We start from the raw sequence: 57,671 nt of genomic DNA on the forward strand, positions 1-57,671 counted from the left end.
GCTTCGCGTTGGCGACCTGTCATGACAACAGCTACCCCGATATCCCGGCCCGGGCGGCCGCCGACGGCTGCCAGGTATACCTGGCCAGCTCGTTCCACGACCTGCCCGAGCGCATCGGCCGCTACGCGCAATTGGCGCGCGACAACAGCCTTTTCGTGGTGCTCGCGAACGGCTTGGGCCCGGGACCATACGGCCCGGCCTGCGGCCGCAGCGGTGCCTGGCTGCCCAGTGGCGAACAGGTGGCCGCGGCCGAGCCGGGCGAGCACGATCAGCTGGTGCGGGCCGAGGTCGTGCTCAGCGGTTCGCGCTGACGTACTCGTCGAGCTCGCGCAGATATGCGTCCAGCCGCGCCGGAGTGAGCCAGGCGGCGCGGAACGAGTTGCGCGCCAACGCGATCAGTCGGTCGAGGTCGAAGCCGGCCTCGGCCAGGCGTAGATAGTTGTCGCTCACGTATGCGCCGAAGTAGGCCGGATCGTCGCTGTTCACGGTGACGGTCAGGCCGCGGGCCAGCAGATCGGCCAGCTCGGCGGACTTCATCTGTTCGGTCACGAAGGAATTCGACACCGGGCAGCAGGTGAGCCCGATTCCCTTGGCCTTGGCCAATTCCACCAGTTCGTCGTCCTCGACGATATTGGTGCCGTGATCGATCCGGTCCACCTCGATTTCCGTGAGCGCCTGCCGGATATGTTCGATGGAATCGGGTTGATCGATATCGCAGTGCATCGTCAGCAGGAAACCCTCGCTCCTGGCCCGTTCGAAAACCGCCGCGAATTTCCGCGGCGGATTGCCGCGTTCGTCGGAATCCAGGCCGACACCCACGATCCAATCCCGGTACGGCAATGCCTCCAGCAACGTCGCCATCGCGTATTCGGCCGAATGATCCCGCAGAAAGCACATGATCAGTTCGGCGGATATCCCGAATTCGCGCCGCGCCCGCACGATGGCCGACCGGTAGCCGCCGATCACGGCGTCGAACGGCACGCCGCGGCCGGTGTGCGCCTGCGGATCGAAGAACATCTCCACATGCCGCACGCCGTTGGTGTGCGCCCGGAGCAGATATTCGTAGGCCAGGTCGTGGAAATCCGGTGCGCGCCGCAGCACCGCCATCGCCGGATAGTAGACCCGCAGGAACGAGGCCAGGTCGTGGAAGCGATAGGCGGCCTTCACCTCCTCGACCGACTTCTCCGGCAGCTCCATCCCGTTGCGCTCGGCGAGCCGGAATTTCAGCTCCGGCTCCAGCGTCCCTTCCAAATGCAGATGCAATTCGGCCTTGGGCAGTCCCCGGACGAATGCGGCGATATCGGTGACCATCCGTCGATCATCCGCCATCACCGGCCTTAAGGTGCGATAACGGTCACCAGATTCAGCAGCGACGTGCCGAATCCGGCCTCGGACGGCTCGGCCGCCTCCGGTCTGCCGACCGCCCGCAAATAGTCGACGACCTCGGTGCGGGTGGCGGTCCAGCCGTGTGCGGGAAACCATTGCGCCGCATCGGATCTGGGTTCGTTGTAGATCAGGCTCGCCCACTCGCCCCCGCCTTCGACCGGGTCCGCGTCCCGCATCGTCGCGTAGGCGTCGTCGGGCAGCGGCTCCATCTGTTCGATGGCGGCGCGGCTGCCGGGCGCACTGGCCGCGACGATGGTTTCGAACAGCTGATCCTGTGCCGCGGGCGTCACGTAGATCAGCAGCCCCTCGACCAGCCAGGCGGTCGGCCGTTCGGCGTCGAAACCGTTGTGCCGCAACGCGGACAGCCAGTCACCGCGCAGGTCGACGGCTACCTCGACGCGGTCGGCGCGCGGCTTGTGCCCCGCTGCGTCGAGCACCTCCCGCTTGAAATCGAGCACCTCGGCCCGATCCAGTTCGTAGACGACCACGCCGTCCGGCCACGGCAGCCGGTAGGCGCGCGAATCGAGGCCCGCCGCCAGGATCACCACCTGGCGGATGCCGTCCGCGCACGCGGCGAGCAGATAATCGTCGAAATATTTGGTGCGCGCGCCCTGATAGTCGGTGAAGTTGCGGCCGAATTCGCTGCCGCGCAACGGATGTTCGCTCGTCTGTTCGGGGGCGCCGTCGATCAACTCGGCCCATTCCCCGCCGACGGCGCGCAGGAATACGTCGGCCAGCGGGTCGACGGCGACCGGTTCCGGCTGCCGGGCGGCCAGCGCCCGGGCGGCGGCGACGAAGAGGGCGGTGGATCCGACGCCGGAATTGATATCCCAGTTGTCTGAGTCGGTACGCATACCGCCCACGCTAACCACCTTCGCCCCCTCGTGACAGCCACCGAGCGTCGCCGCGGCGAATCCGCCACGAATGCGCCGACGTCGCACCGATTCCGCCATCGGGTCCGGCGGCGGCGACCTATGTGTTACGCCGGTATGTTGCCGGGATCGGAAGCCGCAACTACCTTGGCGGTCGGAGCTGTGCATCTCGATCGCTGGACGTTGTCCGGCCCATCTCGCGACGGGAGAATCTCGGTGACACCGGCGAACTGGCTCGATCTCGTCATCCTGGTGGCGAGTGGATTCGCCGGATACCTCGGCTGGCGGCGCGGCGCGATCGGCGCCGCGCTCGGGCTGCTCGGCATCTTCGGCGGCGCCTTCGTCGGCATGGTCGTCGCCAGGGCGCTGCTGCCGCACCTACCCCAGGGAACCTGGCGTTTGCTGACCATGCTCGGGCTGATGATCGCGGTCGTCGCGATCGGGCAGGCCGTCGGCGACCGGTTCGGTCTGCGCCTGAGCGGGCTGGTCCGCGATCACCGCGCACGCACCCTCAACGCGCTTGTCGGCGCCTGCGGTTACGCCGTCGCCGTTCCGCTCATCGTGTGGCTGCTCACCGCATCGCTGATCACCACCGCGCAACCGGCGATCGTCGCCGCGTTCACCGGTTCCCGTGCGGTGCGGGCCGTGGACCAGGCGGCGCCGTACTGGCTGGCCGGGCTGCCGAACGCGCTCGCGAGTCCGCTGCGCGAATCCGGGCTGGTCGACGGTTGGTCGGCGGCCGAGACGCCCCGCTCCGTGCTGTCGCCCGACGGATCGGTGCTGCGCCTGCCCGCGGCCGACCTGCGCGGCAGCGTGCTGCGGGTGCGCGACCTGGCGGCGGGCTGCGGCGTGCGGCAGGCGGGCACCGGATTCGTCATCGGCCAGGAGCGGGTGCTCACCAACGCGCACGTCGTCGCCGGCGCGACCGAGGCGTCGGTGGACACCCCGGCCGGTCCGCTCCCCGCGACCGTCGTCGTATTCGATCCGCTGCGCGATGTCGCCGTGCTCGCGGTGCCCGGCCTCACCGCGCCGCCGGTCGCCATCGCATCCGCACCGCTCGGCCCGGCCGCGGACGCGCTGGTGCTCGGCTATCCGGAGGGCGGGCCCTACACCGCGGCGGCGGCCCGGATCCGGGATCGCGAGATCAGGGATGTGCCCGATATCTACCACGGCGCCACCGCGCCCCGACAGATCTACACCGTGAACGGCGCCATCCGGCAAGGCAATTCGGGCGGGCCCCTCATCGACACCGATGGCCGGGTGCTCGGCGTGGTCTTCGGCGCCGACGACGGCAAGAAAGATATCGGCTACGCGATGAACGTGCACCAGGTCTTGGATCAGTTGGGCGAGAATTGGAAGAGCAGCACACCGGTATCCACCGGGCCGTGCCAGCACTGATGGGTGCTCCCGCATAGGTTTTCGGCTGCTCGCTGGTGCGGCGGATCGCTCAGCGAACCGGATCCATCGCCCACGATCGAGTCGGCGGTACGGTCGCGGTCGACGCCATCGGCGCGATCAATACGCTCCGACTCGACGCGAACGGAAATATCTTCGGGCTCAACGAAACACGGATCAGCGCCGCGACGGCCACGGCCTTCCAGCCCGACGGGCGGTATCTGGTCGCGGCGGGCGGGCAGGACCGCACCCTCAGGGTTCGGCGGTCGCGGTGCAGGCCGATGGGAAGATCCTCGTCGCCGGGCAGGGGGCGAGCGGCGACACCGACGGCCCGAAACATTGGTGCTGCTGCGGTATCTGGGCTGACCGGCAGGACGGTCCGAAAATCGGTTGCGGATCACGATGTGTCCTGGCAGGCTGCCAGCGACCTGTCCTGACGAGTGGAGCAGCCGATGCGCCGATTCTTCGAAACACCCCAAATCCTCTATCGGATGGTGATTTTCGAGGAATTCGACAATTATGCGCACGCTCAATATCGGCGTCATGGCCCATGTGGACGCGGGTAAAACCAGTCTCACCGAACGACTCCTGTTCGACACCGGCGCGATCACCGCGCTCGGCAGTGTCGACGCGGGTACCACACAGACCGATACCGGGGCGATAGAGCGGCAGCGTGGCATCACCGTGCGCTCCGCGGTCACCTCGTTCCGGCTCGGCGAGACTCAGGTGAATGTGATCGACACACCCGGGCATACCGATTTCGTCGCCGAGGTGGATCGCGCGCTGGAACTGCTCGACGCGGCGGTGCTGGTGATCTCGGCGGTCGAGGGCGTGCAGGCGCACACCCGCGTGTTGTTCCGGGTGCTGCGCGAAATGGGTTTGCCCGTACTGATTTTCGTCAACAAGATCGATCGGGCCGGTGCGCGCGATATCGGCCTGCTCGACGATATCCGGACCGGACTCGCCCGGCACGTGCTGCCGCTGACAACCGTGCACGAATCCGGCACCGCACACGCACGGGTGAGATCGAAATCACTGGACGACAAAGCTTTCCAACTGAAAGCCGCGGAAACGCTTGCCGAGCTGGATGATTCGCTACTGTCCAGACTGGTCGACGGTCCCCCACCGACGGCCGCCGAACTCGGCGCGGCAATCGCCGAATTCACCGCTCGCGGCGCGGTGTACCCGGTCTACTTCGGTTCCGCGCTGCACGGCACCGGAATCCGTGAACTCCTGCACGGCATCGAAACCCTGCTGCGGCCGCGGCCGAACGACCCGGCGGCGGCACCGGAGGGCGTGGTCTTCGCGATCGACCGCACCGCGTCCGGCGCGAAAATCGCTTATCTGCGGCTGTTTTCCGGCACTGTGACGGCCCGTCAGCGGATGACGCTGCGGCGGGCCGCCCCGGACGGCGGCGAATACGCGGGGCGCATCACCTCACTCCAGGTCGTCGGCGGCGGAACACGCCTGACGGCGGGCAATATCGGCAAGATCACCGGATGGCCGCGGGTCCGGGTCGGCGATCGACTGGCATCGAACGGCGAACGGGGCAGGCCGGTGGCGCATCTCGCCGAGCCGACGCTGCGCACGGTGGTCCGGCCGCGCACGGGCACGCCGTCCCGGCTGCACCTGGCGCTGCGGCAACTGTCCGAACAGGATCCGCTGCTGCATATCCGCACCGAGGCCGACGGCACGACATCGGTACTGCTGTACGGCGAGATCCAGAAGCAGATCATCGCCGCCACCCTCGCCGACGAATTCGGGATAGCCGCCGAATTCGAGCTCAGCGAACCGGTACACATCGAGCGCGTCACCGGAGTCGGCGCCGCCGCCGAGGTGATGGACCGGCACACGCCGCGGCCGTGCGGATTCTGGGCCACCGTAGGGCTGCGGGTGGAACCGGCCGACGGCATCCGCTTCGACTACGAAACCGAGTTGGGCGCCCTCCCCCGCGCCTTCCACACCGCGATCGAGGAGACCGTGTACGCCATCCTGCGCGCGGGCCCGCACGGCCGCACCGTCACCGACTGCCTCGTCACCCTCACCCACTCGGGTTTCGCACCGCCCGTCAGCACCGCCGCCGATTTCCGCGGCCTCACCCGCATCGTGCTGCTGCGCGCCCTCCACCTGGCGGGCACCCAAATCCTGGAGCCGCACCACGCCTTCGAAACCGAAATCCCCTCGGACGCATTGGCTCCGGTCACCGCGCACCTCACCACCCTGGCGGCGGCCATCACCGAAACCACGCAGCCCACCCCGACGACTTGGCTCGTCCGAGGCACGCTGCCCGCCCGGAATGCCCATGCGGCACAGCAGCTCCTGCCGACACTGACCCGCGGCGAGGCCACCTGGCTGTCCCGCCCGGCCGCCTACAAACCGCTGCCATGAAACCCTGCCCCGGTCGAGCGGGCCACGCACCCTTCGGATTTGGGCAGTGGCAACGGCCCACATGATGCGCGATCGGCCCCCGAATGCGAGGCCGATCAATTCACCTCATCGGGATACGGAACCCAGCTCGATGCCGATGACGCGTGCGGTCAATGCCAGGACACCGTCGCGGTGGCGCTGCCGGGAGACCGTGTCGGTGATCTCGGGGCGCATTCCTGCGAAGATCGCCAGCGCGAGGAATTCGGCATCAGCGTCGGGGTCGACTTCGGAGATCAGGTCCGCGAGCAAGGCGCGCCACGGCGCCCAGGTCTCCGTCTGGCAGCCGTCGGGCAGGGCACGCATCAGCGGCCGCAACTCGACGGCGGTGAGGTCGAATACCGCAGCCACATAAGCCGATATCCGCTCCCCCGGCGGCACGGCTTTGTTCTCGGCGAGGTCGCGCACGGCCGCCCAAGCTCGAGCGGTCCGGTCCTCGAACAGCGCACGAATCAATCCCTCGCGATCGGTGAACCTCCGGAACAGTGTGCCCTTACCGACCCCGGCGGCCGCCGCGATGTCGTCCATCGAGACGTTGTCGCGCTTGTCGTCGCAGATCAGGCGTCCCGCGACGGCGAGGATCGCGCTGCGATTGCGTTCTGCGTCGGCGCGCATACCGGAGACCCTCCAGTTGACAAAAGCGGACTGATAGTCCGTATCATAGCGAAACGCTAAGCGGACCAACGGTCCGCATGAGGAGGAGTTGTTGTGCGCGCGGTTCGCTATCACAAGTACGGGGCCCCTGATGTGCTGCGAGTGGAGGAGGTCGACGATCCGGCGCCGGGTGCGGACGAGGTCCTCGTCCGGGCCGTGGCCACCGGCGTCAACTACTTCGAGGTGCAGGTGCGTGCCGGAGTGGCTCCCGATCCGCTCGGTCAACCGTTGCCGCATACGCCGGGTATCGAGGTGGCCGGGACGGTGGTCGCGGTCGGCGCCGGTGTCGATCCGGATCGGATCGGCGAGCGGGTCGTCGGCACCGTCGGCTCCGGCAGCTATGCCGAACTGGTGGTCGTACCGGCCGCGGCGGCTGTCGCGCTGGACGACCGCATCGGCGAGCACCAGGCGCTCGCACTGCTCGGACAGGGGGCGACGGCGGTCGGGGTCATCGAAACCGCCGAGATCGAACCGGGGGAAACGGTTCTGGTAGAGGCGGCCGGCGGCGGGATCGGAACGCTGTTGGTGCAGTTGGCCAAACGGGCAGGCGCCCGAGTCGTGGCCGGTGCGAGCGGCGCCGCGAAGCGGAAGCTGGCCGCCGAACTCGGCGCCGATATGACCGTCGACTACACCCAGCCGGGCTGGACCGCAGAGGTCGGTCCGGTGTCGGTCGTGCTCGAAACCATCGGCGGGCAGACCGCCCGCGACGCCTACAGCCTGCTCACCGGCCCCCGCGCGCGGATGGTGATCTTCGGCTCGGCCAGTGGCGCTCCGGTCGAAATCACCTCGCGGCAATTGCTTCCGGTAGGTGCGTCACTGATCCCGTTCAGCCTCGGCTACCGCCCGCAACGATGGCCGGAACTGACGCGCCTGGCCGAGGAGTTGACCGTGCGTGGCGAACTCGCCCCCGTCATCGGCGCGGTTCTACCGCTGGCCGAGGCGGCGACCGCGCATCGCGCCTTCGAGGCCCGCACGGCAGTCGGAAAAACGATCCTCACCATCTAAGCTATGCGAAATATGAACAGGCACATCGAGTTCGAGCGACTGCACAATTTCCGTGATCTCGGCGGTTATCGCGCCGGGGACGGGCGGACGGTGCGCTGGGGGCGGCTCTACCGGTCCGATTCGCTCGGCAAGCTGCGCGGCGAGGATTGGGAGCGGTTCCGGGCGCTCGGCGTTCGCACCGTGATCGATCTGCGGTATCCGTGGGAGATCGAGGCCAGGGGGCGGGTGCCGCAGCCGGAACTGTTCACCTACGCCAATCTCAGCATCGAGCACCGGCCATACGACCAGGCCGAAATCGATCCCGAGGTCGATCCGTGGCGCTACCTCGCGGACCGGTTCGCCGAGGTGGCCGCCGACGGCGTGGTCGAGATACGGAAGGTGTTCGAGCTCATCGCCGATGGCGACGGTCCCACCGTCTTCCACTGCGCGGCGGGCAAGGACCGCACCGGCCTGATCGCCGCGCTGGTGCTCACCGCGCTCGACGTCTCCGAGGATCAGATCATCGCCGACTTCGCGCTGACCGATGCGGCGGCACCGCATTTCGTCGCGAACTGGAAGGCGAACAATCCGGGCCGCACCCTGCGCTGGCCGGGATACGGCCGCGCACCGGAGACCGTCATGCGGCTCGTTCTCGAAGACCTCACCGCCACATACGGTTCCGCGGCCGCCTACCTCACCACGACGGTCGGCATCACACCCACCACGATCGAGCGTCTGCGGAACCGGCTGCTCACCAACGAAACTCACCAGCCGAGCAGCTGAGCACGGCCCGTCACCGAGCCGGATATCGGGTTGCCGTCTGCTGGCGAGCGCGAAAATTCCGTGGCGGCACCATCTTCGGCGGTTCTAACCTCGACGACATGCTGGATCAGGCCGTCGCACAGGAACTCGTCGAACAGGTGTCGCCGGGGCAGACCCTGTGCGAGATCGTGCCCCGGACCGGAGGCGACTTGAGTCCGGTCTACGAAATACGCTGCACCGGACCACTTCCGGCGTTCATAGTCAAGGCATACGCGCCGCGGTGGCGGTGGCGGCTCGCCAAAGAGGTGCACGTGTACCGGCTGCTGGCGAGCCGGGGTGTCACCTCGGTTCCTTCGGTGCTGTACGTCGATCGCGAACACGCCCGGCTGGCGCTGACACTGGCTGCCGGACAGCCGTTCTCGGAGATCGGCCGCGAATTCGGCGACACCGCGACATATGCGGTATATCGGCAGCTGGGCGCCGTGCTGTCGGCCATCCACGCCATCGAGCAGGACGGATACGGCTACCTCACCGACCGGATCCTGGATCCGGTGGCGACCAACACCGAATACATGACCCGCCAATTCGACAAGAAGCTGGCCGAATTCAGCGGCGATGCGCGAATCCGCCACCGCATGCGGCAGTACGTGGACGAACGGGCCGGAGTGTTCGCGGCCTGCGATTCGCCCCGCCTGTGCCACAACGACGTTCACGAGGGCAATATGCTCGTCGTCGACGGCCCGGACGGACCCGCGCTCACCGGGCTGATCGATGTGGAGAACGCGACGGCCGCCGACCCGCTGATGGATCTGGCCAAGGCGGATTACTATGCGATGCACCGCGATCCGGTGAAATGGTCCGGTCTGCTCGCGGGTTACGGTCCACTGCCCGCCGATTGGGCCGCCCGGGTGGCCGTCTACCGGCTGTATCACGCGCTGGAGCTGTGGGATTGGTTCGCGAGCATCGGCAAGACGGAGCATCTGGCGGGTATCGCCGCCGATATAGAACAAATGCTTGATCACGGCTGGGACTCGGATGCCGAACGGTGTGGCGAAGTTCGATCGATGATGGGTTCACAGCAATCGCACGGGTAATTCTGCCGGTGTGCACGGATACTCGCGGTTGACTGAACGCGTGCTGATCAACAGCACCAGGCGACGCTCGACCAGAGGAGTTCAGCGTGCATACCTCGGCAACCACCCTGATCCTGCACCCGCTGATGCTCACGCACGTATCGGGTGAACCGGCGAGCCGACGCGGTATGCGTGCCATCAATGCCGACGCGGTCGCCACGCGAACGGATCCGCGGACGGGGCGCACGGCCTTCGCGGTCGCCGACGGCGTCGGCGACCATCTGCTCTCGGCCAGAGCCGCGCGCACCGCGGCGACGGTGGCGGCGGAGGTGGCGGCGCATTCCGGCGCGCATGCGGGAATCCTTGCCGCACAAGAGGAACTGCTGCGCGAGTTCCCGCAGCCGGAGGCCGACAGCGTGCTGGTGGTCGCGGTGCTGCCCGCGACGGGCGGCCCGGACGGACCCAGCGATATCGCCTGGGTCGGCGACTGCCGCGCCTACCGCTGGAACGGCCGGGTGCTGCACCAGATCACCACGGATCACACTGTCGCGGAATACTTCCGCGCCCGCGGGCTCACGGCGGGCCGCCGGATGAACCACCTCGTCACCACCTCGGCCCGCACCGCCCGCCCGGCGACCATCGGCCGAGCGAGCACCGGTTCCAGCCACGGCCGCATCCTGCTCGGCACCGACGGGGTCACCAAGGTCATCCCGATGGCCGAGATCAAAACCGTGCTCGCCAACGCCGTCAACCCGGCCGTCGCCGCGAATATGTTGGTGGACAGCGCATTGCGCGCGGGCGGTACTGACAACGCCACCGCGTACGTCGTGGACTGCCGCTGATCACCATTCGGCGAACGAGCCGTCCCTGCGCTGCCACACCGGATTGCGCCAGCGGTGGCCCGCTGCCCGGCGCACGGCGTCCTCGTCGATCTCGATCCCGAGGCCCGGACCGGACAGCAGCTCGACATAACCGTCGCGGTAGGCGAAAACGGCCGGGTCGACCAGATAGTCGAGCAGGTCGGACCCGGTGTTGTAGTGGATGCCGAGGCTCTGCTCCTGAATGAGCAGATTGGGCGTCGCGAATCCGACCTGCAGGCTGGCGGCCAGCGCGATCGGACCGAGCGGGCAGTGCGGGGCCACCGCGATATCGCGGGTCTCGGCCGCCGCGGCGATGCGGCGGACCTCCGAGATGCCGCCCGCATGCGAAAGATCCGGCTGGACCACCGCGATGCCCTGGTCGAGCACCCGCCGGAAATCCCACCGCGAATACAGCCGCTCCCCCGTGGCGATGGGAATGCTTGTGGCCGAGGCTATTTCGCCGATCCGCTCGCTCACCTCGGGTACCAGCGGTTCCTCGACGAAGAACGGCAGATACGGTTCGAGCAGCGGCAGCACCCGGCGTGCCATCGCGACCGACAGCCTGCCGTGGAAGTCGACGGCGATATCGAATTCGTCGCCGACCGCCGCGCGCACCGCCGCGACCCGCTCGACGATGCCGAGGGTGGCGCGCGGCGTGTCGATGGGTTCCAACTCGGCCGACGCGTTCATCTTGATCGCGGTGAAGCCCTGCTGTTTTCGCTCCACCGCGGCCTCGGCGACCGCGTCCGGCCGGTCGCCGCCGATCCAGCTGTACACCCGGATCCGGTCGCGCACCGCGCCGCCGAGCAGCTGCCACACCGGCACGCCGAGCGCCCTGCCCGCGATATCCCACAACGCCTGATCGATGCCGGCGACCGCGCTGGACAGGATCGGACCGCCCCGGTAGAAACCGCCCTTGGTGAGCGTCTGCCAATGCGCCTCGATGGTCAGCGGATCCCGGCCGACCAGGTAATCGGCCAGTTCGTCGACGGCCGCGGCGACCGTGTGCGCGCGGCCCTCGATCACCGGCTCGCCCCAGCCGACGATGCCCTCGTCGGTGTCGACGCGCAGGAAACACCAGCGCGGCGCGACCAGATACGTGGTGAGCGCGGTGATTTTCATCTGGATTCCTTTCGCACGCTCCAGCCGCCGTCGACGACCAGATTCGCGCCGGTGATGAACGAGGCGTCGTCGGAGGCGAGGAAGGCGACCGCGGCCGCCACCTCCTCCGGCCTGCCGAGCCGGTCCAGCGCGGTGGCCCGCGCCGAGAGTTCGCGGCCGTCGGCGTCCACGTCGTCCCAGACCGGGGTGAGGATCGGCCCGGGCAGAATCGCGTTGAACCGCACCCGTTCCGGGCCGTATTCGACGGCCAGCTGCCGCACCAGCGCGGTGATGCCGCCCTTCGCCGCCGCGTACACCGGATATCCGGGCAGCCCGAATTGCGCGTGCACGCTGGAGATGGCCACGACATTGCCGCGCCGGGCGCGCAGATCGTCGATGAACGTGCGCACGCCGAGGAACAGCGGGGTCAGGTTCACCGCGATACCGTCGTCCCAAGCCCCGGTGGACAGCGCGTGCGCGGGCACGGTCTCCTGACGGGATGCGTTGCTGCACAACAGATCCAGCGGGCCGAACAGGGCGGACACCCGGTCCCGCAACTCAGCCCACGCCGTCTCGTCGGATACGTCGCAGTGCACGAATTCCGCGCGCAGCCCGTCGGCCCTGATCTGCGCGGCGACCTCTTTACCGCCGGGTTCGGCGATATCGGCGATCACCACCGCGGCGCCCTCGGCGGCCAGCCTGCGCGCCGTCGCCGCGCCGATACCCGACGCCGCCCCGGTGACCACCGCGACCCGGTCCGCCAGGCGACCCATCGCGCCCCCTCTCATCGATCGATATCGGCCGCGTCGAGCAGGCCGAATTCCTGTCGGGTCGGCAGACCCTGCCAGTCGCCGACGCCGGCGACCGCGAACGCACCGCAGGTCGCCGCCGAACGCATTCGCGCGCTTATGGATTCGCCGTCCAACAGAGCCGCGAGGTATCCGGCGACGAAGGCGTCGCCCGCACCGACCGGGTCGACGCAGGTGACCGGTACGGCGGGTTGCTCGATCGGTTCGCCGTCCTGCAGCGCGAGCGCGCCATCCGCACCGAGCTTCAGCACCACTTGTGAAGGGCCCAGTGCGGCAAGAGCTTTCGCCATCTCAGCCGGGGCCTGCCGGGGTACGAGCAGCGCGGCTTCCTCCGGTCCGGCGAAGACGATATTCGAGTGGGCCACCAGATCACCGAGTTCCGCCGCCGCGTCGGCGGCCGACCACAGCGCCGCGCGATAGTTGATATCGAGCGAAACCGTGACACCGGCGGTCACGGCCGCATCCATCGCGAAATGAACGGCCGCTCGGGCGGTTTCGCTGAGTGCCGGAGTGATTCCGGTCAGATGCAGCACGCGCGCGGCGGCGATCCGGGCCGGATCGATATCGTCCGGCGATAACCGTGATCCCGCGAAACCCTTGCGGTAGTACGTGACTCGGATCCGGTCGGCGGTTCGGCGCTCGCGCAGCATCAACCCACTCGACACATCGGGCTCGATCCGGCAGGCGGAAATATCAACTCGCTCGGCACGCAGCCGATCCAGCACCATTGTGCCGATGGCGTCCGCGCCGACCCGTCCGATCCAGGCACTCGCATGACCGAGCCTGCTGACTCCGATGGCGACGGTCGCCTCGGCTCCGGCGAAATCCATCCGCATCGCCGCACCGGCAGCCAGCGGCCCCGCTTCGGTCGCGGCGACCACACCGAGCGCTTCTCCCAAGGTAATCAGTTCGGCGCTCACCGTGTTCGGCCTCCAGACCGGTGCAACAATTCGGCAATCACGACAGCCGGTCCCGCAGCTCGGATGCCCTGGCTCGCAGCGCATTCAGGTCGCCGCCGTCGAGCGCGTCGCCGATGAGCGGTGAGCCCATGCCGACCGCTCTCGCCCCGGCGGAGAGATAAGTTCCGGCATCGGCGATTCCAACGCCGCCGGTGGGGACGAGCGGGATTTCGGGTAGCGGCCCGCGCACCGCCTTCAGGTAGTTCGGCCCGAAGGCCGAGGCCGGGAAGACCTTCACCATGGTGGCTCCCGCAACCCAGGCGTGGTGAATTTCGGTGGGAGTCAACGCACCTGGGATCACCGGGACGCCGAGGCGACGGCCCTCCGCGATCACCTCGTCGATGACGGCGGGCGTGATCAGGAAGGCCGCACCGGCATCGACGGCACGTCCGGCATCGGCCGCGGTCAGCACCGTGCCCGCGCCGACCGGGTAGGCGGCCGCGGAACACTCCTTCAACGCGTCGAGTGCACCCGGACTGTTCAGCGTGAATTCGACTGCGGTGATACCCGATTCGTGCAGCGCCGCGGTGACCTCGGCGAAGCGTTTCGCGGTGGCGGCGCGCAGAATCGCGATCACCGGGGTGGTCAGGTCCATCGGTTTACTGAGCATCGGCCACCAATCCTGTGTCGGCGTAAGGGGTTATCGGCAGGCCGGTGCTACCCGGTCGGCAGGTGAACAGTCGTCCGGCCTCCGGTTCGTCGGCGGCGTTCTGTTCCGCGGCGGTGGTGATTACCAGCACGTCCAGGTCTGGTCCGGCGAAGGTGCAGCTGCTCACCTGTGACGGACCGACGTCGACCACCGCGTACGGCCGACCGTCCGGATCGAAGGCGCGCACCTGTCCCGCGCCCCAGACGGCGACCCAGACTCGGCCGTCGGCGTCGACGGTGAGCCCATCGGGATCGCCGTCCGCGAATTCTACGAAAACCCGTCCGTTGCTTAATGTTCCGCTGTCCAGGTCGTAGTCGAATGCCTCGACCCGCCGGGTGGGGCTGTCGGCGTAGTAGAGGGTGCCGCCGTCCGGGCTCCAACCGAGTCCGTTGGATATCGTCACGCCCGTCCGCGACATGCTCACCGTCCCATCGGGATCCAGCCGATAGAGCGTCGCGCTGCCCGTGACCCCGTCCTCGGACATCGAACCAGCGAACACCCGTCCGCACGGATCGACCTTCGCATCGTTCATCCGCCGGATCACGCCGTCATCCGGAAAACGCAGCGGAACAATATCTTTCACAAGACCATCGACAATGCGGCAGATCCGGTCGCCCACCGTAACGAGCAGCGATCCGGACGCACACGGCAGCACCGCGCTCACCGGCCCGTCGAGCCGCAGAGTCTCGACAAGCCGTATATCGGCCCCGTCGAGCACGCCCTGATGAAGCAGCCCTGCTCGAATATCGACCCACAGCAACCGAGAACCGTCCCAGACCGGCCCCTCGCAGAGCCGCCCGGGTGGCGGCGAACATGGTTGTGCACGAAGTACTTTCATATAGCTCCTCGTATCGGCTCAACGGGCACTGGGCGGCGTTTCGAAGTGGAGAACCCCGCGCCGCCCTCGCACCCCGCACCGGAACCGCACATACATTGCACCGTGTGTTCAGTTCGACGACGGGGTGCGACACCACTTCGCGACACCGCCTACGTCGGCAGCCCGACCGCCCGCTCCCCACTGCGCCGCTGCTGGATCACCACCGCGGCCACCAGCAGCGCCCCCTGCGCGACGTTCTGCCAAAACGTATTCACACCAACAACATTCAGCCCGTTATCGAGCGCACCGAGCAGCACCACCGCGAGCAGCGTCCCACCGACGGTCCCCTTGCCGCCCTTGAGCGCACAACCGCCGAGCGCGGCCGCGGTAATCGACTTCAGCTCCAAACCCTCACTGCCGGAGACGGGTTGGCCGGATCCGGTGCGCGCGGTCAGGATGATCCCGGCGATCGCCGCGACGATACCGGCCAGCACGTACACCGCGATCAGATACTTGTTGATGTTGATACCGGACAGCCGGGCCGCGGTGTCGTTTCCGCCGATCGCGTAGATATTGCGGCCCAGGTCGGTGTATTTCAGCAGCACGTGCACGGCCAGCGCGACCACCGCGAGTATCACCACCGGCACCGGTAGCCCGGCGATCTTGCCGCGCGCCAGGAAGATGAATACGTCGTTGTCGAGGACGAAGCCCTGCGCCTTGCCGCCCGAGATCAATTGCGCGACACCCTTGTACGCGGCCAGCGTGGCCAGCGTCGCGATCACCGGATTCACCCGCCCGTACACGATGACCAGTCCGTTTGCCGCGCCGAGCACCACCCCGACGCCGACCGCCGCCAGCATGCCGAGCACGGCGTTGCTCCCACTGGCGGTGAACGCCATCGCGCTGATCACCGAGGCGACACCGGCCTGCGAGCCGACCGAAATATCCAGTGCCCCACAGATGATCACCACCGTCTGCACCACGGCCAGCAGTCCGAATACGGTGACCGCCTCGCCGATTCCGGCCAGGTTCGCCGGATCGAGGTAGCCGTCGTTGAGCCAGGCGAAGATCGCGACGATCACCACCAGCGCGCCGATCAGGCTCAGATTGCCGGTGCCGATGAATCGCAGCACCCGCCGCGGCGTCAGCGCGTTCACGGACCCGACGGGTTCGGCCTTGGTTGTCAACGAAAGTTGTTGCTCGGTCATGGATTTCCTTCGGGTGTCGCGGCGGCCAGATCTCCGGCCATGGCCAGCGCGAGAATGGCCTCCTCGCTGGCCTGGTCGCGCTCCAGCTCGCCGGTGACCCGGCCGTCCTGCATGACGACGATCCGGTCGGCGAGGCCGAGCACTTCGGGCAGTTCCGAGGAGATGACCAGAACCGCCATCCCCGTTTCGGCCAATTCCTCGATGACGTGGTAGATCTCGATCTTGGCGCCGATATCGACGCCGCGGGTCGGCTCGTCGAGGATCAGCACCTTCGGTTTGCGGGCCAGCCAGCGGGCCAGCACCACCTTCTGCTGATTGCCGCCGGACAGTTTGCGCACCTCCTGTTCCACCGACGGCGTGCGGATGCGCAGCGTGTGCACGAATTCGTCGGCCAGCCTGCGCTCCTCGCCGCGGCGCACGAACCGCCAGCGGCGCAGCCGGTCGAGCACGGCCAGCGTGATGTTGTCGCGGACGCCGCGAAACATCAGCAGCGCCTGCGCCTTTCGCTCCTCCGGCGCGTAACCCACACCGGCCCGCACCGCATCTCGCGGCTGGCGCAGCCGCAACCGTTTCCCGTCGACGCGCACCTCACCGGACCGGATCGGCAGGTCACCCGCCAGCGCCCCGGCCAGTTCCGACCGGCCCGCGCCGACCAGCCCGGCCAGTGCGACCACCTCGCCCGCCCGCACCCGCAGGCTCACCTCGCGCACATCGTCGGTGGTGATGCCGTCGACGTCGAGTACGACGCGGCCCGGCTCGGTCTGCTTGCGCGCGAACATGGTCGACAGATCGCGCCCGACCATCATCCGCACGATCTCCCGGTCGCTGGTCGCCGCGGTTTCGCGCACCCCGACCACCGCACCGTCGCGCAACACCGCGACCCGGTCCGCGAGGCGGAAGATCTCCCGCATCCGGTGCGATACGTAGATCACCGCGACCCCGCGTTCGCGCAGCCGGTTGATCAGCGCGAACAGCGATTCGGTCTCGTGGTCGGACAGCGAGGAGGTCGGCTCGTCGAATGCGATCACCCGGGCATCGGTGCTGAGCGCGCGCATGATTTCCACCAATTGCCGTTGTGCCGCAGTGAGTTTCGAGCCGATCGTGTCCGGGTCCAGGTCGCGGCCGAAGCCGAGGCGGGCCAGGTCGGCGCGCATCCGCTCGCGCAGCGCCGCCCGGTCGAGCAGGCGCCCGGCGCGCCGCGGCAGCGCGCCGATGTAGACGTTTTCGGCCACCGAGACGTGCGGGACGATCTCCGGTTCCTGCGCGATCACCCGCACTCCGGCCGCGCGCGCGTCGGCCGGGGTGGCCGGTTCGAAGGGCACACCGTCGAGTTCGAGCCGGCCGCCATCCGGGCGGTGATCGCCGCCGATGATCCGGATGAGGGTGGATTTACCCGCACCGTTCTCCCCGACCAGCGCGGTCACCGCGCCGGCCGGGAATTCCAGGCTCACCTCGCGCAGCGCGGGCACCCCCGCGAAGCTCTTATCCAGACCGGCGACCCGCAATCCGGTCAGCTGCATTGCACGCCCGCCTGCTGCCAGTTCGTCGCATCCACCATCTTGGTCGGCGCGAATGCCTCCTGCGGCATGGCTTTTCCGTTCTTCAGGTAGTCATAGATGGTCTGCACCGACAGCGCGCCGACATCCTTGCCGTTGATGAACAGCGCTGCCTTGAAGCCGGTCGGTTTACCGCCGCGCCATTCCTTGCAGGCCAGGTAGGCGCCGAGGCCGACGCCGAGCACATTGTCCGCGCCGTAGCCCGCGTTCTGGATGGCGGAGACGCCGCCGCTGACGTTTTCGTCGTTGCAGCCCATGACGATCCAGTTCTTCACCGACCGGTTGCCCGCGACGGTGGCCGAGATCTTGTTCTGCGCGTCCGACGGCGTGTTGTCGGTGCCGACCTCGATCACCTTCACATCGACGCCCGCGGCATCGCGAAATGCCTTCTCGTTGGCCTTGACTCGGTCGGTGCAGACGGTGACGTCCTGTTTCCAGGCGTCCACGATCGCCGTCTCCTCCGGCTTCCAGCCGTACTTCTTGAAGTCCTGGCCCGCGCGGGTGCCGACCTCGGTGCCCATCTGGGTGCCGCTGAATCCGACGCGCGGCACCAGGTTCTCCTTGGCGCAGGACGACGGGTCGGGACCGTTGGTGCAGACCTGGTCGTCGGAGGTGAGCAGCGCGACGCCCGCCGCCTTGGTGAGCTGGGCGACCTGCGGGCCCACCGACGGGTCCGGTACGACAACGATTACGCCGCTTGCCTTTTGGTTGATCGCGTTCTGCACCTCGGTGACCGCCTTGTTCGCGTCGTTGCCGAGATTCACCACCTTCAGGTCGACGCCGAGTTCGGCCGCCTTGGCCTTGGCGCCGTCGGCCTCGCCGATGAAGTACTCCTGGTCGCCCTGCTTCTGGGCGTACACGAGGCTGATCTTGCCGGTGGTGTGCTGCGGCCCGGTGGACGGACCGCCCGAATCCTTGCCCGATGAGCAGCCGGTGGCGGCCAGCACCAGCGACACTCCGCAGATGGCCGCGCTGGTCCAACGCCGTCGGTGGGTCCAGGACATGACGTGCTCCTCATCGTTCTCGCCGGGCAAACAGGGTGTGTTCACCTGTTCCGCTGACCGCGGCCTCCGGCGCATTGCAGTGACGTGGGTTACATTATGACTTCGGATAACCCTTGTAAATACTCTTGGGAGAAATACGCTCGGTAGCGTTCTCGAGGATCAGCGGAAGGAGTTGGCCGGACCGTGTACCAGCTGACCGCGCGGGATATCAGAAGGCGGAACAGGTTCAGCGTGCTGCAGGCGGTGTACGCCGCCGACGGGCACACCAGCAGGCAGGAGATCACCAGGACCACCGGGCTCTCGTTCGCGACGGTCGGCAATATGATCGCCGAACTGCTCGACGTCGGGATGCTCGCCGAACTCGGCCACGACGCGGCGGGCGTCGGCAGGCCGCGCGCCCGGCTGGCCATCAATCCGGACCGCGGCACACTGCTCGGCGTCGACATCGCCGAAACCGCAATCCATTTCGACCTCTACGACCTCGCGATGTCGGTGCTGCGCTCGGTCGAGATCCCGATCGATCCGGCCGCGACTCGACCCGAGGATGTCGCCGACCTGATCGCGCGCGGCACTGCCGAACTCACCGCCACCGAGGCGGACCGGGTGCTCGGCATCGGACTCAGCGTGCCGGGCCTGGTGGAGCCCGAGGGCGGCGTCTCGGTATTCTCGCCGTACTGGCACTGGCGCAATGTCCCGTTCAAAACGCTACTGGAGCAACGGGTTTCGCATCCGCTGTATCTGGACAATCCGCTCAAGGCGAGCACGGCGGCGCAGCTGTGGTTCGGCGCCGGCCGCGATGTGGACGACCTGATCGTCGTCACGCTGCGCGCGGGTGTCGGCATCGGCGTCGTCATCGACGGCAGGCTCTATCGCGGCGTCACCAACAGCGCGGGCGAATGGGGACATACCAACCTGATCCTCGATGGGCGCGAATGCCGTTGCGGCAGAAAAGGTTGCGTCGAGGCATACGTCGGCGCGCCGGGTATCGTGCGTACCCTGCGCGAGGTGGCGCCGTCCAGCCCGCTGCTCGACCGCGACGACGCGCTGACCATCGCGGCCATCGCCGCGGCGGCGGCGCGCGAGGACGCGGTGGCGGGCGAGGTGATCGAGCGAACCGGCGAATACCTGGGCGCGGCCGTCGCGAATCTGGTGAACCTGTTCAACCCGCGCACCATGGTGTTCGGCGATCTCGTCGCGAATCAGCTCGGCGAGCCGCTGCTGGCGGCGACCCGCCGGGCCGCCGCCCGGCACGCCATGACCGATCCGTTCGCGGCGGTCACCATGCAGCTGTGCACCCTGCCGCACAACCCGGCCAGCCTCGGCGCGGCGACCTTCGCGCTGGAGGGTTTCCTGGCCGACCGGGAAACCTTCGGATCGATCGCGTCCTGGCGGGCGACCCGCGCCACGACCTGACCCCGTATCGATAAAACGATGTGCCGCACCGAAATTCATCGCACGGTATTCCCATAACAGGGAATCCGGCCTGCGTCGCGTCGTGGCTAGGGTTGGTCGCGACACGATACGGCAACGGGTGGGACCACATGACCGAATTGACCGAACAGGTCGAGAAGCTGGCACGCGAGTTCGCGGAAAGTGGTGCGACAGCGGGAACATTGGAGCTGCACAGCGGTATGGGCGTCAGCTACCGCGACGTGGTCGGCGCGTTGGCTCCGGTGCTGCCGGACACCTCGGCCATCTCGGCGACGGTGCGTGCCGAACTGGGCGCGGGTTCGAACGATATGGTGCAGATGCGGCTGCGGTTGTCCGGCGATAGCTACGAGTTCCAATACCGTTGCCAGACACCACATTCCGACAACGAATTCGGGTGGGACTTCGCCAGGCAGCTGATCTTCGACCCCGCTTACCGCTATCCAGGTCATGCCATTCCGATCCCGAGCACCGACGCCGCCCCCGACGACCGGCCCACCGATCCGGAGTTGGTCGCGACCGTGGCCGGCCTGGTCCGCGAGTACGTGGAGCTGCGCACTCGGCAATCGGGCAGCGCACCGCGGCTGGGCACCGGGAACACCGAAGCGGAGATCGCCGCGGCCGAGGCGCGGATCGGTTTGCGACTGCCGGAGGACCTGCGCGCGCTTTATCGGGTGGTGAGCCACGAATACGACGACAGGGGTCTGCTGACATTCACCGCGCTGCTGCCATTGGCTGCCGTCGCCACGGCCCACCTGAACGACGACGCCGAAACGGCAGGCGTGGATTACGGTTACGGCACCATCGGGGCCTGGAAGGATTCACTGTTCGCCGGGTTCGATCACACCGTATTCGAATCCTGGCCGCACGGTGTGGTGCGTCGGATCTCGCGCAGCCCGAAGTGGGTGATCATCGGCACCAGCGATCGCGATGTGACGGCCGTCGACCTCGCCCCCGGTCCGATGGGCGTATCCGGGCAGGTGATCAAGTTCGAACCCGACGGGTGGTACCCCGCCTCTCGGCAGGACGAATCCGTTCTCGCGGTGCTGCGGCGGACGGTCGAATCGCTGCGCCCCGGCGGGCCGGAGGTGGAGTACTTCGACCACACATACCATCGGCGACATGAGGCGTACCTGCGCGCGGGCGAATCGGTTGCCGGGCTTCCCGATCCGACCGCCGTGCAGGATCTCGCGATCGATGGCGACTCGTTCGACGCCGCCGAACTGACGTCGCTGCCCCTACTGCGGGCGCTGCGATTGCGCGTCGAATCCGTGCGGTCGTCCGTACCGCACACGATTCCGCTGGAACGGGTTGTCATGCACGGGTCGCGCATCGAGTTGGAGCCGCTGGCGGGCCACCCGGCCCTGTGGGACATCACCCTCTCCGGAGCGGCGGAGCCGGTGCGCATCGGCCCACTGGCGACATTGCCGTCGCTGCAACGCCTGGACATCTCGAAAATCGAGGTCTGCGACCTCGAGGCGGTCGCCGCACTGCCCGCCTTGCGGATGCTGGTGGCGACCGCGCCGCAGTGGCGGCTGTTGCGCGATCGGGGCGCGGTGCCCGCCGGACTCGCTGCCGCCGAGCTGGCGGGCGACGCCGCCTTCGACGACGAAATCGCCTGGGCCGCAGGCTTCGGCGTCGACCCCGCCACCGCATCGCTGCCGGTCGTGCGTGGCGCCCTGACGAATGTGCTGCGGCGCACCGAGCCGTTCGACTACGACGCGCACATGCGCGAACTGATGAACCGCATGGGACATCACCCGCAGGCCTGAGTGCCGGAACCTCGCGCGCCGGAACATCGCGCGCGGGGTATCTTGCGACGATGAACGATCGGGGCCGGATACGACGGCAATCCAGGCGCACGGCGGCAGCTGCCGCTCTGACGACAGTCGCCGGGCTGGTTTGTGCCGCCCCGGCCGGAGCCGCACCCGGCACGGAGCCGCCGGGCGCGGCGCCGACAGCCGCCGGGTTCTACGATCCGCCCGCGAATCTCGTTGCGGGCGAACATGGATCGATCATCTGGTCACGCCCCCTCAGCAGTGATCCGGCGCTGCCGGGTGCGCGAAACTACCTGGTGCTGTATCGATCCGTGGACGCGCAGGGCCGGACGGTCGCGGTGTCCGGCACCGTCGCGGTGCCGGAAGGCGTTGCGCCGGAGGGCGGTTGGCCGCTGATCTCCTGGGCGCACGGCACCACCGGGGTCGCCGATGTCTGCGCGCCGTCGCGCGATACCGGACCCGACTTTCCGTCCCACGATTACACCGCGCCGGTGCGCCGGACCCTGGCGCGCTGGATCGCCGCCGGATATGCCGTAGCCCAAACGGACTATCAGGGGCTGGGCACTCCCGGACCGCACGGCTACCTGATCGGCGAGACCGAACAGCGCGCGGTCGCCGATATGGCCGCCGCCGCAAGGCAACTCGACCCGAATATCGGCGACCGCTGGGTCGCCATGGGGCATTCGCAGGGCGGGCAGGCCGCCATCTTCACCGATGCCCGTGCCCAGCAATGGGTTCCGGGGATGCACCTGCTCGGCGCGGTGGCACTGGCGCCGGCATCACATATCGGGCTCGGTATGCGGGCGAGCCAATTGGCCACCGCCACCGGCAGTTCCGGCGCGCTCGGCGCGCTCGCGGGCGGCGGCGCGACACCGTTCGTTCCGCTGTTCGTGCGCGGCGCGCAGACCGTCGCCGACCTCGACCCCGGCCGCTTCCTCACCCCGCGCGCCCAGGCGCTGCTGCCGCTCGCCGACCGCGGCTGCGTCGGGCAGTTGCGCGAACCGGACGAGTGGGGCAGGCTGCCGGGCGGCGAGGTGTTCGCCCCGGATGCCGATATGTCCGGTCTGCTCCGAGTGCTCGATGAAAACGACCCTGGCTCACTGACATTCGACCTTCCAGCGCTCGTGCTCCAGGGCCGGGCCGACACCGTCGTCTTCCCGGTGGGCACCGACGCCATGGTGGCGCAACTGAAGGCCACCGGGCAGCCCGTCGAATACCGCACCTATCCGGGCGTCGACCACCGCGGCGTCGTCGATGCCTCCTTCGACGACGCCCTGGCCTGGGTGAACGCCCGCTTCACCAGGTGACCGGCAGGCGGCGCAGCCCGAAGATATTGCCCTCGCGTACCGGCACCTCGGCGGGCGAGCACGCCAGCGCCAGCGTCGGGAACCGGGATACCAAGGCGGGCAACGCGACCCGCATCTCCACCCGGGCCAGCTGCTGCCCGAGGCACTGATGCGGGCCGTGACCGAAGGCGAGGTGCCCGACGGGCCGCCTGCGCAGGTCGAGGGTGTCGGGATCCGGGAAGCGATTCGGGTCGCGGTTGGCGGCGTTGTATGACAGCGCGACGGACTCCCCCGCCTTGATCAGCTGCCCGTTCAGCTCGACGTCCACCAGCGCGGCGCGCACGCTGGTGTGCACGATCGTCAGGTAGCGCAGCAGCTCCTCCACCGCGGCGTCGGCGATATCGGGTTCGGCGCGCAACAGCGCGAGCTGGTCCGGATTCTCCAGCAGCGCGAAGGTGCTCAGCGCGATCATGCTTCGGGTGGTGTCCAGCCCGGCGCCGAGCAGGAACGTTCCGATGCCGCCGAGCTCGGCATCGGTCAGCTCCTGTGCGGCCAGCTCGCTCAGCACATCGTCGGTGGGTGCGGCCCGCTTGGCGGCCACCAACTCCTCGATGTAGGCGGCCAACTGGTTCCAGGCCGCGCCCATCGCCTCGAACGACTCCGGTTCGACCACCGCGCTCACCTGCTCCTGGAAGAAGTCCTGATCCGCGACGGGCACGCCCAGCAGCTCGCAGATCGTCAGCGCGGGCACCGGCTGAGCGAAGGCGGACACCAAATCGATAGGCGGACCGTGCTTTTCCATGGCATCCAGATATTCGGTGCTGATCTGCTCGATCCGGTCGGTGAGCAATCGCATCCGGCGGACGGTGAACTTCATCGCCAGCATGCGCCGCAACCGGGTGTGCTCCGGCGCGTCCATTCCGCCGAAATCGCCCGGCGGGGCGGGGGCCTGCGAAAGGTCGACGTCGTGCAGCGGGTCGTGCAACAGCTCGTACCGGGCGCTGAACCGCGCATCCGCCTCCACGGCCCGCACCACCTCGTGACCGGTGGCCAGCCAGCCCAGGTGGCCGTCCGGGAAGCGCATCCGGGTCAGCGTTGCGCGTTCACGGATCCCGGCCAGCCCCTCGGGTGGATCGAATGGGTGGTCCGCGCGCCGGGAAACCGGCAATTCGATTGCGTCGGTGGATGATTCGGTCATTTCGCAGTCCTTTCGCGGTTGGTCACACCACGCTAGGAATCGTTCATTTCCACAGCAAGTTCGTCGATTGCAAATCTCCAGGTGGCAGCGCTTTTTCCGGAATATCGGTGCAATGATGTTGTCGGTTAACGCAATTCAGCCCGGAAATTGTTGCAATGAGTCGCCGTTGAATGCCACTCTTGTCCCGAAGGACAGGAGCAACATATGCCGGGACGCCGCCTCGCCTATGCCGACCGCAGACAGATCAGCGCGGGCCTCGCGCGGGGACTCAGCTATGCCGAGATCGCCCGTCGGATCGATCGGCCGACCTCGACCGTGACCAGGGAGGTCACCCGCAACGGCGGGCCGGGGAGCTACCGCGCGGAACCGGCGCAGCGGGCCACCGGTCAGCGCGCCCGCCGCCGCGCGCCGCACCCCGAGACCCGGCACCCGGACCCGGCCGAGCAGTACGACGCGATATCCGTACTGGCGACCGAACTTTCCACCCGCCTGATGCGAATGGGCCTGCCGCGCATGGCGTCCCGCGTATTCGCCTGGCTCTGCGTCGCCGATGCCGACAGCGTCACCGCCGCCGAACTCGCCGCGGCGCTGCGGGTTACGCCCGCGTCCATCTCGAAGGCGGTGGGCTACCTCACGGATGTCGGCCTGCTACTGCGCGAACGCGACGGCCGCCGCGACCGCTACCGCATCGGCGACCACGTATGGATGCGGGTCGGTCTGATCAATTCGAATACCGACCAGGCCTTCATCGCCGCCGCCCGCCGGGGCGCCGCCGCACTCGGCGCCGACACTCCCGCCGGGGCCAGGCTGGCGGAGCTCGCATGGTCGCTCGGGGAGCTCTACCGCACCCATCCGTGCCCGGAATGCGGTACGCCGCTGACGATTCCGGATCTCTTCGGCGTCAATGCCGGAATCGTCGCCGCCGCGCCGGACGGACCGGCGAGATAAACGCTGGGGCCGGTGACTATTTCGACGCGATCGCGCCGAAGAACGCTGTCTACCAGTCGATCAGGCCGAGTTCGTGCAGTTTGCGGAAGACGAGCATCGATCCCGGCGCGACATGATCCATCCCGGCGTATTCGCCGCCGGTGAAGTAGCGCAGTTCGGCGATCTCGGCCGACGGCCGCGGATCGCCGTCGAGTTCGGCGGTGAAACAGGTCATGTGCAGCTGTGTTCCCGGCGCGTGCCCGTATGCCTGCGCCTCGAATACACCGAGCCGGTCGAAGGCGAGGATGCCGACGCCGAGTTCCTCCCGCACCTCGCGACGCAGGGCGAGCTCCGGGGTCTCACCCGCATCGATCTTGCCACCCGCCATATAGAACACCGGCTTGCCGATCGACCGGGCCTGCAGCAGCCTGCGGTTTCGGACATGCGCCAACGCAGCTGTTCGGATCACCGGACCACCCTACGCGAGCCGGTTACCCGGCCCGCAACACCAATACCGTGATCTCGCTCGGCGCGAAGACGCGCAACTGCGGACCCCAGAAGCCGGTGCCGCGACTGGTGTAGAGCTGGGTGTGCGCGCCGTGTCTGCTCAGGCCGGCGAGCACCGGCTGCTCCAGCCGGACCAGATAGTGGAACGGCCAGATCTGACCGCCGTGCGTATGCCCCGAGATCTGTAGCGCCACACCGGCTTTCGCGGCATCGGCGACCTGGCGCGGCTGATGGGCGAGCAGTACGACGGGTGCGTCCGGATCGGCGCCGTCCAGCGCGGCGGGCAGGTCGGGCCCGTGCCCGGCCAACGCGATACCGGTCGGGTCGTCGATTCCGGCGATCACCAGGCGGTCCGCACCGCGCACGATCGTCTCGTGCCGATTGCGCAGCGGCTGCCAGCCGAGTCCGGCCATATGCTCGATCCAGCCCGGCGCGTCACCGAAATATTCGTGATTGCCAGTGATGTAGAACCGGCCGAGCGGGGCGTCCACCTTGCCGAGCGGATCCACCTGCGGATGCCGCCGCGCCACCGAGCCGTCCGCGAGATCGCCCGCGTGACAGGCGATATCGGGCCGCTGCTCGTTCACCAGCGCGACGACCCGCTCCGACCAGCGCAACCGGTTCAGCGCGGCGAAATGGGTATCGGTGAGCACCACGAGCCGCAATCCGTCGAAGGCCGGGCCGAGCCGCGGGATGGCCACCTCCAGCGTGCGCACCCGCGGCACCCGCCGCGCCTCGTAGACACCCCAGCCGACCAGCACCGCCGAGACCGCGAACACACCGGCCGCGACGATCCGAGACCGCATCGGGTCGGCGACGCCGCCCACCGCGAGCGCGAGCCCGGCGACGTTACCTATTACCGACCAGGTGAACACCACCCACAGCACGCCGAGCAACGTGTCACCGAGCACCGACGCCGCATCCGACTGCGCGGGCCCGTGCCCGAGATACATCGCGGCGGGCAAGGCGAGCACCGCGGCGACGAACAGCGCGGATCCGGCGAACAGCAGCGGTCCGGACGCGATCGCGCCGATCAGCGTCCACCAGGGCAGCGCGCACAACAGCGCGGGAATCGCCAGGAACAACACCAGGCGTGGCACATACTTCACCGAACGTCATCCTCTGTGGTCGGAACCTCCGACGATACGCGACCGGCGGTCGAGCTGAACCAAGGGTTGTCCCGGAGTCGGGGCTCAGGGCTGAAACCCGATGCGCGCGAAGGCGCACGAAAGCGACGATGGTGGCTCACCCATATCCGTGATGGAAGGACGAGCAGCACGATGCGGAAGATCACCATCGCCGTCACCGCCGCCGCCACCGTGCTGGCCGGTGCGGCGGGCTGCGCACCGGATCCGGGGCGGGAGGATCCGACACCGCCGCGCGGCGATATCGTGTCGAGCACGCCGGTCGCGCAGTTCAATGCCGAGGAGACCGGCGCATTCCTGGCGCAGGCGAAATTCGGCACGCCGGTCCGCAACGGCGTCGATGCCTTCCGCGTCGACTACCGGACGATCACGCCCGACGGTAAACCGACCACGGCCTCCGGGCTGGTGGTGCTGCCGCGGACCGAAACGCCGCGGCTGCGGCTGGTCGGCTTCGAGCACGGAACCATGTTCAACCGCGGCGACGCGCCGTCGGTCGATCAGGGCGCGCACCCGGACAAGGCGCGGACCATCATGTTCGCCGCCGCCGGATACGCGGCGGTGGCGCCGGACTATCTCGGCCTCGGCGACGGCCCCGGCTTCCACCCCTATACCCACGCACCCTCCGAGGTCAGCGCCTCGGCCGATCTGTTGCGCGCCGCGCGAACCCTTGCGGCGCAACAACATCGGGAGATCGAACCGGATGTGCTGGTCACCGGGTTCTCCCAAGGCGGTGAGGCCGCAACCGGTTTGGGCAAGGCGCTGCAGGCCGGGCAGGTGCTGGGATTCGGGCTGGCCGCGCTGGCTCCGGTGAGCGGACCGTACGACGTGCAGCACGTCGAGACGCCCGCCGGTCTCGACGGCCGGGTGACCCCCGCCGTCGCGACCATCTACTTCGCCTACTGGATCACCTCGATGAACCGCATCCACCACCTGTACGACCAACCGGCGCAAGCCTTCCAGCAGCCGTACGCCGATACGGTCGAGCAACTCTTCGACGGTGCGCACACCGACGCCCAGATCGCCACCGGCCTGCCGGGCCGGCCGGATCAGCTGCTGACACCCGAATTCCTGGCCAGGGCAAAGGATCCCACCGGTTCCGTGCTCGCGGCCATGCGCGACAGCGACGGCACCTGCGACTGGACACCGCGGGTTCCGGTGCGGCTCTACGCCGCGACGGGTGATCACAATGTGCCGTACCAGAATTCGGAAAGCTGCCTGCGGGCGCTGAATTCGGACAAGGCGACGCTCACCGATCTGGGCGAGGTGGACCACAACACCAGCGCACGGCTGGCCATGCCGCGGATCCTCGACTGGTTCCAGCAGGTCGTCCCGGCCGGCTGAGGCCGAATCCGGTTAGGCCCTGTGTCGAAGTCCGGCCGGACGCATCCGTAGCCCAGCTCGTCGCCTGGCAAGGTTCGCGTTCAGCACGGGCGCCAGTCCGTCTACCGGGACGATTGCCCGCACTGATACGTCGATATCGTCGGTGGACGGCGGTTGCTTCCAGACACCCCAATACGCGTTGGTGACATTCTGCGATTTCTCGTCGGGACGGCCCGCGGCGTTGCCATACACGTAGGCGGACAACCCGACGGATGTGTCCCGGTTCGGGCCGAGCGGACCATTGTCGCGGTACCAAGTGCGCGACGTGGGCATGCGATCAGCGAGCGTGGCAGCACGGTTCCCTCTGCCGAGTTACATGCCCGGTGCGCCGCTCATAGCTCCCCGAGCAGATGCCCGCCCTTGGATCGTGGAATTACGTGGTCGGCAGTCCAGCTCATCGGGTCCGTTGCCGGTAGCGTCGTGTCGATCGGTTGCCCCAGCGCACTTGGCTTTCTCGCCTGAGCTTGGCTGTGGCGCGTCGGTAGGCCGATAGTCGAGTCCTTTGCTTTCGCCCACGTCTCACCCTCGATCTGTTGTGTCACTGGGTGGTACACGTCGCTGTTGAAGGCTGCGCGTAGGGCTGTAGCCTCAGGTCGAATAGTTGTTCAGTTCGAAGCGTTATGGAGCTGCGAAATGATTAACCGTAGCGCTGTCACCCTCGGCTTTGCGGCCGTAATCGGGGTTGCCATGGTCGTGACGGCAGCCGATACGAATGCGATCGCATCGGATTCTGCTGGAACTGTGCAATGCTCGGCCGCTACGGTCGGGCTGAAGAATTCTTGCCCCGGCGATTATTGGTACCGTGCCAGCTATAACAATTTTGTGGACTGTGTGAATGATGGCGTTGCAGGCCAAGCACAGGGCCTGTGGAGAGCTTTCTGCTGCCAGAATTTTAACGTTGGTCCGCCCTGGAGTTTATACGTGCTTTGGAATGCGTGACCAGCACACTTTTAAGATACGTGCCGCAGTTTCCGCGTGGCGGATGCGATGATTTACTCTTTTGCTTGGATGACACATCCGCCCCGTTTCTTCCTCGGGCGCTCCTGAATTCCTGCTCTGCGGAGCCGCTTAGCGCTTGGAGGATGGAATCTTGTACCCCTTCCCCGCCGGTTCCCCCAAACTACAGGGTAGTGCTCGCGGCGAACAACAGTGGTCGTTTCGATTGAAAGTCGAGCAGCCTCATGTGGGAGCGCCATATACGAGCTGGTGGCGGACCTTTTCGGCAGTGGGGACGAATCCGAGTTGAATCACCGGGGTCTGGCCTGAAAGATTAGTGCTAGCAAGCTATTTCAGCGCCGGAACCAATCCGCATCAACCCATATTTGGCATGTGGGCGTGAAACCGGCCGGTCCACCGAAGGAGCACCAAATGCGCAACCGCACATTGTCCCTCACCCTCCTCGCAGCGCCAATTACTGCGGCATCCCTGCTCATTCTCACGCCGGCTACTGCCCACGCGAACGCCGAGACCGTCGAATGCAATACCAGCCTCACCCCCTACGGAAGCCCCTACGGAAGCCTTGTGACCGGCACCGGCTGTACTCTCAACGGAAATGCGAGCCCAGGACTGCTGACCAACATCAAGGTTAAAGGCTTGGGCCTCGAACTCGACTGCCAAATGGGGGCCCTTCAGAATGGTTCTCTGGCCGGTTCCGGATGCCGCCAACTCTGACCGAGTAGGCAACTGCGGGCTGTGCGCACAGCCTGACAACGCCTAGTACCGGCTGTTATGCTTATTCCCGGCACGGCGGCGGGAATAAGCAGAACATGTTCTGGCCAGCTGTAATTGAAATTACTCAGGGATCGGATGGTCGCGCTGGTAGGAGAATTTTATGGTAGATGCCGAATCGAGTTATTGCGGATAATGGCGTGTGGCAGCGCAAAGTGTGGAGCCGTGTTCGACGAGCGTTGCTACACCGGAAGGGAACGATATCAGCGTTCGTGACGATCAATCCAGGGATGATTCAGGGCAGAATCGGTCCTACTCCGGTCGGCGCAGAATGTGTCGTGCGACATAAGCCAAACCTCGGGCATAGGCGTTCGCTCGACGCGGGCGAACGACACATACTCGGCAATACCGGATGTTCTGCGGCGGAGCGGATCCTCCTAACCGAACGAGCGACCAGCGGCATTTCAGGATGTTCGCAAATTCGCGTGCGGAGTAGTTCGCCAGTGGTCGATCGGCCTGACCGGTGGTCGTGGTCGAGCGCCGGCCCACGATTAAATCCGTTGCGGTGGCGAGTATTTCATAGCACTGGCGGACCTTGACCTCAACCGCAGTTGAGGCCGGACTCTGATGGCATGATCTACACAGAGTCCGAGTATCGGTATCTGATCGACCAGGCGTAGGGCCGGTTGGCGACAATTGGCCCCGTAGGGGCACCCCAAGTACACCCGGTCGCATTCTGGGTGGACAAGCACAACGGAACGATCGACATCGGCGGTCCTGACCTCGCCAATTCCCAGAAGTATCGCAACATCCAGGCCGATGCCAGGGTATCTCTGGTCGTCGACGACGCCGCGCCACATCCGGTCGGGCCCGGAGGCCAACGGGGACGCGGCCTCGAGATCCGCGCGGTATCGTCGAAATCCTGTGGAGCGATAGACCGTTGCTGGAAGAATTCAGCAACGACGTCCTTCGGCTACATCCTTGTCGAGTTGTGGCCTGGAACATCGACTGGCCAGGGCGTAACAACCGAAATGTCTCCTCTCTCAGCCGCGCTTGACGCTCGCTCATCGGCGTGATGTCCACTGCCGGGGCCGTCCGGCTGCCCGAGATGATCTCGGCCCGTTGATCTTCCGGCGAGCATTGCGGCCGCGTCGAACCGCGCGTCATGCGGCTACTTACCGGACGTTCGCAATGATCGACCCGGGGTCGTGCCAGCGCGGGCCCACAGGCGGCGGAAGCGCTCGCTGCCCATCGCCAAATCGCCGACAAGCGAGGCCAGCCGGGAGTCCTCGGGTATTTGCCGGCCGCGAGACGCACTTCCTCCGGCGCGTCGTTTTAGTTCAGCTCGATGATTTCGCGGAACGGGGTCGACTGCGGCGGTTGTGATCTCACCGCGTGCCGAGTTGCCGAATCAGGCGGGTGCGTCGGTGGCGGGCGTACCCGATGCCGAGGCCTTTACCGACCAAGCCGCCCGACAGGACTGCTGTGACACCGCCGACGATAATGCCGAGGATGGAGCCGGATCCGGGCGGGTGGAGCCCGGCCAGCAGCGTGAGCGGATAACCCAGGCCCGCGAGCGCGGCTACGACAGTGCCGGTGCCGCAACCGCATTCGCGTCCCAGCCGATCGATCTCGGCGTGCATGTCCTTGTTCGGCGTGGCCTCACTCAATGGGAGAGTCCGTCGACTCGGCGCCCAGGCAGTCGGGCGGGAAGTTGGCGATGATGTAGTCCCAGGCGGCCTTGGCCTCGTCGAAGACGAAGCTGGGTTCGCCGGTCAGATAGATATCCGGGACCAGCCACCAGCTCCACCAACTGTTCTGCCTGGAGGAGTACATGATTCGGTTGACGCCGTCGGTATGGCAGAGCCCGAAGTAATGGCCGAGTTCGTGGATCGGCACGTACTTCCAGATCTGGTTGGGCCGGTTGTCGATGAATGTCGCACCGGAGGTGATGCTTCCCGGCAGTCCGCAAGCCGTGCGCTCCAGCGTGGCCGTCAAACCGCGCAGGCCATCGGTGTAGCGGAAGATGCCGACCACCACCGGATGACACAGTTGATGATCCGCCCCGGGGCGATCCACCGTCTTATCGATGCGCCCGATTTTATCGATCAGGAATCTGGCCAGCGCGCTGTTGGCGTCCGCGGTGTCGAAGCCGTGCTGGACGATGTGGCCCGCCGAGGTGACCGGTACCCGGTCGGTGTTGAAGCTCATCATCAATCCGAGTTCACGGCCCTTCTCCTCGGCGGTGCTCACCCGTTCATCGAGAGCGCCGTCACGCATCGGCAGCACGATGAACGGCGGTCCCTGCTGTCCACGCGAGGAAAGGTAGGTGTCGAGTTCATCTTCGGAGATCGGATTATCGAATTCCCCTCCGCCACCGCCACCGACGACGACTTCTTTCTTCAACGTTTTGTAGCTCTTGCGATTCCAGAAACCTTCGTCGAATTCGAAGCCGCACAGTGCACGCAGATTGATGGCGCCGGTTTCATGCAGCACAACCAGATTTGGCGCCGCGGGATCTGTTGGCGAGGGCGCCTCGGAGTCGAGCACCGTGCGGTATGCCGTTGCGTCCATGCGCAGGCCGAACGCGCCGTGGTCGAGCCGAATGGCTTCCTCGATCTGCTCGAGCGTCGTGCCCGAGTACTTCTTCTCCAGCAGTCCGCGGACATAGTTCCGCAGTCGCCAGCGGTTGATCTCCTCGATGATGTAGGCGATGGTGTCGCCGAGGAATATGATGCGGCCCAACCCGATCGCTCCGAGAACGATCCCGATCCCGATTTGGAGCAGCCCGTCGAGGATGCGCCGCCAGTCGAGGGTGAATATCCCCGCGACGACGTCCCACAGACCGCTCGCGAGGTCTTTGATGATGCCCCAGACGACCGCGACCAGCTTGCATACGGTCCGGGTGACCCACTTGCCGACCTTCACGATCACCCACCGGATCACCTTCACGAAATACGTGACGAACCAGCATACCCAACCGCGCGGGTCATACCACGGATAGTCCTTACATTTCTTTTCCTGTCTTTCTTCCCATTCCTCGACGGGCTTGGAAACCTCTTCCTCGATCCACTCGGTGATCTCGGTACAGACGAGAGCCATGACTACACCTCTACCCACCCGCGAGCCGGGGAGCACTCGCGCCATTGCGAGCGGACGACTCCCGGCCCGCGGAAAACCGTGGGTATGGCTATATACAGTCGGCACTGTTTCCGCGTTACTCCGAAAAGAGAAACAGTCCTGATTCGTAATGTTCGGAAAGTGACGCGCTGATCCTCGAACCATCGAGGGCACGGATTTGTCGCGCTGATCGGCCGGGTGCCCGAGGATGCGGGCCTGACCCTGGCGCATCTCCCGGGCCACCACCTTCACCGCGTGCCCGGACCGCCATCGCCGCCATACCTCGTCGACTTCGTTCTCCGACAACCGTGCTGCTGTCGTACCTGCGTCCCCTCGTGGAAGACGACATTATTACGTTCGTGTCCCCGGACGTGTGATGGGAATAATGCGACAAGATAGTTTCCCCCTTCGAGCAAGGCGAGTTTTCTGAGCTGGATTTCGCTGAGTTGCGGGCTTTGACTCCCGACTCGCCCGACCCGCTCGCGGCCTTGAACCGACTGCTCTCCGAGCTGGAGCGGCTGCACCTGCTGTCGGGCGGTGCTGATCTCGACTTCGTGCAGCGGTCCGATCAACAATTATTGGCCCGGTTATGCTTGCCCAAGCACAGAGATCTCCTGGACTGCAGGAGTCGCCATATTGTCAACCCGACGCAGATCGCAGACGACGAGGCTTCGGTTGCCCGCACACTGCTGGATCTGGCGCTTCCTGGCCTGTCAAGGCTGGAAGCGTGCGACCTCGTTGCGATACGCCACGGCGATGAGTTCGAGCGCTGGCGTTATGCGCTGAAATACGGCGTGGCAACTGCCCACGCGATACCGTCACTGCTGAATCCAAGTCAAGGAACGCTACGAAACATCCGGCAAGCAGTAGAGCACGAAGCCCACCTGTTGCGTCACGACTTCGGCCGCTCCAAATTCCTATCGGACCGCAAAGCGAGCATGCGCAACCTTGGCGTGAACGCCGCCTTGGGCACAGTCTCGGGAATCCAATATCAGCACTCGGCATCTCGGCGTTCAACAGCGCAACTGATATCGGCCTGTCTGCGATCCGGAACCGCTCGACAGCCGGACAGACGGCCTTTGACAGACACGTTGATGCCCTCTTAACCGATGAACCTGGAATGTAGAGTTCCCAGGGCGCTGCAACGCTCGCACGTGTCATGGCCAGAAGCATGATCAGCTGCCCGCCTTGCGCTTAAGACCAACCAGACTACGGGCGTGGCGCACAGTTCGTCGGATCGGCAAGCAGCCAGGCGTCCGCTCGTCGGCCACTTAAGACTGGAGACAGGACCGGTTCCAGGCCAGGATCTGGTCCAGGTGTCCGGTGGGAGGCTCTCTCGTCGGCTGCCCGCCTGCGGTATGTTCGCTCAGCGGATCACCTGCTGTCGACGGTTCCACGGCTGACGAACCGGTGGTTGGTCGGAAATGGCCGATTGGCCCGAGCCATCACCGCACACACGCACCGCGGCGAGAAACCCGCTGAGTGCGGTCAGTGGCCAGGAGACGGCATCGTGCGTGCTGGCGAAGACGTCCAAGAAGTGGAGGTGGTCGGATGCGCATCCTTCGACCACGCGATCGTGTCTCACAGGTCGGCGCGTTCCTCGGTCAGCCACTGCCCAAGGTCGGGCCGATCGAAGGTGTTGACCTTGATCGCCGACACCCCGAGATCTTCGAAGACATCCAGCACTTCCGCCCCGGCCCGCTTGCACCACTCATGCCCGGTCAACTCCTGGGCGTCATCGGACACCTTGCTGTCGTTGTAGACGCTAACTCGCTTGCCTACCAAGGCTTTTGATGAACTCACACCAACAAGCCAACCGACCTTTGTAGGACTACTAACTCCTGCAAGGCGGAGGAGGAGCCGATACCCGGGGTTGTATCGGCGACGACGACAACGCGGCCAGACGGCGAGCTGGGCCGCGGAGGCGCCGGATGGGACTTCGACACAGGGCCTAGGTGCCGGGCGTTTGCGCCACGCAGAACACGCGGCGGAACGGAAGCCAGGTGGTGCCGTCGACCTGACGCGGATAGGTCGCGCGCAGCAGCGGGGCCAATTCCGCACGGAACTCCTGCCATTCGTTCTCGTCGAGGGTGTCGCGGACCGGGCGCAGCGCCGTGCCGGTGACCCATTCGAGCACCGGATCGTCACCGGTCAACCGCTGCAAATACGTGGTCTCCCAGGCGTCGACGGTGCAGCCGGCGGCCGCGAGTACCTGCGCGTAGCCCGCCGGATCGAGCACCGGGCGCGGGTGCTGTAGCGGGGCCCCGGCCAGCGCCGGTCGCCAGCGCTCGCTGTCGGTCAGCTCGCGGATCGCCAGATGTGAAGGCGCGTCGAAGTTTCCGGGCACCTGAATGGCGAGCCAGGCGCCGGGCGGCAGCTGTTTCGCCCACTCGGTGAGCAGCGCGGGATGGCCGGGCACCCATTGCAGCACGGCATTGCTGACCACCACGTCGGTATCGGGTTCCGGACGCCAGTCCCGCACATCCTGCAGCACCGCGTCGATGCCGTTTTCCTTTGCCGCGCCGACCATTTCGATGGACGAGTCGGTGGCCTGCAGCGCCGCGCCCGGCCAGCGCTCGCGCAACGTCACCGTCAGATTGCCGGGCCCACAGCCGAGATCGACCACCCGCCGCGGCGCATCCGCCCGCACCCGGGCGACCAGTTCGAAGAACGGCCGGGACCGCTCGTCGTCGAATGCCAGATACTTCACGGGATCCCACATCGGCCGCTCCCTCCAATTTACCAAACCGTACGTACGTACTTTATTCCTGTTTCCGGTCCCGGACAAGGGCGGCGAACGGCAACGTGTCCATCCCCTGCACCGCCCGCGCGTCCTCGAGGATGACCAACGGTATCTCCCGATCCGTTGCGGCCCGGTACTTCTCGTAGAGCGGGAAGATCGCCGCCATCACCGGCCACAGCCGCGCCGCCTCCAGCGCATCGGCGGTGTGGGCCCGCGCCACGAAGTGGTCGCGACCCACCTGGATGCCGACATCCGGATCGGCGAGCAGATTCCGGTACCACTCCGGATGTTCCCGCGCGCCGCCGTTCGAGGCGACCAGCAGGTAGCGGTCGGCGTCCCGGCCGTAGATCAGCGCGGTGCGGCGCAGCTTACCCGACCTGCGGCCGCGCACCGTCAACAGCAGCGTCGGCCAGCCGTTGTACGAATGCCCTTCCGCACCATCGCTTTCCACATATCTGCGGACATGGCGGGCAACCCAGTCGGTCGGGCTGTCGAAGACTTCACTCATGCGTTCGAGCATCGAAGTTAAACATATGTTCAAGTCAAGCTAGGGTATCCGGATGACGGCGCACCGCACCGACGAGCTGACCATCGGTGAATTGGCGCGGCGCAGCGGCGTTTCCACGTCGGCGCTGCGCTTCTACGAACGACAGGGCCTGCTGACCAGCCGCCGCACCGGCGGTAACCAGCGGCGCTATCCCGATACCGCGCTCGGCGATATCGCGTTCATCCGGGCCGCGCAGCGCCTCGGCATCGCGCTCGGGCCGATCCGCGAGGTACTGGCGCTGGTGCCGCCGGGCACCGCCGGGACGCCGCAGGTTTGGGCGCGGGCATCCGCCTGCTGGCGCGCCGATCTGGACGCCAGGGCCGCCCGGCTCACCGGCCTGCGCGAACAACTTGCCGAATGCGCCGAATGCGACTGCCCATCGCTCACGCGGTGCACCCTGGTGCGTTCGGCCGAATAGCCCCGAGAACTATGGGCAGGCAGACCCGACGGGCGATATGCGATTCTCGGCAGGCCCGCACCGCCAAAAGCCATGCTGGAAGGGGTAATTCGTTGAGCATTTCGACAAAAACCGCCGCCGTCACCGCATTCGGTGCGGTGAGCGCCGCCGTGGCACTGGCCGCACCCCAGGCCGGGGCCTCGGTCACCGGCATCGATATCGCGCCCGGTATGAGCTTCGGCAGCTCCGGCTCATACGGCACCGGCTGCTCGTACCAGGTCACCGCCACCGCGACGCCCGGTGTCGCGGTCGTGTTCCTGGACGAGGTCGACGGATTCCGCACCACCGACACGCTGAAACCGGTGGGCCCGGCCGCCGACGCCAACGGCAAGGCCACCACCACATGGACACCGGCCAAGAAGGGCGAGCACAAGATCTGGGCCGCCGAATACATTTCGGGCGAGCGGTATTACATCACCTCGGTGACCGTCGGCACCGGGATTCCGCTCGGCCCAGCATGCCTCGTGCTGCCGTAGCCGTATTCCGCTCGGGCGGCGGCTATTTCCCGTCCGAGTGACCGACCACCGCGAGCGCCGTCGTCCAATCCGTCGCTATGGCGTACTGGGCGTCGGCGAGCGCGACCTTCCCGCCGCACACCAGCGTATGTAATTTGTTCTCCACCTGATCTTTCGGATTGTTGACGCCGTCCTTGGCCTGATGCCCCGACGAGGGCGGTTCGACCCACAGGTTGCGCGGATCGTTCGGGTCGCCGCCGAGTTCCAGCGAGATGAGGTGGTCGTATTCGGCCTGGCCGAGATCGCCGGTGTACGCGTAGGACTGGGCGTTGCCCTTCTTCTCCGTATCGGTGATGCCCTGAGCCGGCCGAATCGATCCCGTGTAGCCCGATTTACAGATCGTCGTCGCGATGTCCTCGGGTGTCACTTTGGGATTCACCGCGCCCGGCGTGCACACCGGGTCGGGCAGCGGCTGTCCGTCGGATGCCTTGCGGTAGTGGCAACTTCCCGGCGCCGGCTGCGCCTGATGGGTGTAATTGGTCGGCCCCGGCCCGACCGGGATCTGGGTATTCTGATGCACCGACGGCGCGGGCCCGAGGATGGGCCGGGTGGACGAGACCGAATTGTGTTGGGCGCAACCGGCGGTCAGCAATATCACCGCGATCGATGCACCCACCAGCATCGGACCGGAAAGTCGAGCATGTGGCGATGAGGCGGCGCACGCGCCGTCGTTCTCGGCGGTTGCCTGCCGGTAGCGTATGTTCATGTGAACCTCCGCATCAATTGTGCGGTAGGCGTTGATAATTCGCGAGACCGGCAGGTCGGTCTACTTCATCGCGGCGATGTAGGGACGCAGGCCGAGCGTGATATCCGCGCACGCACCCAGCAATACGTCGCGGGCCAAACCGTCGACCGGGGTGCGCAGCAACAGCCGAGTTCCCAGAATCGGCACCGACAGCGGTTCGCCCGCGCGGTCCCACCAGATGTAGGTGTCGTAGAGCTCGTCGACCAGCCGCCCGATGCTCCAGCCGCCGGCGGTGCGGATCACGTCCAGCCTGCCGAACTCCTGATCGGCCTTGTCCCGCACCAGCATTCGGAACAGCTCAGGTGTTTTCGGCTCGGCCGGATCCGGCACGAACGTGAAAAGCGTTCCGCCCGTTGCCGCCACCGCCGTGGAGGTGTCGCCGCGCCGGATGGTGGCGATCTCGCCGCCGTCGTCGCGACTGAGCACGGTGGGCGCGGCGGACGCGGACCGCACCCAGACCGCCGACCCGTCCGCGTAGGTGATCCGGTGTCTGCCGGTGCCACCGTTCTTGAACCCGAACAGGATTGCCAGCTTCGCACCCATCCCGTCGCCCGCACCCTGCACGCCCTCGGCCAGCGGATCGCCCGGCCCGCTCCGGAAGGTGATCTTCAGCGCGTTGGACGTCTTGTGCACGACCCGGCCTTCGATCAGCGTCGAGCCACTCTGCGGGACGAACATTTCTCGATGGTATGGCCGGGTGTTGTGCGCGACGGCGCGATCACCCGAATCGACCGCGAAACCCGGCGAGTCGGACGAAACGGCCCGTGCGGCAGGCATATCCGCACGGGCCGCAACCACTCAGAGCGCGACCGTGATCGCGCCCAGCTGTTCCAGCGTGTGCAGGAACGGTCGAGCGCGGAAGGCCTCGGCCGGAGTGAGCACGCCCGCCTTGCCGGGACCTTCGCCGAACGCGAGCCGGTCGGCGGCCGTCACCGAGGCCAGCGCCGCCGCGCGCCACAGATCGCGCCCGCCGAGGTGCCCGGCATATCCGCCGTGCGCCGAAATCGCCTGCACCGCAATGGTGAATTCGGTGGCCGCCCTGGCTTCGGGATCGATATCGGCGCTGTTGAACACGTCGTCCTCCTCGAAGGTCCGCGCCGTGAGCATCACCTCCACCTCGCGCACCGGCGTATGTCGCGGCACCGTGAGCACCTCCGGATAGGGCACCGGCGCGATCACCCGGCGCGGCCCCAGCGGCGCGGGGAACGGGAATACCGCATTGCGCGGTTCGACGTAGCCGAGCGCGATGGCGCCGTCGGTGAACGAAATGCGTTCGGTCTCCGCGAACAAATGGCGCGCGGTGTTCAATGCGCCGGTGGTGAGCCGCCATCCGGTTATCGAGTAGGCGACCACGAGCCGATCGATCGCACTCAACCCGTCGGCCACCGCCGCGGCGAGCAGATCGCCGAAGCCGCCGCAGAAGCTCATCGACGGAATCATCGTGACGTGCTGGCGCTGTGCCAGCGGTTCGAAATCGAACAGCCGTTTGACGTGATGCGGCTCGAGCGCGTGATCGATGTAGTGACAGCCGCCCGCGACGGCGGCTGCCGCGACCGGCTCCCCCGTCTCCTTGAACGGGCCCGCGCAGTGGATGAGCACCGTTGCCTGATCGGTGAGTTCGCGCAGCGCGACCGGATCGTCAACGGCCGCGGGATGACTGCGCGCATCCAACTGTTTCGCCAGGTCGTCGAGTGCCTGCCCATCGCGGCCGGACAACACCAGTTGCCTTCCGCGAGCGTGTAGTTCGGCGGCGACCAACCGTCCGGTGTGCCCGGTGGCGCCGTAGATTGCGAAGACGGGATCGGTCATCACAGACCCACTTCCATACCTTCGATTCGTATGTATGTTCGAACGTACGAGCCACAAGGGAGGCGTGTCAAGCTGATTCGGAACATCCCACAACCCCTGCGAGTTACTGTCTTACATGCCAACTACCCTGTCCGACAAGGCCGTTGCCTCGCTGGGTCTCGGTGACTTGATTCGTATCACGATCAATCGGGTCGGCGGTCACGGTGACCGGGTGAATTGACAAGGGCCAGCACCGCTTCCCTCGGCAGCGCGGGTGACCGGTGACCGTCGCGGCCGGTCATCTCCGCGTTGACGAACAGCGCGTTCAGCACGGCCTCCTCCACCGCGGGCACCACCGCCGCGTATAGCAGGTCCATGCGGTTCCACGGCATGACGATCCGGGTTTCCAGCTCGGCCTCCGAAATCGCCCGCGCCGGAAACGAAGTGGCGCCGGGGCGATCGTTCGCGGTGCTGAAGGCCAGGAAGATATCGCCGGAGAACATGCTGCCGGTGGTGCCGGTGCGGGCCAGGCCCAACGGAACCCGCCGCGCGATGGCCTTGCATTGGGCGGCATCGAGCGGCGCATCGGTCGCGACGATGACGATGACCGAACCGGCGCCCGGGGCGGCGATATCCCGCTCCAGCCAATCGTCGGATTCCATTGGATTCGGGGTGTCGAGGATACGGCCGACCGGGCAGCCGGTGACCGTCAGTTCGGCGCGGGCGCCGAAATTGGCCTGCACGAACACACCGATCGTGAATACCTTTGCACCGAAGGATATCCGGCGCGACGCGGTACCGCTGCCGCCCTTGAATCCGTAACAGTTCATGCCGGTGCCGCCGCCCACCGAACCCTCGGCCACCGGTCCCGGACGGGCCGAATCCAGCGCCGCGCGAACCACTTCCGGGATGACGTGACCGCCGTTGATGTCGTTGAGATACCCGTCCCAGGTCTCCGCGCACACCGGCAGCAACCACTGCCGGGCCAGTGCGGGACGCACCGCGTTGATCCATTCGATCACGCCGGTGTGGCAGGCGCCGATGGCGTGCGTATTGGAAATCGTGATGGGCGACCACAATTCGCCCACCTCGTCGATCCAGGTGGTGCCGGTCATCTCGCCGTTACCGTTCAGCGAGTACCAGCCCGCCGCGCACGGGCGCCCGACACCGGCCCGCCCGCGCGGCAGGATCGCGGTCACGCCGGTGCGCACCGGCCCCTGCCCGACGACCAGCGGCCCCTCGCCATGGATCAACGTCCGATAGCCGACCTCCACACCCGGCACATCGGTGATCGCGTTGTGCGGCCCCGGCGTTCCCGGCAGTTCGAGTCCGAGCTCGCGGGCGCGCCGACCCGTCGAATCGCTATGCGCCACGGTCATCGCCGGTCACCTCGCCGATCGTCGTTATGGTTGAACAGCCGGTCGCGGTGCGCGCGTAGGAGCAGATCAGCGCGGCGGCGCGGGCGGGCGGCACCGCGCGATTGGGCGTGATGATGTGCAGCCCGTACGCGTCCTCCAGCGCGACCAAATTGTTGGCGATATCGAGCGCGGTTTCGGTGAGCGTGAAATGCCCTTGCGCCACACCGACTTCCAGCACCGCGAGATACAGCGCGACCTGCTTCTCGTACAGCGCGGTGAGCAGTGCGGCGTGCTCGTCGCGGAAGTTCAGGTGGTTGTTGAGCTGATAGAGCGCGACCACCAGCGGATCGTCGGCCGAACTCGGAATGCCCGCGACGATCATGGCGCGCATCTTCGCCCTGGCATCGGCGATACCGGCGACCATCGTCATCCGGTCGGCGAAGAAGCGCTCGCTGGCCTGGCGGTGCACCGCGCGCAGTAGGTTGTCCAAATCGTCGAAGTAGTAGTGCACGGTTCCTGTTGAGACACCGGCGATTTCGGCGACGTCACGGACCCGCAGCGCATTGACGCCGCGATCCTGGATGGCGCTGAGCGTCGCAGCGACGATGGCCGCGCGGGCCGCGTCCTGATTCTTCTTCCTGCCCAACCCGAATCCTGTTAGCTGACTGTCGATCAAGTGAAGATTAGCCCGTTTTGCCGTGATGGGCAGGCGATTACCCGCATTCTTTGATCGATCGTCGAAGAAATGGGTTGTCATGACCGAACCTCTGCCCAAATACGCCCAGCAGCTTTCCCGTTCGCTGTCCATGCGGGAGAACATCCTCGTGACGCTGTCCGCGGTGACCCCCGCGTCCAGCGTGTTCATCATCGCGCCCGCCGTCCTGCTCGGGGCGGGCGGCGCGGCCGTGACGGCATTCCTGATCGCGGCGGCCGCGGCCGTCTTCGTCGGCATGTGCTATGCGGAACTATCCGCGACATATCCCATTGCCGGCGGCGAATATTCGTGGGCCGCAAGGCTACTCGGCAAGTCCGCCGGATTCGCCACCTTTCTGCTCACGCTGGTGACCGGGATGCTGATCATCGCGGTGATCGCGCTCGGCACCGGGTCCTACCTCGGCGTGGTGTGGTCCGGGCTGAGCGGCAAGTGGATCGGGGTCGCGGTGATCGCGGCCACGACGCTGATCGCGCTGCTGAACATCCGCACCAACGCCTGGATCACGGGTATCGCGCTGACCATCGAGATCATCGCCGTCGCCGTCCTGGCCGTGCTCGGTTTCGCGCACTACGAACGCGGCCCCGGCGAGTTCTTCCACGCGCGGACAATGGATTCCGGCCATCTGGTCGGGGTGAGCGCGGGCGCGCTGGTCGCGTTCGTGCCCGTCGCGCTGTTCGCGTACAACGGTTACGGCCAGGCCGTGTACTACGTCGAGGAGACCAGGAATGCGGCTCGCTCGATCGGCCGGATCATCATGCTCAGCCTCGCGATAACCGTCGCGGTCGAGGTAATCCCCTTGGCCGCAGTGGTTTCGGGCGCGCCGAGCATGCCGGGCCTGCTCGGCGCCGCCGCGCCGATGAACTACCTGCTCACCAGCCGCGGCGGCGCGGCGATCAACGACGCGGTGAGCGTCGGCATCGCGATCGCCATCATCAACGCGGTCATCGCGATCGTGCTGCAGATCGCGCGGCTGCTGTTCGCCTCGGCCAGGGACCGTTCCTGGCCGGGGCCGATCGATGCCGTGCTCGGCGCGGTGCACACCCGGACGCACGCTCCGGTGGCCGCGACCATCGTGGTGGGTGGATGCGCCGGTCTCGCCGCCGCATTCCTGCCGCTGAACTGGCTCATCACCGCGACCGGCTCGGCCGTTGTGCTGGTCTACCTGATGGTCGCGCTTTCGGCGCTGCGGCTGCGCCGCGCGGGCGCGCTGCCCAGCCGCGGCTACCGGATGCCACTGTGGCCCGCGCCGCCGCTGATCGTCATCGCCGTCGTGCTCTACGTCGCGTACCGGGTGCTGCTCGACGGTTGGGCCCAACTCGCCGTCGCCGTCGGCACCATGGTGCTCGGCGCACTGTACTACCTGCTCTATCTGCATCCGCGCCGCGGCGACCGCTGGTCGCTACCGGACCCGATCCACGAGGACTAGCGATCCCGTTGCACCGCAGCCATTGCCTTGCGCGCCGCCACCAGCACCGGATCCCACACCGGCGAAAACGGCGGCGCGTAACCGAGATCCAGCGCGACCATCTGTTCGACGGTCATCCCGGCGGTGAGTGCGACGGCCGCGACATCGACCCGTTTACCCGCGCCCTCGCGCCCGACGATCTGCACGCCGAGCAGCCGCCCGGTACGGCGTTCGGCGAGCATCTTCACCCGCATCGACGCCGCGCCCGGATAATAGCCGGAGCGGCTGGTGGATTCGATGGTGACCGTGACGAATTGGAGTCCGACGGCCCGGGCGTCCTTCTCGCGCAACCCGGTTCGCGCCACCTCCAGATCGCATACCTTGCTCACCGCGGTACCGACGACGCCCGGGAACGTGGCGTACCCGCCGCCGACGCCGGAACCGATGATCTGGCCGTGCTTGTTGGCGTGTGTGCCGAGCGGAATGTGGCGCAGCTCCCCCGACACCAGATCCAGCACCTCGACGCAATCGCCACCGGCCCAGATGTTTTCGTATCCGCGCACCCGCATCGCGCGATCGGTGAGCAGCCCGCCGGACGCGCCGAGCGGCAGGCCCGCCTCGCGCGCGAGTTCGGTCGCCGGACGCACCCCGATGCCGAGTACCACCACATCGGCCGGAATTTCGGCATCTTTGGTGACCACCGCGCGGACCCGCCCATCGGCATCGGTGCGCAATTCGATCACCTCGGCATCGCCGATCACCTCGATCCCCATGCCGGACATGGCCTCTCGCACCAGCGCGCCCATATCCGGGTCGAGCGTCGACATCGGTTCGCCGCCGCGATTGACGACCGTGACCTCGAATCCGCGCTGGATCAGCGCCTCCGCCATCTCCACCCCGATATAGCCCGCGCCGACCACCACCGCCCGCCTGCCGTCGATGCGGTCGAGGGTGTCCAGCAGCGCCTGCCCGTCGTCGAGGGTCTGCACACCGTGCACCCCGATCGCGTCGATTCCGGGCAGTTCCGGCCGGATCGGCGTCGCGCCGGTCGCGATCACCAATTTGTCGTAGTCCGTCCAGGTTTCGGCGCCGGATTCCAGATCCCTCGCCAGCACCCGGCCGCCCGCGACGTCGATGGCGATCGCCTCGGTGCGCATCCGCAGGTCGATATCGCGCGCCCGATGTTCGGCCTCGGTCCGCGCGATCAACGAATCCCGTTGCGGCACAGCGCCACCCACCCAGTACGGAATTCCGCACGCGGAATAGGAGGTGAAGCGGCTGCGCTCGAAGACGACGATCTCCAGTTCGGCGGCCGTGCGCAGCCTGCGGGCCTGCGAGGCCGCCGACATTCCGGTCGCGTCGCCGCCGATGACCACCAGTCGCTCAGTCATGACGCCAACGCTACCGATCAAGATCAGGAACCGGTGAGCGACGGCTCTCTGGTTTCGGCGACCGCTTCCGTCGCGCTCGGCAGCCGCCTGCTCGCGGCGAGGTACAGCAGCACTAGCAGCACGCTGAACCAGACATAGGTATTGCCGATGACGTGCTGCCACGGTGTCCACGCCAGCTCGCGTTTATCGTCGCCGGGCAGCCAGTCCTGCGGACCGTAGACGAATATCGCGGCGGTCACCGCGCTCGTCACATACCAGCCGATGGCCTGTCGCGACGGCAACCGGGTCGCGTAGCCGACCATGGCCAGCAGCGCGGGCGCGATCCACACCCAGTGGTGCGACCACGAGATCGGCGAGAGCAGCAGCGTGAACACCGCGTTGAACGCGAATGCGAGGGCGGGCATGGCCGCGGCCCTGCGCATCGCCGTCGCGACCAGCAAGAGCAGTACGACGCCGATGGCCAGCCAGATCAGCGTCGAAGTCGGCTTGGTGAAGCCCAACCGCGTCAGCATGCCCTGAATCGACTGATTGGTACGGAATGCCGAACCGCTCAACCCGGACAGATTGCCCATACCGCCGAACCAGTACCGCACCGATGCGGCGGGCAGCACCGCGAACGCCAGCAGCGTCGCCACCGCACCCGACACCGCCGCGGTGGCCGCCGCCTTGTACTCCCGGCGCACCAGGAAATACAGCACGAACGCGGCCGGGGTCAGTTTGATCGCCGCGGCGACGCCCACCAGGATGCCGCGCCGCCAGCGCGGCTTCTCGGTCAGGCAGTCCGCCGCGACCAAGGCCATCGCGATGATGTTGACCTGGCCGAAGTCCAGCGTCTGATGCACCGGCTCCAGCAGCATGGCCAGCGGCAGCGCGCACGCGCCGACCAGCAGCGCGGTCCGGCGCGCCGACTCGCCGGACCAGACCCGGCGCGCCACAAGGTACAGGGTGAGCGCCAGCCCGAGCACCGAGGTGATGAAGAACGCGACCTTCGCGATCCCCCACGGCAGGAAGGCGTACGGCCCGAGCGCCAGCGCCGCGAACGGCGGATAAATGAACGGCAGCCCGATGCCGAGGGTCGTCGGCGGCAGCGTGCCGTACATATCCCGGCCGTGCCACAGCGCCTCGACGCCGAGGCGGTAGACCTGTAGATCGATGAAATCGCCGGTGATCGAGTTCAGTGGCCATAGCGGCACGTACTGGTAGACCGCGGAGACTACGACCAGGACGGCGGGAATCAGCCACACGACGGGCCCGAAGCGACGGTTCACTGAATTCGGCCTATCGGGGTGGTCACACTAATCATCCGGAGCGACTATACCGACCCGGGTTCCGTCATTCGAACCGTGGGTCGAGATTGATCTTCGATTACGTTTTGCCGTTTTTCGCACGATCGCTGGCCGGTCGCCGCACACTTGGGCGAAACGCCGTACGAGAGAGGCGTTTTCATGCGGGAGCAGTTATGAATGCAGCATCGAGCGGTGACGAGCCTTCGACTTCGGCCGACGAACGGCGGCTCGCCGAACTCGGTTACAAGCAGGATTTGGTCAGGACCTGGTCCGGCTTCTCCAACTTCGCCATCAGCTTCACCATCGTCTCCATCCTCACCGGCGGCCTCGCCAGTTACGGGATCGGGCTGGCCAACGGCGGGCCGATCACCATGGCCTGGGGCTGGCCCCTGGTCTCGGTGCTGGTCCTGTTCGTCGGGCTCGCGATGGCCGAATTGGCCTCGGCGTATCCGACCTCCGGCGGATTGTATTGGTGGGCGGCCGAATTGGGCGGTCCCGTGTGGGGTGGTTCACCGGCTGGTTCAACCTGATCGGGCAGATCGCGGTCACCGCGGCCATCGACTACGGTGCGGCGGTATTCGCTACCGCGGTGCTGAACGTGATCGGCATCGATATCGGAACAGACCGCACCGCAATATTTCTCGTCTTCGTTGTCATTCTCGTGGCGCATGCGGTGCTCAACGCGATCGGCACCCGGTTGTCGGCGCTGATCAACAATGTGTCCGCATGGTGGCATGTGGCCGGTGTGCTGATCTTCGTCGCCGTGCTCGGCATCGGAGCGAATCATCACCAGAGCGCCGGATTCGTCTTCACCAAGACCGTGGAGAACAGCGCGATCGGATTCGGCGGGGTCGGATTCAGTTTCCTGCTCGGCCTGCTGCACGCGCAGTACACGTTCACCGGATACGACGCGTCCGCGCATATGTCGGAGGAGACGCATGACGCGGCGCGCAGCGCGGCCAAGGGCATCATCAACACCATCGTCGTCTCGGCGGTCGCGGGCTACCTGCTGATCCTGGCGGTCACGTTCGCGATTCCCAACCTCGACGACGCGTTGAATCCGGATAAGAACAGCGGCTATCCGGTGATCTTCATCCTGCGCAACTCGCTCGACTCGTTCTGGTCCGGGCTGCTGCTGATCATCGCCGCGGTGGCCCAGCTGTTCTGCGGCTACGCGTCGGTGACCGCGGCCTCCCGGATGCTGTTCGCCTTCGCCCGCGACGGCGCGGTGCCGGGATCGGCCTACTGGTGCCGACTTTCGGCGCGCAAGGTGCCGGTGCACGCGGTGCTGTTCATCTCCTTCTGGGCCTTCGTGCTGCTGATCCCGTCGATGCTGGTGCCTGCGGCGAACGCGCCGACCGCCTATGCCGCGGCCACCTCCGTCGCCACCATCGGCCTCTACATCGCCTACGGCATCCCGATCCTGCTCCGGCAGTGGCACGGCGCCCGATTCACAACCGGCCCTTGGCAACTCGGCACATGGTATCGACCGGTCGGCATCATTTCGCTGGTCTGGATCGTCGTCATCAGCGTGCTGTTCATCCTGCCGACCGATGCCAAGGGCTTCCCGTGGAACGACGGATTCACTTGGAACGCGGTGAATTACGCGCCGATCGCGCTCGTGGCGGTGGTCGGCGCGATCACCGTCTGGTGGCTCGCCTCGGCCCGGCGCTGGTTCACCGGCCCGCGCCGCACCGTCGACGAAACCTCCGTACCCGTCTGATCCGAGTACAGTCGCGCCAATGCGCGACCAACCCGACCTCGCATCCTGGCACGCCTGGCAGGAAAGCCCTTGGGGGCGCCTGCGTTACGCACTCGCGGAGACGAACCTGCTCCGGCATCTGCCGCCGGGCCCGCTGCGCGTCCTCGATATCGGCGGCGGTGACGGCGGCGATGCGCTGCGGCTCGCCGCCCACGGCCATCGCGTGACGATCGCGGACCCCAACGCGACGATGCTTTCCGTGGCCGAAAAACGGGCCGCCGCAGCCGGATTCACGGAAACGGTGCGGTGCCTACCGGTCGCGGCGGGCGAGATCGAGGACGGCGATTTCGATGTGGTGCTGTGTCACAACGTGATCCAGTACTTCGACGATATCGCCGCCGGTGTGCGCACCGTGCTGGGGCCGCTGCGCCACGGCGGGATGTTCTCGATGATCGCGGTCAACCGCGATTCGGTCCCGCTGATCACCGCGGTGCGCCGGCTCGATCCGGCGACCGCGCTCACCGAACTCGATGCCACCCGCCAGCGCAGCGAGGTCTTCGGCGCCGAATTCGCACTGCTCACCGCGGCCGAACTGCGCGGCATGCTCACCGATGCGGATGCGGAAGTGCTGGCGCACTATGGAATTCGCAGTATCTGCGATCTGCAGAGCGATACTGTCGACAAGGCCGATCCGGCCTACTACGCCGATCTGCTGCGCCTGGAGTCGGCGGTGACCGATCGTGCGCCGTATCGGGACATCGCCAGATTATTCCAACTGGTCGGAACCGTTCCGTGAATCCGCTTACGGCACAGCGGATTTCATCCTATGACCGGTTCTTATATGCTACGACTGCCGATTGATCGCCTCCGTGAACGCCGCCGCGTGCGGGCCGGTCCATTCGAATTCGACCCGTGCGGGTTCCGCCGGACCGTGATTGCCGATGGCCGGTCCCGGAACGATCGATTCGGCGAGTTCGCGCAGCTCGGAGAACGTGAGCGCGCCACCGCCACGCAGCTGCCAGTGCACCTCCAACAACGGCATCGGTTCCGCGTTGAGCAGCGCGACGAGCAGATCCTCGGTGCCGATGTAGTTGTGGCCGTGTTCGGCCGCGATCTTGGCGGCCCGGCGCAGCGCGATGATCACTCCGGGGGCAGCGCCGGTGATGGTCGTGACGGTGGTGTCCCGGTCGGTGCTGGTCACAGTGGCCCCTTTCGATCGAACAGCTGAATTCAGACCACGCTACCGAACACCGGCGCGCTCCGGTGCAAAGTCTGAAAACCTTATGCCCCACAAACTTTGGCCGACCGATCAATACTGTCGCGGGTTCCGCTGCGGCACAGCGGAACCCGCGCGACGATCAGGCCGGCTCACCGAACCAGCGGGTGAGCGCATCGGCGAGACCCGCGGTGCTCGCATCGTCCGCCGCCCACGCCACATAACCGTCCGGGCGCACCAGCATCGCGGTCGTCGGCCGCGGCAGCACCGGCTTCGCCGTCACCACTCGGACCCGGTCGGACCATTGCGCCGCAATGGATTTCACCTCGGTGGCGGCGGACATATCGAGTAGCACACCGCCGCCGTCGCCGAAGTGTTCACCGAGCCGGGTGCCGTCGGACAGTTCCAGATCCGGTGCGGCGGCGCCGATCAGCGGATGCCCGCCACCGAGGTCGTAGCGGTGCAGCACGCCGGAGATCTTCTTGAAGATAAACGTCGTCCCGTCGGTGGTGCCGATCAGGTCCGACATCACCCCGCGCAGCGCGCGGGTGCGCGGATCGAGTCGCATCAAAGCGACCTGTGCCCTTGTCCATTCGAGCACCCACGCACCGATCGGATGCCGCTCGGCGGTGTAGGTGTCGAGCAGCTCCTCGGATACCCGGCCCGCGATCACGGCCGCCAACTTCCAACCGAGATTCACCGCGTCGCCGACGCCGAGGTTCAGTCCCTGCCCGCCGAACGGTGAATGCACGTGCGCCGCATCGCCGGCGAGCAGCACCCGGCCCTTGCGGTATTCGGGCGCCTGCCGGGTGTTGTCGGTGAATCGGGTCGCCGACTTGACGGCCGAAATCTCCACCGGCACACCGGAAACCCGGCGCAGGCTGGCCTCCAGCTCCTCGCGGGTGATCGGCGCGTCCCGGTCGGTGGGCGGGCCGTCGAGCTCGACGGTGAGGAAGCGCCCCGGCGTCGGACCGTAGACGTAGATGCCGTTCGGGGTGGACTGCCAACCGATCCGCAGGCCATCGGTGTTGGCGACATCCGCGATCGCCTGATGCCCGGTGATCTCCCCATCGAGACCGGGGAACTCGAATCCGGCGAGCTTGCGCACCGTGCTGCGGCCGCCATCGCATCCGATCAGCCAACCGGCGTGAATCACCTTGTCGCCCAATCGGATCGAGACACCGTCGCCCTCGTCGGTGAAATCGGACAGCTCGGCACCGCGCCACACCGGGATACCGAGATCGGCCGCCCTACGCCCCAATATCGCCTCCATCTGCTGCTGCGTGATCAGAAAGGCCTCGCCCGCCGGGCCGACCTCGGCGAAGGCCGGGTCGTCCGGATCGATACCGTCGCCGGACAGCATGATGCCCGCGAAGTGGCCGATGATCGGCCTGCGTTTGACGCCCGGCCCGTCCACCAGCCCTCGATCGAAGGAGGGACTGATCGGTTTCCCGGACAGCGCGAAGGTCCGCAAACCCTCGACGGATACCTGCTGCGCGGCCAACAGCTCCGGCAGCAGACCGCGCCGATACAGCGCCTGCGCGGTCGGCACATTGATCGCACCCGCCTTCAGCGTCATATCCGGTTCCGCCAGCCGCTCGACCACCAGCACGTCCACCCCGGCGAGCCCGAGTTCACAGGCCAATGTCAACCCGACCGGCCCCGCGCCGACCACCACCGCATCGAATGTCTCATTCATGAAACCCACTGTGCTGGGCCCCGATTGCGATCGTCTTGCACCGGCTTACACCGCGCTTGCGCGCACCCGGGCGCGCGGACGCGGACACATGCTGGTAAGCTGCTACCCAGGCGTCGATCGCCGATTCGCCCGGGTCGGGCACGTTCTCCAAGGTTTCAGAGTATGTGTAACCGCGAGTTACAGTAATTCTCGCGTGCGCAGCCTCGGCCGGAAGGTGAATCCGGACAGTCGCACCGCGTCTTCGAACCGCGCATTGTCTGTACGCGGCGTGCACCATAGAGACGAGGTGCGGCAGCTTCTGGAGAAGCGATGGTCATGATCGACCCGGCCATCGATCACATTCGTCCGAATGGACGATTGCCCTCGATGTACCACAGAACGAAATTCCGTGCGCATTGGCGAGTTTTTGTCAGGCGCTGACGCAACCGGCGGGGGCGGTCGTTTTCGTATTCGCCCGAACGGATTACCGTCGAAGATGCGCGGCGGTGGCCGAATCGGCAGCAATCGCAACACCTCTTGACCTCGCTGAATACCGACCAGTTTGCAAATTGTTCGCCCGCATCCGATGAATACTGAATCCCATTTCCAATGGCAGGACCATCGAATCCGCAGGGCGCGCGGACACATTCGAATTCGTTCGCCGCGGACGCGGACTACCGATCGCTGTCACGGTTCGGTCGCCGCGTGGAGTTTGCCCCGCCCGATCGACGGTCGACGAGTACGGTATACCCGCGCAAACATGGGTGAGCCGTACCGGTGGAAAGGCGGGGCGCGACATGAACGGGCCGTATTCACAGTGGGATGCCCGGAATTCGTCGGAACATCTAACGCTGGCCGCCCACTACCGCAGCGCCGACCCGATCCGCTGGAACGGCAGCATGGTCTACCCGATGTACACCGAGCAGATCGCCGGCGATCCGGCCCTGGTCACGCTGACATTGCTGTCGGCAGCGCCGCCGCTCGGCGTGCGCGGACTCGGCATCGGAATGTCCATGGTCGACGCCTATGTCGGGCTGGACGGGCGCAGACTCGGTGGCGTCGACGTCTGGAGCGACGCACTGGCCACCGGCATCACCTTCGAACTGGTGCCGACCGAGCCGAGCGCCATGTTCACCCTGACACCGGTGTGGGTCGACGCCGACGGCGCGCAACAGTCCTGGACCGGCAATTACGGCATCCTCGTCGAACCGACGCCGAGCGGTTCGCTGGTGCTGTGGTGCAGCGTCGGCGCGGGCCCGGCCAACTTCGCCAACCTCGTCGTCGAATTGTCAACCGGCAAAGGTAAATACGAGATCGGTGCGGATACCGACGCGCACACCCATCCGCAGCCCGTTGTCACCGTCGACGACGAACCCGCCGATCCCGGCTACCGCAGCGCCCTCTACGACCTCGGCGTCGCCATGTACAGCCGCGGCGAGGAGGAGCACGCCTGCGGGCTCTGGGCGCAGGCCGCCGAGGCCGGACATGCGGGCGCCGCATACGATCTCGGCGTCGTCCGGTTCCGTCGCGGCGATCTGGCCGCGGCCGAGCACTGGTGGCGCACCGCCGCCGACCGCCGCGAATCCCGCGCCATGTCCGGACTCGCCGAACTCCTCGACCGCCAGGGCAACCACGCCGAGGCCAGGGTGTGGCGCGCCTGCGCGGCCGAGGAACGCTCCACCGATCAACCGGTGACCTAGCGCCCGCGCAACTTCCGATACAGCGTCAGCCAACTGTCCGGCGCGACCAGCCCGACCGGCATATCCGCATCGATTCCGGCCGCCGCGCACGCGTCGCGCACGACCCCGGCCGGATAACCGCGGCGCAGCGAACGGGCAAGGGAGCCACCGACTCCCGAGAATCCGAGCTCGACAGTCCTCCGGTAATACCGGAAGTCGGCCATCGGGAGCAGCGGTTCGGGGCGCCTGCGCAGCAGCAGCACACCGGCATCGACCCGCGGTACCGGATCGAATGCGAACCGGCTCACCTTGGGACCCAATTCCATTGTCAACCAAGGCCATTGACCAACACTGAGTCTGGTCCAGCGCCCGTACGCACCGGCGTACTTGCGCGCGAACTCCAGCTGGGTGAGCAATGTGGCCGAGGTCAGCCGACGGGCGGCCAGGCACCAGCGCAGGATATCCGTGGAACTGCCGAAGGGAATATTCGCCACGACGGCGAACGGCTCGCGCGGCACCGGTGCGGCTCGAAAATCCATGTGGTAGCACCGGATTCGCGGATCATCGAGGTATCTGTCGCGCAACAGCGCGGCATAGCCGGGATCCTTCTCGTAGGCGAGCAGGCGGCGGCAGCCGACCAGTTCCCTGGTCAAAATCCCTGCGCCGGGGCCGATTTCGACGACGAGATCGTCGGCCCCGACCCCGGAGGCCCGCACGATGGCGCGGGCGATACCGGTATCGGTGAGGAAATTCTGGGAAAGCCTTTTACGGGTGCGCACCCCGGCTTCGCGGGCATGCGGCAGCGAACGATGACGGGACATGGGTGTCCTCCAGAAACGGAGCGGTCGAATCAGGAAAGGTGTGATTCGCCCGGACCCATGCCGGGGCAGCGGTGATCAGCTATGGATGACGGTGCGATGCCCCGGCCGCGTCCGGGTCGCCGCGCGCAGTCGGATATAGAACGCGCACACGGCGTACGCGCCGTTGATCCCTGGACTGCCTCCCATGCCCGCAAACCTACGGCAGGCACCGCCTGCCGGGAAACCTATTTATTCGGCCGAGATCGGCCGACTTGTCACCGCATCGGATTACCATGCGAAAATGGCGCGTCCCGCATCGCCGGGTGTTCGGGCGACGGTGGAATCGGGTCCGTCGCCGGGCGATTCGCTGGGCGGGGTGGCCGAGGTCGTCGAACGGTTCACCGACGCGTGGCGCGGCGCGGATACGCCGCCGCCGCTGCTCGATTACCTCCCCGACTCCCCCGCGATCCGCCGGGTCACGCTGATCGAGCTCATCAAGATCGATCTGGCCAATCGGTGGTCGCGCGGAACCGAGCCGAAACGCCTCGCCGACTATGTCCGGGAGCTGCCCGAGCTGAGCACCTGGCCGCTGCCGCCGGATCTGATCTACGAGGAGTTCCATCTGCGCAGGCGGGCGGGCGGCGACGTCCGGGTCGTCGATTACACGGCCGCGTATCCGGAACAGGCGCAACAACTTTCGGAAATGCTGGCCACCGACGACTATCGGAGCACGCTGCTGAATCCGGGTGAGCCCGCCGGATTGGACGAGTTGGAGCCGGGCCGGACGATCGACGATTTCGACCTGATGACCGGGCTCGGCCGCGGCGCGTTCGCGCGGGTGTTCCTGGCGCGCCAGCGCTCCATGCAGCGGCTGGTGGCGGTGAAGATCTCCCGGGATCGCGGCGCCGAACCGCAGACGCTGGCCCAGCTGGACCACGACTATATCGTGCGGGTCTTCGATCAACGGGTACTGCCCGGGCGTCTCCGGCTGCTCTATATGCAGTACGTGCCGGGCGGCACGCTGTTCACCGTGCTCGAAAAGATAAGGCGCACACCACAATCCGAACGCAGTGGGGCGCTGCTGCTCGCCACCGTGGACGAGGTGCTGGCCGCGCGGGGCGAGATCCGTCCCGCCGAATCGGCGGCCCGCGCGGAGCTCGCGGCACTGTCCTGGCCGGAAACCGTCGCCTGGCTCGGCCGCCGGATCGCCGTCGCGCTCGACTACGCGGGGCACCACGGCGTGCTGCACCGCGACGTCAAACCGGCCAATGTGCTGCTCACCGCCGAGGCGCTGCCGAAACTCGCCGATTTCAATATCAGCTTCAGCGGCAATGTCTCCGGGGACAGCCCGGTGGCCTACTTCGGCGGTTCGCTGGCCTATATGTCGCCCGAGCAACTGGCGGCCGTGCATCCGGACCGGCCCGCCACCGCCGCCGATCTCGACACCCGAAGCGACCTGTACTCGCTGGCCGTGGTGCTGTGGGAATTGCTCACCGGCACAAAGCCGTTCGGCGACGAGGCGGCCGACGGCGGGGACCGCACCGCGCTCGACGGCATGCTCGAACGCCGCGCCGCCATCCCGGAATCCCTCCCCTACGAACAACTTCCGCCGGACTGCCCGCCCGCGCTGCGCCGGGCGCTCACCAGGGCGCTCGAACCGGATCCGGGGCGGCGCTGGCCGAGCGGCGCCGATTTCGCCCAGCAGCTCGACCTATGCCTGGACGCGCACGCCCGCGACCTGGTGGACCCGCCGCCGCGCAGCTGGCGGCTGCGCGCCCGCCTGCTCATGCACCCGATCATGGCGCTGGCCATCGGCGTGCCGAACGCGCTGGCGATCCTGTACTCCTACAACCATATCCGGACCCTGATCATCGACAGACTGGACGCGGCGGCGCAGCGCCGCTTCACCGAATACGCGGTCACCACCTACGCCATCTGCTTCGCCCTGGGCGTGCTGGCCTCGAACGTGCTCATCGCCAGGCTGTGGTCGATGACGCTCGGCCTGCGCCGCGGAAAGACATACGACACAGCGACTCTCGCACGGGCACGCGCGGACACCCTGCGATTGAGCGCGCGCATCGAGCTGATCTGCCTGGCGCTGTGGGTGCTGGCCGGGGTACTCGTTCCGGTGTCGGTCGAATTGTCCGGCAACCACATTCCCACGGGTTCGTACGCGCACTTCTTCCTCACCCAGCTCGTCTGCGGCGCGATCGCCGTCGCGTATCCGTACTTCCTGGTGAGCTGGTACGCGGTGCGTTCGGTGTATCCGATGTTCCTGCCGCACGGTGGTCCCGGCCGCCCCGATTCGGTCCAGCTGAGCCAATTGGACCGGCGCAGTACGCATTTCCTGGCCGTCGCCGCCGCGGTGCCGCTACTCGGCGTCGCGGGCGCCACCTTCGTGCCCGCGACCGACCTGCCCGCGGTGCTGGTGCCCGTGCGGGTGCTCGGGGTGGGCGGCGCGCTCGCCTTCGTCGGCGTCTACTGGGTATTCCGTTCGCTGGAACGGGATTTGGCCGCGCTGCGGCGGATCGTGCGACGCTGACGCTCAACCCGGCTGAATCAGCGTGCGCTTCAGTATCTTTCCGGTGGCGTTGCGGGGCAGCGCGTCCAGGAAGGTGACGTCGCGCGGCACCGAGAAGCGGCTCAGCCGGTGCCGGATGTAATTGCACACCATCTCCCGGTCCAGCCCGAAACCCTCCCGGGTCACCACGAAAGCAGCCAGCCGCTGACCATATTCGGTATCCGGCACCCCGACCACCGCCACCTCGCTGACCTGCGGCAGATACGCCAGCGCCTCCTCGACCGGGCGCGGGAAAACGTTCTCGCCACCGGAGATGATCATCTCGTCGTCGCGGCCCGCGACGTACAGCAGATCGTCCGCGTCGAGATAGCCCAGATCGCCGGTGTCGAGCATGCCCGCCGATTCGGTGGGCGGTGTCGCGTCGGTGTACCCGTCGAACAGCATGTGGTTGCTGACGAAGATGCGTCCGGTGACGCCGTGCGGCACCGGACGCAGATCCTGGTCCAGCACGGCGAGTTTGGTGCCGAGCGGCGGGCGGCCCGCGGTGGTCGGCGCGGCGCGCAGGTCGGCCGGGTCCGCGATGGTCGCCCAGGACACCTCGGTGGAGCCGTAGATGTTGTAGAGCACGTCACCGAAGGTGTCGAGGAACCGCTGCACGACCGGACCGGCCAGCGGCGCACCGCAACTGGCGACGATGCGCAGGCTGGACGTGTCGTAGCGGGCGCGCACGTGCACCGGCAGATCCAGGATGCGGTTGACCATAACCGGCACCACGATCATCGAGGTCACCTGCTGTTCGGCGATCAGCCGCAGGCAGTCCTCGGCGTCGAATCGCTCCGGCAGCACGACGGTGGCCCGGATCGGCGTGCTGATCTGCAGCGCCGACAGACCCCAGGTGTGGAACAGCGGCGCCGGGATGAGCATGGTCTCGTCCATCCGGAACGGGATCCGGGACAGCAGCGCGGCGATGGTGCCGAAACCCTTGGGCTGCGGGCGTTTCGCGCTTTTCGGGGTGCCGCTGGTGCCGGAGGTGAGCACGATCAGCCTGCCGGGATGGGGTGGCCGGGTGAACCGCGGGGAATCCAGCGCGATCAATTCCTCGACCGTTGTCGGACCGGCGCCGGTGCGGCGGGAAGTGGAGAATTGATGAATCTCCGGAGTGAGATATTTGATCAACGAACGGTATTCGTCGTCGACGAAAATCGCGGCGAGTGAATGCCTTTCGACGACCTCCTCAATCTGAAGCGCCGACAGTCCAGTATTCAGCAATACCGTGTCGACACCCAATTTCCCTGCGGCGACCATGGTTTCGACCATTGCCACCCGATTGCGGGATAGCAGGCCGACGGCGTGCTGGGGCCCGAAACCCAGTGCGGCGAGCGCACCGGCGAGCCGATGCGTCCGCTCGTGCACCTCGGCGAAGGTGTAGGTGGCGTCACCGTCGACGATCGCGGGCCGCGTCGGGGTGTACGCCGCCGCGGCCGCGTATCCGCCGGCCAGCGTGAAACCCCATTTGGCCAGTCCGCCGAGCTGTTTCAGCCCGCGATCGGGGCGCAGGCTGCGCACCACGCCGGTGGTCATCAGCTGTTTGTAGATGCCGACCTGCAGCTTGGCCTGCGAATCCTCGCCGTTCACCAGCACCGAATCCGGAGTGCCCGCCGCGGCGGCCGCCATCCGGGCCAAACCCGCACGGGTCCAGGCGATCACGGCGTCGCGACCGTGACCCGCGATGACCTCGTGCACCCGGCCGACGCCGATATAGGTGACGGTGATCTTGGTCTGCCGATGGTCACCGCGTAACCGGACCGAGGCGAATCCGCCGTGGCTCGGACACCGTAGCTCGAAGGTTTCCGGCTCTTTGCCGATGGCGAGATGTACCGGGGGCAAAGCGATTTCGCCTCTGGATCCGGCGCGGATCAACAGCAGCGGATGCGGCCCTGCGGTTTCCGCGCGTTCACAGACACCAACCCACTGGAACATTCGCGAATAGGTCTGCGGATCCATGAGCAGATCCCAGATAACCTTGCGCGCGACAGCGAACTCCGCATCGACAGTGATGACATCGGTTACCAATGGCGTGCATTTCTGGTCGGCCGACCCGTCCCCAATGGATCGGCATCGTTATGTATTTGTACCCACCGGTAACACTACGGTCAAGTAAGTGTCGCCGATCTG

Annotated in this window: 52 protein-coding genes and 1 pseudogene (1 of these 53 cut by a window edge); 22 read left to right on the forward strand and 31 right to left on the reverse strand. The window is 66.9% G+C overall.

Annotation, left to right across the window (positions count from 1 at the left end; all coding sequences use genetic code 11):
• Positions 1-311 carry the final stretch of a carbon-nitrogen hydrolase family protein gene (locus tag F5544_RS25740; RefSeq protein ID WP_167475570.1) on the forward strand. Its footprint begins 424 nt before the window's first position, so 311 of the gene's 735 nt are visible here — the last part of the coding sequence; its start codon lies off the left edge, out of view; it ends in the stop codon at positions 309-311.
• Here F5544_RS25740 and add read toward each other — a convergent pair.
• Both add and F5544_RS25750 read right to left on the reverse strand, forming a co-directional pair.
• Positions 295-1,311 carry an adenosine deaminase gene (add, locus tag F5544_RS25745; protein WP_167475571.1) on the reverse strand — a complete coding sequence of 339 codons (1,017 nt, stop codon included), beginning with the start codon at positions 1,309-1,311 and terminating at the stop codon, positions 295-297. The genes F5544_RS25740 and add overlap by 17 nt on opposite strands.
• A gap of 26 nt (positions 1,312-1,337) precedes the next feature.
• Positions 1,338-2,240, reverse strand: coding sequence for an SAM-dependent methyltransferase (locus tag F5544_RS25750; protein WP_167475572.1), 903 nt, complete (start codon positions 2,238-2,240; stop codon positions 1,338-1,340).
• 234 nt (positions 2,241-2,474) lie between these two features.
• Between F5544_RS25750 and F5544_RS25755 the strand changes: the two genes are divergently transcribed.
• Positions 2,475-3,656, forward strand: a complete 1,182-nt coding sequence (locus F5544_RS25755; RefSeq protein ID WP_167475573.1) for a MarP family serine protease — start codon at positions 2,475-2,477, stop codon at positions 3,654-3,656.
• 49 nt (positions 3,657-3,705) lie between these two features.
• Here the strand turns inward: F5544_RS25755 and F5544_RS25760 are convergent, their stop codons facing one another.
• Positions 3,706-3,993, reverse strand: a complete 288-nt coding sequence (locus tag F5544_RS25760; RefSeq protein WP_167475574.1) for a hypothetical protein — start codon at positions 3,991-3,993, stop codon at positions 3,706-3,708.
• Between the two features lie 179 nt (positions 3,994-4,172).
• Between F5544_RS25760 and F5544_RS25765 the strand changes: the two genes are divergently transcribed.
• Entirely contained in the window at positions 4,173-6,041 is a 1,869-nt protein-coding gene (locus F5544_RS25765; protein WP_167475575.1) for an elongation factor G, read from the forward strand.
• 105 nt (positions 6,042-6,146) lie between these two features.
• Here the strand turns inward: F5544_RS25765 and F5544_RS25770 are convergent, their stop codons facing one another.
• A complete protein-coding gene (locus F5544_RS25770; protein ID WP_167475576.1) occupies positions 6,147-6,692 on the reverse strand; it encodes a TetR/AcrR family transcriptional regulator in 546 nt (181 codons plus the stop codon).
• Between the two features lie 93 nt (positions 6,693-6,785).
• Here F5544_RS25770 and F5544_RS25775 point away from each other — a divergent pair, with 93 nt between their 5' ends.
• The 4 genes from F5544_RS25775 to F5544_RS25790 all read left to right on the forward strand — a co-directional run bounded on the left by F5544_RS25775 (position 6,786) and on the right by F5544_RS25790 (position 10,392).
• The gene (locus F5544_RS25775) at positions 6,786-7,736 is read left to right on the forward strand and encodes a quinone oxidoreductase family protein (RefSeq protein ID WP_167475577.1); all 951 of its coding nucleotides are present in this window, start codon (positions 6,786-6,788) and stop codon (positions 7,734-7,736) included.
• 12 nt (positions 7,737-7,748) lie between these two features.
• A complete protein-coding gene (locus tag F5544_RS25780; protein ID WP_167479473.1) occupies positions 7,749-8,498 on the forward strand; it encodes a tyrosine-protein phosphatase in 750 nt (249 codons plus the stop codon).
• A gap of 98 nt (positions 8,499-8,596) precedes the next feature.
• Positions 8,597-9,571 carry a phosphotransferase family protein gene (locus tag F5544_RS25785; protein ID WP_167475578.1) on the forward strand — a complete coding sequence of 325 codons (975 nt, stop codon included), beginning with the start codon at positions 8,597-8,599 and terminating at the stop codon, positions 9,569-9,571.
• Between the two features lie 86 nt (positions 9,572-9,657).
• Positions 9,658-10,392 (forward strand): PP2C family protein-serine/threonine phosphatase, encoded by a 735-nt coding sequence (locus F5544_RS25790; protein WP_203217352.1) that lies wholly within the window; start codon positions 9,658-9,660, stop codon positions 10,390-10,392.
• Here the strand turns inward: F5544_RS25790 and dgoD are convergent, their stop codons facing one another.
• The 8 genes from dgoD to F5544_RS25830 form a co-directional block, all read right to left on the reverse strand.
• Positions 10,393-11,532 carry a galactonate dehydratase gene (dgoD, locus tag F5544_RS25795; RefSeq protein WP_167475579.1) on the reverse strand — a complete coding sequence of 380 codons (1,140 nt, stop codon included), beginning with the start codon at positions 11,530-11,532 and terminating at the stop codon, positions 10,393-10,395.
• Positions 11,529-12,284, reverse strand: coding sequence for an SDR family NAD(P)-dependent oxidoreductase (locus F5544_RS25800; protein ID WP_167475580.1), 756 nt, complete (start codon positions 12,282-12,284; stop codon positions 11,529-11,531). Before F5544_RS25800 ends, dgoD begins: the two co-directional genes overlap by 4 nt.
• Before the next feature lie 11 nt (positions 12,285-12,295).
• Positions 12,296-13,240, reverse strand: coding sequence for a sugar kinase (locus F5544_RS25805; protein ID WP_238846658.1), 945 nt, complete (start codon positions 13,238-13,240; stop codon positions 12,296-12,298).
• 37 nt (positions 13,241-13,277) lie between these two features.
• Positions 13,278-13,889 carry a bifunctional 4-hydroxy-2-oxoglutarate aldolase/2-dehydro-3-deoxy-phosphogluconate aldolase gene (locus F5544_RS25810; RefSeq protein ID WP_167475582.1) on the reverse strand — a complete coding sequence of 204 codons (612 nt, stop codon included), beginning with the start codon at positions 13,887-13,889 and terminating at the stop codon, positions 13,278-13,280.
• Positions 13,879-14,766: an SMP-30/gluconolactonase/LRE family protein gene (locus F5544_RS25815; protein WP_167475583.1), complete on the reverse strand. Its 888-nt coding sequence runs from the start codon at positions 14,764-14,766 to the stop codon at positions 13,879-13,881. Before F5544_RS25815 ends, F5544_RS25810 begins: the two co-directional genes overlap by 11 nt.
• 149 nt (positions 14,767-14,915) lie before the next feature.
• Positions 14,916-15,953, reverse strand: a complete 1,038-nt coding sequence (locus F5544_RS25820) for an ABC transporter permease (RefSeq protein WP_238846659.1) — start codon at positions 15,951-15,953, stop codon at positions 14,916-14,918.
• Positions 15,950-17,473, reverse strand: coding sequence for a sugar ABC transporter ATP-binding protein (locus F5544_RS25825; protein ID WP_167475584.1), 1,524 nt, complete (start codon positions 17,471-17,473; stop codon positions 15,950-15,952). The genes F5544_RS25820 and F5544_RS25825 overlap by 4 nt, the downstream gene beginning before the upstream one ends.
• Positions 17,464-18,513 (reverse strand): substrate-binding domain-containing protein, encoded by a 1,050-nt coding sequence (locus F5544_RS25830; RefSeq protein WP_167475585.1) that lies wholly within the window; start codon positions 18,511-18,513, stop codon positions 17,464-17,466. Before F5544_RS25830 ends, F5544_RS25825 begins: the two co-directional genes overlap by 10 nt.
• Before the next feature lie 183 nt (positions 18,514-18,696).
• Here F5544_RS25830 and F5544_RS25835 point away from each other — a divergent pair, with 183 nt between their 5' ends.
• The 3 genes from F5544_RS25835 to F5544_RS25845 all read left to right on the forward strand — a co-directional run bounded on the left by F5544_RS25835 (position 18,697) and on the right by F5544_RS25845 (position 23,026).
• Positions 18,697-19,926 (forward strand): ROK family protein, encoded by a 1,230-nt coding sequence (locus tag F5544_RS25835; RefSeq protein WP_167475586.1) that lies wholly within the window; start codon positions 18,697-18,699, stop codon positions 19,924-19,926.
• Positions 19,927-20,054: 128 nt separating this feature from the next.
• Complete coding sequence (locus F5544_RS25840; RefSeq protein WP_167475587.1) at positions 20,055-21,713, forward strand: SMI1/KNR4 family protein; 1,659 nt, start codon at positions 20,055-20,057, stop codon at positions 21,711-21,713.
• 50 nt (positions 21,714-21,763) lie between these two features.
• Positions 21,764-23,026 carry a lipase family protein gene (locus F5544_RS25845; protein WP_167475588.1) on the forward strand — a complete coding sequence of 421 codons (1,263 nt, stop codon included), beginning with the start codon at positions 21,764-21,766 and terminating at the stop codon, positions 23,024-23,026.
• Here the strand turns inward: F5544_RS25845 and F5544_RS25850 are convergent.
• Positions 23,016-24,203: a cytochrome P450 gene (locus tag F5544_RS25850; protein WP_167475589.1), complete on the reverse strand. Its 1,188-nt coding sequence runs from the start codon at positions 24,201-24,203 to the stop codon at positions 23,016-23,018. The genes F5544_RS25845 and F5544_RS25850 overlap by 11 nt on opposite strands.
• A gap of 204 nt (positions 24,204-24,407) precedes the next feature.
• Here F5544_RS25850 and F5544_RS25855 point away from each other — a divergent pair, with 204 nt between their 5' ends.
• Complete coding sequence (locus F5544_RS25855) at positions 24,408-25,151, forward strand: helix-turn-helix domain-containing protein (protein WP_167475590.1); 744 nt, start codon at positions 24,408-24,410, stop codon at positions 25,149-25,151.
• Positions 25,152-25,200: 49 nt separating this feature from the next.
• Here F5544_RS25855 and F5544_RS25860 read toward each other — a convergent pair whose 3' ends face one another.
• Positions 25,201-25,599 carry an NUDIX hydrolase gene (locus F5544_RS25860; RefSeq protein ID WP_167475591.1) on the reverse strand — a complete coding sequence of 133 codons (399 nt, stop codon included), beginning with the start codon at positions 25,597-25,599 and terminating at the stop codon, positions 25,201-25,203.
• A gap of 22 nt (positions 25,600-25,621) precedes the next feature.
• Complete coding sequence (locus tag F5544_RS25865) at positions 25,622-26,746, reverse strand: metallophosphoesterase (protein WP_167475592.1); 1,125 nt, start codon at positions 26,744-26,746, stop codon at positions 25,622-25,624.
• A 171-nt stretch (positions 26,747-26,917) separates the two neighbouring features.
• Between F5544_RS25865 and F5544_RS25870 the strand changes: the two genes are divergently transcribed.
• The 3 genes from F5544_RS25870 (at position 26,918) to F5544_RS47600 (ending at position 30,906) form a co-directional block, all read left to right on the forward strand.
• Positions 26,918-28,123, forward strand: coding sequence for a hypothetical protein (locus F5544_RS25870; protein WP_167475593.1), 1,206 nt, complete (start codon positions 26,918-26,920; stop codon positions 28,121-28,123).
• A 1,407-nt stretch (positions 28,124-29,530) separates the two neighbouring features.
• Positions 29,531-29,833: a hypothetical protein gene (locus F5544_RS25875; RefSeq protein ID WP_167475594.1), complete on the forward strand. Its 303-nt coding sequence runs from the start codon at positions 29,531-29,533 to the stop codon at positions 29,831-29,833.
• Between the two features lie 683 nt (positions 29,834-30,516).
• Positions 30,517-30,906: a pyridoxamine 5'-phosphate oxidase family protein gene (locus F5544_RS47600; RefSeq protein ID WP_203217353.1), complete on the forward strand. Its 390-nt coding sequence runs from the start codon at positions 30,517-30,519 to the stop codon at positions 30,904-30,906.
• A gap of 312 nt (positions 30,907-31,218) precedes the next feature.
• Here F5544_RS47600 and F5544_RS25885 read toward each other — a convergent pair whose 3' ends face one another.
• Both F5544_RS25885 and F5544_RS25890 read right to left on the reverse strand, forming a co-directional pair.
• Entirely contained in the window at positions 31,219-31,500 is a 282-nt protein-coding gene (locus tag F5544_RS25885) for a hypothetical protein (protein ID WP_167475595.1), read from the reverse strand.
• Positions 31,493-32,932 carry a hypothetical protein gene (locus F5544_RS25890; protein WP_167475596.1) on the reverse strand — a complete coding sequence of 480 codons (1,440 nt, stop codon included), beginning with the start codon at positions 32,930-32,932 and terminating at the stop codon, positions 31,493-31,495. Before F5544_RS25890 ends, F5544_RS25885 begins: the two co-directional genes overlap by 8 nt.
• A 506-nt stretch (positions 32,933-33,438) precedes the next feature.
• Between F5544_RS25890 and F5544_RS25895 the strand changes: the two genes are divergently transcribed.
• Complete coding sequence (locus F5544_RS25895) at positions 33,439-34,056, forward strand: hypothetical protein (protein WP_167475597.1); 618 nt, start codon at positions 33,439-33,441, stop codon at positions 34,054-34,056.
• Positions 34,057-34,531: 475 nt separating this feature from the next.
• Here F5544_RS25895 and F5544_RS25900 read toward each other — a convergent pair whose 3' ends face one another.
• The 3 genes from F5544_RS25900 to F5544_RS25910 form a co-directional block, all read right to left on the reverse strand.
• Positions 34,532-34,753 carry a recombinase family protein gene (locus F5544_RS25900; RefSeq protein ID WP_167475598.1) on the reverse strand — a complete coding sequence of 74 codons (222 nt, stop codon included), beginning with the start codon at positions 34,751-34,753 and terminating at the stop codon, positions 34,532-34,534.
• A 148-nt stretch (positions 34,754-34,901) separates the two neighbouring features.
• On the reverse strand, positions 34,902-35,672 hold the full coding sequence (locus tag F5544_RS25905) for a trans-aconitate 2-methyltransferase (protein ID WP_167475599.1): 771 nt from the start codon (positions 35,670-35,672) through the stop codon (positions 34,902-34,904).
• Positions 35,673-35,712: 40 nt separating this feature from the next.
• A complete protein-coding gene (locus F5544_RS25910) occupies positions 35,713-36,201 on the reverse strand; it encodes a nitroreductase family deazaflavin-dependent oxidoreductase (protein ID WP_203217354.1) in 489 nt (162 codons plus the stop codon).
• A 52-nt stretch (positions 36,202-36,253) separates the two neighbouring features.
• Here F5544_RS25910 and soxR point away from each other — a divergent pair, with 52 nt between their 5' ends.
• Complete coding sequence (soxR, locus tag F5544_RS25915; RefSeq protein WP_167475601.1) at positions 36,254-36,658, forward strand: redox-sensitive transcriptional activator SoxR; 405 nt, start codon at positions 36,254-36,256, stop codon at positions 36,656-36,658.
• 92 nt (positions 36,659-36,750) lie between these two features.
• On the forward strand, positions 36,751-37,173 hold the full coding sequence (locus F5544_RS25920) for a hypothetical protein (RefSeq protein ID WP_167475602.1): 423 nt from the start codon (positions 36,751-36,753) through the stop codon (positions 37,171-37,173).
• Positions 37,174-37,195: 22 nt separating this feature from the next.
• Here the strand turns inward: F5544_RS25920 and F5544_RS25925 are convergent, their stop codons facing one another.
• The 5 genes from F5544_RS25925 to F5544_RS25945 form a co-directional block, all read right to left on the reverse strand.
• Complete coding sequence (locus F5544_RS25925; RefSeq protein WP_203217355.1) at positions 37,196-37,918, reverse strand: hypothetical protein; 723 nt, start codon at positions 37,916-37,918, stop codon at positions 37,196-37,198.
• Positions 37,919-37,978: 60 nt separating this feature from the next.
• Positions 37,979-38,635 (reverse strand): hypothetical protein, encoded by a 657-nt coding sequence (locus tag F5544_RS25930; protein WP_167475603.1) that lies wholly within the window; start codon positions 38,633-38,635, stop codon positions 37,979-37,981.
• Between the two features lie 120 nt (positions 38,636-38,755).
• Positions 38,756-39,766: a saccharopine dehydrogenase NADP-binding domain-containing protein gene (locus tag F5544_RS25935; protein ID WP_167475604.1), complete on the reverse strand. Its 1,011-nt coding sequence runs from the start codon at positions 39,764-39,766 to the stop codon at positions 38,756-38,758.
• A gap of 182 nt (positions 39,767-39,948) precedes the next feature.
• A complete protein-coding gene (locus F5544_RS25940) occupies positions 39,949-41,124 on the reverse strand; it encodes a P1 family peptidase (RefSeq protein ID WP_167475605.1) in 1,176 nt (391 codons plus the stop codon).
• On the reverse strand, positions 41,108-41,860 hold the full coding sequence (locus F5544_RS25945) for a TetR/AcrR family transcriptional regulator (RefSeq protein WP_238846660.1): 753 nt from the start codon (positions 41,858-41,860) through the stop codon (positions 41,108-41,110). The genes F5544_RS25940 and F5544_RS25945 overlap by 17 nt, the downstream gene beginning before the upstream one ends.
• On the opposite strand from F5544_RS25945, the gene F5544_RS25950 reads away from it, so the two are divergent.
• Positions 41,859-43,244, forward strand: a complete 1,386-nt coding sequence (locus F5544_RS25950) for an APC family permease (protein ID WP_167475606.1) — start codon at positions 41,859-41,861, stop codon at positions 43,242-43,244. The genes F5544_RS25945 and F5544_RS25950 overlap by 2 nt on opposite strands.
• Here F5544_RS25950 and F5544_RS25955 read toward each other — a convergent pair.
• Both F5544_RS25955 and F5544_RS25960 read right to left on the reverse strand, forming a co-directional pair.
• On the reverse strand, positions 43,241-44,614 hold the full coding sequence (locus F5544_RS25955; RefSeq protein WP_167475607.1) for an FAD-dependent oxidoreductase: 1,374 nt from the start codon (positions 44,612-44,614) through the stop codon (positions 43,241-43,243). The genes F5544_RS25950 and F5544_RS25955 overlap by 4 nt on opposite strands.
• 23 nt (positions 44,615-44,637) lie before the next feature.
• Positions 44,638-45,882, reverse strand: coding sequence for a glycosyltransferase 87 family protein (locus F5544_RS25960; RefSeq protein ID WP_238846661.1), 1,245 nt, complete (start codon positions 45,880-45,882; stop codon positions 44,638-44,640).
• Positions 45,883-46,073: 191 nt separating this feature from the next.
• On the opposite strand from F5544_RS25960, the pseudogene F5544_RS25965 reads away from it, so the two are divergent.
• Together F5544_RS25965 and F5544_RS25970 are read left to right on the forward strand one after the other, a co-directional pair.
• Positions 46,074-47,623: pseudogene (locus F5544_RS25965) on the forward strand (amino acid permease).
• A gap of 19 nt (positions 47,624-47,642) precedes the next feature.
• Positions 47,643-48,398, forward strand: a complete 756-nt coding sequence (locus F5544_RS25970) for a class I SAM-dependent methyltransferase (protein ID WP_167475608.1) — start codon at positions 47,643-47,645, stop codon at positions 48,396-48,398.
• Positions 48,399-48,446: 48 nt separating this feature from the next.
• Here the strand turns inward: F5544_RS25970 and F5544_RS25975 are convergent, their stop codons facing one another.
• The gene (locus F5544_RS25975; RefSeq protein WP_167475609.1) at positions 48,447-48,803 is read right to left on the reverse strand and encodes a Clp protease N-terminal domain-containing protein; all 357 of its coding nucleotides are present in this window, start codon (positions 48,801-48,803) and stop codon (positions 48,447-48,449) included.
• Between the two features lie 157 nt (positions 48,804-48,960).
• Positions 48,961-50,517, reverse strand: a complete 1,557-nt coding sequence (locus F5544_RS25980) for an FAD-dependent monooxygenase (RefSeq protein WP_167475610.1) — start codon at positions 50,515-50,517, stop codon at positions 48,961-48,963.
• Between the two features lie 776 nt (positions 50,518-51,293).
• Between F5544_RS25980 and F5544_RS25985 the strand changes: the two genes are divergently transcribed.
• Positions 51,294-52,196 (forward strand): tetratricopeptide repeat protein, encoded by a 903-nt coding sequence (locus F5544_RS25985; RefSeq protein ID WP_167475611.1) that lies wholly within the window; start codon positions 51,294-51,296, stop codon positions 52,194-52,196.
• Here F5544_RS25985 and erm read toward each other — a convergent pair.
• Complete coding sequence (gene erm, locus F5544_RS25990) at positions 52,193-52,996, reverse strand: 23S ribosomal RNA methyltransferase Erm (RefSeq protein WP_167475612.1); 804 nt, start codon at positions 52,994-52,996, stop codon at positions 52,193-52,195. The genes F5544_RS25985 and erm overlap by 4 nt on opposite strands.
• 280 nt (positions 52,997-53,276) lie before the next feature.
• Here erm and F5544_RS25995 point away from each other — a divergent pair, with 280 nt between their 5' ends.
• Positions 53,277-55,517, forward strand: coding sequence for a serine/threonine-protein kinase (locus F5544_RS25995; RefSeq protein WP_167475613.1), 2,241 nt, complete (start codon positions 53,277-53,279; stop codon positions 55,515-55,517).
• A gap of 3 nt (positions 55,518-55,520) precedes the next feature.
• Here F5544_RS25995 and F5544_RS26000 read toward each other — a convergent pair whose 3' ends face one another.
• Positions 55,521-57,500 (reverse strand): AMP-binding protein, encoded by a 1,980-nt coding sequence (locus F5544_RS26000; RefSeq protein WP_167475614.1) that lies wholly within the window; start codon positions 57,498-57,500, stop codon positions 55,521-55,523.
• Positions 57,501-57,671: the final 171 nt, after the last annotated feature.

The organism is Nocardia arthritidis, assembly GCF_011801145.1.
GTDB classification, from domain to species: Bacteria; Actinomycetota; Actinomycetes; order Mycobacteriales; family Mycobacteriaceae; genus Nocardia; species Nocardia arthritidis_A.

Coding starts and splice junctions, on each gene's coding strand:
- F5544_RS25800 (WP_167475580.1), bottom strand. CDS start 12,284: ATGGGTCGCCTGGCGGACCGGGTCGCGGTGGTCACCGGGGCGGCGTCG.
- F5544_RS25930 (WP_167475603.1), bottom strand. CDS start 38,635: ATGTTCGTCCCGCAGAGTGGCTCGACGCTGATCGAAGGCCGGGTCGTG.
- F5544_RS25870 (WP_167475593.1), top strand. CDS start 26,918: ATGCGGAAGATCACCATCGCCGTCACCGCCGCCGCCACCGTGCTGGCC.
- F5544_RS25815 (WP_167475583.1), bottom strand. CDS start 14,766: ATGAAAGTACTTCGTGCACAACCATGTTCGCCGCCACCCGGGCGGCTC.
- F5544_RS25770 (WP_167475576.1), bottom strand. CDS start 6,692: ATGCGCGCCGACGCAGAACGCAATCGCAGCGCGATCCTCGCCGTCGCG.
- F5544_RS25765 (WP_167475575.1), top strand. CDS start 4,173: ATGCGCACGCTCAATATCGGCGTCATGGCCCATGTGGACGCGGGTAAA.
- F5544_RS25925 (WP_203217355.1), bottom strand. CDS start 37,918: ATGAACATACGCTACCGGCAGGCAACCGCCGAGAACGACGGCGCGTGC.
- erm (WP_167475612.1), bottom strand. CDS start 52,996: ATGTCCCGTCATCGTTCGCTGCCGCATGCCCGCGAAGCCGGGGTGCGC.
- soxR (WP_167475601.1), top strand. CDS start 36,254: ATGACGGCGCACCGCACCGACGAGCTGACCATCGGTGAATTGGCGCGG.
- F5544_RS25760 (WP_167475574.1), bottom strand. CDS start 3,993: ATGTTTCGGGCCGTCGGTGTCGCCGCTCGCCCCCTGCCCGGCGACGAG.
- F5544_RS25750 (WP_167475572.1), bottom strand. CDS start 2,240: ATGCGTACCGACTCAGACAACTGGGATATCAATTCCGGCGTCGGATCC.
- dgoD (WP_167475579.1), bottom strand. CDS start 11,532: ATGAAAATCACCGCGCTCACCACGTATCTGGTCGCGCCGCGCTGGTGT.
- F5544_RS25955 (WP_167475607.1), bottom strand. CDS start 44,614: ATGACTGAGCGACTGGTGGTCATCGGCGGCGACGCGACCGGAATGTCG.
- F5544_RS25935 (WP_167475604.1), bottom strand. CDS start 39,766: ATGACCGATCCCGTCTTCGCAATCTACGGCGCCACCGGGCACACCGGA.
- F5544_RS25825 (WP_167475584.1), bottom strand. CDS start 17,473: ATGCAGCTGACCGGATTGCGGGTCGCCGGTCTGGATAAGAGCTTCGCG.
- F5544_RS25845 (WP_167475588.1), top strand. CDS start 21,764: ATGAACGATCGGGGCCGGATACGACGGCAATCCAGGCGCACGGCGGCA.
- F5544_RS25830 (WP_167475585.1), bottom strand. CDS start 18,513: ATGTCCTGGACCCACCGACGGCGTTGGACCAGCGCGGCCATCTGCGGA.
- F5544_RS25780 (WP_167479473.1), top strand. CDS start 7,749: ATGAACAGGCACATCGAGTTCGAGCGACTGCACAATTTCCGTGATCTC.
- F5544_RS25855 (WP_167475590.1), top strand. CDS start 24,408: ATGCCGGGACGCCGCCTCGCCTATGCCGACCGCAGACAGATCAGCGCG.
- F5544_RS25810 (WP_167475582.1), bottom strand. CDS start 13,889: ATGCTCAGTAAACCGATGGACCTGACCACCCCGGTGATCGCGATTCTG.
- F5544_RS25850 (WP_167475589.1), bottom strand. CDS start 24,203: ATGACCGAATCATCCACCGACGCAATCGAATTGCCGGTTTCCCGGCGC.
- F5544_RS25940 (WP_167475605.1), bottom strand. CDS start 41,124: ATGACCGTGGCGCATAGCGATTCGACGGGTCGGCGCGCCCGCGAGCTC.
- add (WP_167475571.1), bottom strand. CDS start 1,311: ATGGTCACCGATATCGCCGCATTCGTCCGGGGACTGCCCAAGGCCGAA.
- F5544_RS25875 (WP_167475594.1), top strand. CDS start 29,531: ATGCGCAACCGCACATTGTCCCTCACCCTCCTCGCAGCGCCAATTACT.
- F5544_RS25995 (WP_167475613.1), top strand. CDS start 53,277: ATGGCGCGTCCCGCATCGCCGGGTGTTCGGGCGACGGTGGAATCGGGT.
- F5544_RS25890 (WP_167475596.1), bottom strand. CDS start 32,932: ATGGCTCTCGTCTGTACCGAGATCACCGAGTGGATCGAGGAAGAGGTT.
- F5544_RS25905 (WP_167475599.1), bottom strand. CDS start 35,672: ATGTGGGATCCCGTGAAGTATCTGGCATTCGACGACGAGCGGTCCCGG.
- F5544_RS25820 (WP_238846659.1), bottom strand. CDS start 15,953: ATGACCGAGCAACAACTTTCGTTGACAACCAAGGCCGAACCCGTCGGG.
- F5544_RS25985 (WP_167475611.1), top strand. CDS start 51,294: ATGAACGGGCCGTATTCACAGTGGGATGCCCGGAATTCGTCGGAACAT.
- F5544_RS26000 (WP_167475614.1), bottom strand. CDS start 57,500: ATGGATCCGCAGACCTATTCGCGAATGTTCCAGTGGGTTGGTGTCTGT.
- F5544_RS25785 (WP_167475578.1), top strand. CDS start 8,597: ATGCTGGATCAGGCCGTCGCACAGGAACTCGTCGAACAGGTGTCGCCG.
- F5544_RS25910 (WP_203217354.1), bottom strand. CDS start 36,201: ATGAGTGAAGTCTTCGACAGCCCGACCGACTGGGTTGCCCGCCATGTC.
- F5544_RS25970 (WP_167475608.1), top strand. CDS start 47,643: ATGCGCGACCAACCCGACCTCGCATCCTGGCACGCCTGGCAGGAAAGC.
- F5544_RS25945 (WP_238846660.1), bottom strand. CDS start 41,860: ATGACAACCCATTTCTTCGACGATCGATCAAAGAATGCGGGTAATCGC.
- F5544_RS25840 (WP_167475587.1), top strand. CDS start 20,055: ATGACCGAATTGACCGAACAGGTCGAGAAGCTGGCACGCGAGTTCGCG.
- F5544_RS25950 (WP_167475606.1), top strand. CDS start 41,859: ATGACCGAACCTCTGCCCAAATACGCCCAGCAGCTTTCCCGTTCGCTG.
- F5544_RS25980 (WP_167475610.1), bottom strand. CDS start 50,517: ATGAATGAGACATTCGATGCGGTGGTGGTCGGCGCGGGGCCGGTCGGG.